Source organism: Pseudocitrobacter vendiensis, from assembly GCF_943590815.1.
GTDB lineage: Bacteria > Pseudomonadota > Gammaproteobacteria > Enterobacterales > Enterobacteriaceae > Pseudocitrobacter > Pseudocitrobacter vendiensis.
Window position 1 is genome coordinate 1 of record NZ_CALSBS010000015.1, and the last position, 55,364, is coordinate 55,364.

61 protein-coding genes and 3 tRNA genes (1 of these 64 running past the window's edge) are annotated in these 55,364 nt (G+C 50.5%); 29 read left to right on the top strand and 35 right to left on the bottom strand.

Features of this window, described 5'->3' with window-relative positions:
- The first annotated feature begins 457 nt into the window (after positions 1-457).
- The 3 genes from NMC31_RS15635 to NMC31_RS15645 all read left to right on the top strand — a co-directional run bounded on the left by NMC31_RS15635 (position 458) and on the right by NMC31_RS15645 (position 2,231).
- Complete coding sequence (locus NMC31_RS15635; RefSeq protein ID WP_253898407.1) at positions 458-886, top strand: hypothetical protein; 429 nt, start codon at positions 458-460, stop codon at positions 884-886.
- Between the two features lie 92 nt (positions 887-978).
- Positions 979-1,356 (top strand): hypothetical protein, encoded by a 378-nt coding sequence (locus NMC31_RS15640; RefSeq protein WP_253898408.1) that lies wholly within the window; start codon positions 979-981, stop codon positions 1,354-1,356.
- A 431-nt stretch (positions 1,357-1,787) separates the two neighbouring features.
- Positions 1,788-2,231: a hypothetical protein gene (locus tag NMC31_RS15645; protein WP_253898409.1), complete on the top strand. Its 444-nt coding sequence runs from the start codon at positions 1,788-1,790 to the stop codon at positions 2,229-2,231.
- 77 nt (positions 2,232-2,308) lie between these two features.
- Here NMC31_RS15645 and NMC31_RS15650 read toward each other — a convergent pair whose 3' ends face one another.
- Positions 2,309-2,944: a TetR/AcrR family transcriptional regulator gene (locus tag NMC31_RS15650; RefSeq protein ID WP_253898410.1), complete on the bottom strand. Its 636-nt coding sequence runs from the start codon at positions 2,942-2,944 to the stop codon at positions 2,309-2,311.
- Positions 2,945-3,193: 249 nt separating this feature from the next.
- Between NMC31_RS15650 and bhsA the strand changes: the two genes are divergently transcribed.
- Complete coding sequence (bhsA, locus tag NMC31_RS15655; protein ID WP_253898411.1) at positions 3,194-3,451, top strand: multiple stress resistance protein BhsA; 258 nt, start codon at positions 3,194-3,196, stop codon at positions 3,449-3,451.
- Between the two features lie 100 nt (positions 3,452-3,551).
- On the opposite strand, the gene ldtC is transcribed toward bhsA, so the two are convergent.
- The gene (ldtC, locus tag NMC31_RS15660; RefSeq protein ID WP_149462646.1) at positions 3,552-4,517 is read right to left on the bottom strand and encodes a L,D-transpeptidase LdtC; all 966 of its coding nucleotides are present in this window, start codon (positions 4,515-4,517) and stop codon (positions 3,552-3,554) included.
- Between the two features lie 435 nt (positions 4,518-4,952).
- Here ldtC and NMC31_RS15665 point away from each other — a divergent pair, with 435 nt between their 5' ends.
- Complete coding sequence (locus NMC31_RS15665; RefSeq protein ID WP_253898412.1) at positions 4,953-5,249, top strand: YmdA family protein; 297 nt, start codon at positions 4,953-4,955, stop codon at positions 5,247-5,249.
- 127 nt (positions 5,250-5,376) lie between these two features.
- On the opposite strand, the gene NMC31_RS15670 is transcribed toward NMC31_RS15665, so the two are convergent.
- The 3 genes from NMC31_RS15670 to NMC31_RS15680 form a co-directional block, all read right to left on the bottom strand.
- A tRNA-Val gene (locus NMC31_RS15670) sits at positions 5,377-5,453 on the bottom strand.
- A 4-nt stretch (positions 5,454-5,457) separates the two neighbouring features.
- Positions 5,458-5,534: transfer RNA gene (locus NMC31_RS15675), tRNA-Val, on the bottom strand.
- A gap of 4 nt (positions 5,535-5,538) precedes the next feature.
- Positions 5,539-5,615, bottom strand: a tRNA-Val gene (locus NMC31_RS15680).
- Between the two features lie 237 nt (positions 5,616-5,852).
- Here NMC31_RS15680 and zinT point away from each other — a divergent pair.
- The gene (gene zinT, locus NMC31_RS15685; RefSeq protein ID WP_253898413.1) at positions 5,853-6,506 is read left to right on the top strand and encodes a metal-binding protein ZinT; all 654 of its coding nucleotides are present in this window, start codon (positions 5,853-5,855) and stop codon (positions 6,504-6,506) included.
- Between the two features lie 32 nt (positions 6,507-6,538).
- On the opposite strand, the gene mdtK is transcribed toward zinT, so the two are convergent.
- Positions 6,539-7,912: an MdtK family multidrug efflux MATE transporter gene (gene mdtK, locus NMC31_RS15690; protein ID WP_253898414.1), complete on the bottom strand. Its 1,374-nt coding sequence runs from the start codon at positions 7,910-7,912 to the stop codon at positions 6,539-6,541.
- Between the two features lie 237 nt (positions 7,913-8,149).
- Here mdtK and NMC31_RS15695 point away from each other — a divergent pair, with 237 nt between their 5' ends.
- Complete coding sequence (locus tag NMC31_RS15695) at positions 8,150-8,794, top strand: riboflavin synthase subunit alpha (protein WP_253898415.1); 645 nt, start codon at positions 8,150-8,152, stop codon at positions 8,792-8,794.
- Positions 8,795-8,827: 33 nt separating this feature from the next.
- On the opposite strand, the gene cfa is transcribed toward NMC31_RS15695, so the two are convergent.
- Positions 8,828-9,976: a cyclopropane fatty acyl phospholipid synthase gene (gene cfa / locus NMC31_RS15700; RefSeq protein WP_253898416.1), complete on the bottom strand. Its 1,149-nt coding sequence runs from the start codon at positions 9,974-9,976 to the stop codon at positions 8,828-8,830.
- Positions 9,977-10,273: 297 nt separating this feature from the next.
- Positions 10,274-11,458: a purine nucleoside transporter PunC gene (gene punC, locus NMC31_RS15705; protein WP_253898417.1), complete on the bottom strand. Its 1,185-nt coding sequence runs from the start codon at positions 11,456-11,458 to the stop codon at positions 10,274-10,276.
- Positions 11,459-11,567: 109 nt separating this feature from the next.
- On the opposite strand from punC, the gene punR reads away from it, so the two are divergent.
- Entirely contained in the window at positions 11,568-12,500 is a 933-nt protein-coding gene (punR, locus tag NMC31_RS15710) for a DNA-binding transcriptional activator PunR (protein WP_253898418.1), read from the top strand.
- On the opposite strand, the gene purR is transcribed toward punR, so the two are convergent.
- The gene (purR, locus tag NMC31_RS15715; RefSeq protein ID WP_149462639.1) at positions 12,497-13,522 is read right to left on the bottom strand and encodes an HTH-type transcriptional repressor PurR; all 1,026 of its coding nucleotides are present in this window, start codon (positions 13,520-13,522) and stop codon (positions 12,497-12,499) included. The genes punR and purR overlap by 4 nt on opposite strands.
- Positions 13,523-13,816: 294 nt before the next feature.
- On the opposite strand from purR, the gene cydH reads away from it, so the two are divergent.
- Together cydH and NMC31_RS15725 are read left to right on the top strand one after the other, a co-directional pair.
- Entirely contained in the window at positions 13,817-13,906 is a 90-nt protein-coding gene (gene cydH / locus NMC31_RS15720) for a cytochrome bd-I oxidase subunit CydH (protein WP_015964251.1), read from the top strand.
- A gap of 161 nt (positions 13,907-14,067) precedes the next feature.
- Entirely contained in the window at positions 14,068-15,234 is a 1,167-nt protein-coding gene (locus NMC31_RS15725) for an MFS transporter (RefSeq protein WP_253898419.1), read from the top strand.
- Positions 15,235-15,272: 38 nt separating this feature from the next.
- Here NMC31_RS15725 and sodB read toward each other — a convergent pair whose 3' ends face one another.
- Entirely contained in the window at positions 15,273-15,854 is a 582-nt protein-coding gene (gene sodB / locus NMC31_RS15730) for a superoxide dismutase [Fe] (protein ID WP_253898420.1), read from the bottom strand.
- 506 nt (positions 15,855-16,360) lie between these two features.
- On the opposite strand from sodB, the gene NMC31_RS15735 reads away from it, so the two are divergent.
- Complete coding sequence (locus NMC31_RS15735; protein ID WP_253898421.1) at positions 16,361-16,738, top strand: hypothetical protein; 378 nt, start codon at positions 16,361-16,363, stop codon at positions 16,736-16,738.
- 47 nt (positions 16,739-16,785) lie between these two features.
- Positions 16,786-17,259 carry a hypothetical protein gene (locus NMC31_RS15740; protein ID WP_253898422.1) on the top strand — a complete coding sequence of 158 codons (474 nt, stop codon included), beginning with the start codon at positions 16,786-16,788 and terminating at the stop codon, positions 17,257-17,259.
- A 17-nt stretch (positions 17,260-17,276) separates the two neighbouring features.
- Here NMC31_RS15740 and NMC31_RS15745 read toward each other — a convergent pair whose 3' ends face one another.
- The 3 genes from NMC31_RS15745 to NMC31_RS15755 all read right to left on the bottom strand — a co-directional run bounded on the left by NMC31_RS15745 (position 17,277) and on the right by NMC31_RS15755 (position 19,449).
- A complete protein-coding gene (locus NMC31_RS15745; protein WP_253898423.1) occupies positions 17,277-17,486 on the bottom strand; it encodes a hypothetical protein in 210 nt (69 codons plus the stop codon).
- 212 nt (positions 17,487-17,698) lie between these two features.
- Entirely contained in the window at positions 17,699-18,259 is a 561-nt protein-coding gene (locus NMC31_RS15750) for a tyrosine-type recombinase/integrase (protein ID WP_253898424.1), read from the bottom strand.
- Between the two features lie 830 nt (positions 18,260-19,089).
- Positions 19,090-19,449 (bottom strand): hypothetical protein, encoded by a 360-nt coding sequence (locus NMC31_RS15755; RefSeq protein ID WP_253898425.1) that lies wholly within the window; start codon positions 19,447-19,449, stop codon positions 19,090-19,092.
- Between the two features lie 862 nt (positions 19,450-20,311).
- On the opposite strand from NMC31_RS15755, the gene NMC31_RS15760 reads away from it, so the two are divergent.
- The 8 genes from NMC31_RS15760 to NMC31_RS15795 all read left to right on the top strand — a co-directional run bounded on the left by NMC31_RS15760 (position 20,312) and on the right by NMC31_RS15795 (position 27,131).
- A complete protein-coding gene (locus tag NMC31_RS15760) occupies positions 20,312-20,758 on the top strand; it encodes a hypothetical protein (RefSeq protein WP_253898426.1) in 447 nt (148 codons plus the stop codon).
- Between the two features lie 89 nt (positions 20,759-20,847).
- Complete coding sequence (locus tag NMC31_RS15765) at positions 20,848-21,039, top strand: hypothetical protein (protein WP_253898427.1); 192 nt, start codon at positions 20,848-20,850, stop codon at positions 21,037-21,039.
- Positions 21,014-21,760: a DUF6945 domain-containing protein gene (locus NMC31_RS15770; protein ID WP_253898428.1), complete on the top strand. Its 747-nt coding sequence runs from the start codon at positions 21,014-21,016 to the stop codon at positions 21,758-21,760. The genes NMC31_RS15765 and NMC31_RS15770 overlap by 26 nt, the downstream gene beginning before the upstream one ends.
- Before the next feature lie 11 nt (positions 21,761-21,771).
- Positions 21,772-22,245, top strand: a complete 474-nt coding sequence (locus NMC31_RS15775; protein ID WP_253898429.1) for a hypothetical protein — start codon at positions 21,772-21,774, stop codon at positions 22,243-22,245.
- 180 nt (positions 22,246-22,425) lie between these two features.
- A complete protein-coding gene (locus NMC31_RS15780) occupies positions 22,426-22,776 on the top strand; it encodes a phiTE-211 family phage-derived protein (protein ID WP_253898430.1) in 351 nt (116 codons plus the stop codon).
- A complete protein-coding gene (locus tag NMC31_RS15785; RefSeq protein ID WP_253898431.1) occupies positions 22,776-24,956 on the top strand; it encodes a chemotaxis protein in 2,181 nt (726 codons plus the stop codon). The genes NMC31_RS15780 and NMC31_RS15785 overlap by 1 nt, the downstream gene beginning before the upstream one ends.
- A 774-nt stretch (positions 24,957-25,730) precedes the next feature.
- Positions 25,731-26,084, top strand: coding sequence for a hypothetical protein (locus NMC31_RS15790; protein WP_149463603.1), 354 nt, complete (start codon positions 25,731-25,733; stop codon positions 26,082-26,084).
- A gap of 18 nt (positions 26,085-26,102) precedes the next feature.
- Positions 26,103-27,131 carry a major capsid protein gene (locus NMC31_RS15795; protein WP_253898432.1) on the top strand — a complete coding sequence of 343 codons (1,029 nt, stop codon included), beginning with the start codon at positions 26,103-26,105 and terminating at the stop codon, positions 27,129-27,131.
- A gap of 317 nt (positions 27,132-27,448) precedes the next feature.
- Here the strand turns inward: NMC31_RS15795 and NMC31_RS15800 are convergent, their stop codons facing one another.
- From NMC31_RS15800 to NMC31_RS15810, 3 genes are all read right to left on the bottom strand, one after another.
- The gene (locus NMC31_RS15800; RefSeq protein WP_253898433.1) at positions 27,449-27,700 is read right to left on the bottom strand and encodes a hypothetical protein; all 252 of its coding nucleotides are present in this window, start codon (positions 27,698-27,700) and stop codon (positions 27,449-27,451) included.
- 210 nt (positions 27,701-27,910) lie between these two features.
- Positions 27,911-29,125, bottom strand: a complete 1,215-nt coding sequence (locus NMC31_RS15805) for a tyrosine-type recombinase/integrase (protein ID WP_253898434.1) — start codon at positions 29,123-29,125, stop codon at positions 27,911-27,913.
- A gap of 245 nt (positions 29,126-29,370) precedes the next feature.
- Positions 29,371-30,228 (bottom strand): C40 family peptidase, encoded by an 858-nt coding sequence (locus NMC31_RS15810; RefSeq protein WP_253898435.1) that lies wholly within the window; start codon positions 30,226-30,228, stop codon positions 29,371-29,373.
- Positions 30,229-30,567: 339 nt separating this feature from the next.
- Between NMC31_RS15810 and NMC31_RS15815 the strand changes: the two genes are divergently transcribed.
- Positions 30,568-30,915, top strand: a complete 348-nt coding sequence (locus NMC31_RS15815; protein WP_015964255.1) for a Grx4 family monothiol glutaredoxin — start codon at positions 30,568-30,570, stop codon at positions 30,913-30,915.
- A gap of 74 nt (positions 30,916-30,989) precedes the next feature.
- Here NMC31_RS15815 and rnt read toward each other — a convergent pair whose 3' ends face one another.
- From rnt to NMC31_RS15835, 4 genes are all read right to left on the bottom strand, one after another.
- Positions 30,990-31,634, bottom strand: coding sequence for a ribonuclease T (rnt, locus tag NMC31_RS15820; protein ID WP_253898436.1), 645 nt, complete (start codon positions 31,632-31,634; stop codon positions 30,990-30,992).
- A gap of 104 nt (positions 31,635-31,738) precedes the next feature.
- Positions 31,739-32,146, bottom strand: a complete 408-nt coding sequence (gene gloA / locus NMC31_RS15825; protein WP_149462634.1) for a lactoylglutathione lyase — start codon at positions 32,144-32,146, stop codon at positions 31,739-31,741.
- Positions 32,147-32,230: 84 nt separating this feature from the next.
- Entirely contained in the window at positions 32,231-33,328 is a 1,098-nt protein-coding gene (locus tag NMC31_RS15830; protein WP_149462633.1) for an alkene reductase, read from the bottom strand.
- Positions 33,329-33,380: 52 nt separating this feature from the next.
- Positions 33,381-33,980, bottom strand: coding sequence for a TetR/AcrR family transcriptional regulator (locus NMC31_RS15835; RefSeq protein WP_253898437.1), 600 nt, complete (start codon positions 33,978-33,980; stop codon positions 33,381-33,383).
- 126 nt (positions 33,981-34,106) lie between these two features.
- On the opposite strand from NMC31_RS15835, the gene NMC31_RS15840 reads away from it, so the two are divergent.
- The 3 genes from NMC31_RS15840 (at position 34,107) to sodC (ending at position 35,889) form a co-directional block, all read left to right on the top strand.
- Positions 34,107-34,346, top strand: coding sequence for a DUF1289 domain-containing protein (locus NMC31_RS15840; RefSeq protein WP_253898438.1), 240 nt, complete (start codon positions 34,107-34,109; stop codon positions 34,344-34,346).
- Between the two features lie 48 nt (positions 34,347-34,394).
- Positions 34,395-35,291 (top strand): aldo/keto reductase, encoded by an 897-nt coding sequence (locus NMC31_RS15845; protein WP_149462630.1) that lies wholly within the window; start codon positions 34,395-34,397, stop codon positions 35,289-35,291.
- A gap of 76 nt (positions 35,292-35,367) precedes the next feature.
- Positions 35,368-35,889 carry a superoxide dismutase [Cu-Zn] SodC gene (sodC, locus tag NMC31_RS15850; protein WP_253898439.1) on the top strand — a complete coding sequence of 174 codons (522 nt, stop codon included), beginning with the start codon at positions 35,368-35,370 and terminating at the stop codon, positions 35,887-35,889.
- Here the strand turns inward: sodC and NMC31_RS15855 are convergent.
- From NMC31_RS15855 to NMC31_RS15865, 3 genes are read right to left on the bottom strand one after another with little or no spacing between them, the layout of a single operon-like run.
- The gene (locus NMC31_RS15855; protein ID WP_253898440.1) at positions 35,882-37,906 is read right to left on the bottom strand and encodes an FUSC family protein; all 2,025 of its coding nucleotides are present in this window, start codon (positions 37,904-37,906) and stop codon (positions 35,882-35,884) included. The genes sodC and NMC31_RS15855 overlap by 8 nt on opposite strands.
- Entirely contained in the window at positions 37,903-38,760 is an 858-nt protein-coding gene (locus tag NMC31_RS15860; RefSeq protein ID WP_253898441.1) for an efflux RND transporter periplasmic adaptor subunit, read from the bottom strand. The genes NMC31_RS15855 and NMC31_RS15860 overlap by 4 nt, the downstream gene beginning before the upstream one ends.
- Positions 38,761-38,770: 10 nt before the next feature.
- Positions 38,771-38,962, bottom strand: a complete 192-nt coding sequence (locus tag NMC31_RS15865) for a DUF1656 domain-containing protein (RefSeq protein ID WP_051051017.1) — start codon at positions 38,960-38,962, stop codon at positions 38,771-38,773.
- Positions 38,963-39,202: 240 nt separating this feature from the next.
- Here NMC31_RS15865 and slyA point away from each other — a divergent pair, with 240 nt between their 5' ends.
- Positions 39,203-39,643 (top strand): transcriptional regulator SlyA, encoded by a 441-nt coding sequence (gene slyA, locus NMC31_RS15870; RefSeq protein WP_149462626.1) that lies wholly within the window; start codon positions 39,203-39,205, stop codon positions 39,641-39,643.
- A 45-nt stretch (positions 39,644-39,688) separates the two neighbouring features.
- Here the strand turns inward: slyA and NMC31_RS15875 are convergent, their stop codons facing one another.
- The gene (locus NMC31_RS15875; protein WP_253898442.1) at positions 39,689-41,053 is read right to left on the bottom strand and encodes a sensor domain-containing diguanylate cyclase; all 1,365 of its coding nucleotides are present in this window, start codon (positions 41,051-41,053) and stop codon (positions 39,689-39,691) included.
- Positions 41,054-41,296: 243 nt separating this feature from the next.
- Entirely contained in the window at positions 41,297-41,764 is a 468-nt protein-coding gene (slyB, locus tag NMC31_RS15880; RefSeq protein ID WP_253898443.1) for an outer membrane lipoprotein SlyB, read from the bottom strand.
- Positions 41,765-42,047: 283 nt separating this feature from the next.
- Between slyB and anmK the strand changes: the two genes are divergently transcribed.
- From anmK to tyrS, 4 genes are all read left to right on the top strand, one after another.
- Positions 42,048-43,163, top strand: a complete 1,116-nt coding sequence (gene anmK, locus NMC31_RS15885) for an anhydro-N-acetylmuramic acid kinase (RefSeq protein ID WP_253898444.1) — start codon at positions 42,048-42,050, stop codon at positions 43,161-43,163.
- 97 nt (positions 43,164-43,260) lie between these two features.
- On the top strand, positions 43,261-43,584 hold the full coding sequence (gene mliC / locus NMC31_RS15890; RefSeq protein ID WP_015964270.1) for a C-type lysozyme inhibitor: 324 nt from the start codon (positions 43,261-43,263) through the stop codon (positions 43,582-43,584).
- 57 nt (positions 43,585-43,641) lie between these two features.
- The gene (gene pdxH / locus NMC31_RS15895; RefSeq protein WP_253898445.1) at positions 43,642-44,298 is read left to right on the top strand and encodes a pyridoxamine 5'-phosphate oxidase; all 657 of its coding nucleotides are present in this window, start codon (positions 43,642-43,644) and stop codon (positions 44,296-44,298) included.
- 124 nt (positions 44,299-44,422) lie between these two features.
- On the top strand, positions 44,423-45,697 hold the full coding sequence (gene tyrS, locus NMC31_RS15900) for a tyrosine--tRNA ligase (protein ID WP_149462621.1): 1,275 nt from the start codon (positions 44,423-44,425) through the stop codon (positions 45,695-45,697).
- A gap of 107 nt (positions 45,698-45,804) precedes the next feature.
- Here tyrS and gstA read toward each other — a convergent pair whose 3' ends face one another.
- From gstA to NMC31_RS15950, 10 genes are all read right to left on the bottom strand, one after another.
- The gene (gstA, locus tag NMC31_RS15905) at positions 45,805-46,410 is read right to left on the bottom strand and encodes a glutathione transferase GstA (protein ID WP_231827148.1); all 606 of its coding nucleotides are present in this window, start codon (positions 46,408-46,410) and stop codon (positions 45,805-45,807) included.
- Between the two features lie 150 nt (positions 46,411-46,560).
- Complete coding sequence (dtpA, locus tag NMC31_RS15910) at positions 46,561-48,066, bottom strand: dipeptide/tripeptide permease DtpA (RefSeq protein WP_149462619.1); 1,506 nt, start codon at positions 48,064-48,066, stop codon at positions 46,561-46,563.
- A gap of 593 nt (positions 48,067-48,659) precedes the next feature.
- Complete coding sequence (gene nth, locus NMC31_RS15915) at positions 48,660-49,295, bottom strand: endonuclease III (protein WP_149462618.1); 636 nt, start codon at positions 49,293-49,295, stop codon at positions 48,660-48,662.
- A complete protein-coding gene (locus tag NMC31_RS15920) occupies positions 49,295-49,990 on the bottom strand; it encodes an electron transport complex subunit E (protein WP_149462617.1) in 696 nt (231 codons plus the stop codon). Before NMC31_RS15920 ends, nth begins: the two co-directional genes overlap by 1 nt.
- A 3-nt stretch (positions 49,991-49,993) precedes the next feature.
- The gene (gene rsxG, locus NMC31_RS15925; protein ID WP_253898491.1) at positions 49,994-50,614 is read right to left on the bottom strand and encodes an electron transport complex subunit RsxG; all 621 of its coding nucleotides are present in this window, start codon (positions 50,612-50,614) and stop codon (positions 49,994-49,996) included.
- Positions 50,615-50,623: 9 nt separating this feature from the next.
- Entirely contained in the window at positions 50,624-51,676 is a 1,053-nt protein-coding gene (rsxD, locus tag NMC31_RS15930) for an electron transport complex subunit RsxD (protein ID WP_253898446.1), read from the bottom strand.
- Positions 51,677-53,911: an electron transport complex subunit RsxC gene (gene rsxC, locus NMC31_RS15935; protein ID WP_253898447.1), complete on the bottom strand. Its 2,235-nt coding sequence runs from the start codon at positions 53,909-53,911 to the stop codon at positions 51,677-51,679.
- Entirely contained in the window at positions 53,904-54,479 is a 576-nt protein-coding gene (gene rsxB, locus NMC31_RS15940; protein WP_149462613.1) for an electron transport complex subunit RsxB, read from the bottom strand. The genes rsxC and rsxB overlap by 8 nt, the downstream gene beginning before the upstream one ends.
- Positions 54,479-55,060, bottom strand: a complete 582-nt coding sequence (gene rsxA, locus NMC31_RS15945; protein ID WP_015964281.1) for an electron transport complex subunit RsxA — start codon at positions 55,058-55,060, stop codon at positions 54,479-54,481. The genes rsxB and rsxA overlap by 1 nt, the downstream gene beginning before the upstream one ends.
- 77 nt (positions 55,061-55,137) lie before the next feature.
- A protein-coding gene (locus NMC31_RS15950; RefSeq protein ID WP_149462612.1) for a DUF2569 domain-containing protein crosses the window boundary here: on the bottom strand, positions 55,138-55,364 show its 3' portion. Its footprint extends 214 nt past the window's final position; 227 of the gene's 441 nt are visible here — the last part of the coding sequence; the start codon falls outside the window, past its right edge; it ends in the stop codon at positions 55,138-55,140.

Consider the following 55,364-nt stretch of genomic DNA (forward strand, 5'->3'; position numbering starts at 1 on the left):
TACATTTCTGCTCGTACTCATGATGCCTTGCTTTTTATTTTCGAAGACACCATGCACCGATTTAAAGAAAGATATAAATCCTGCTCAACTAGACGTATTTAAAGAAAATATTATTAGACAGTTAAGCACTATTATCGACATAAAAAAAATGGAAGTGTTAGATCTCATTTACTCAAAATGACTGGTCTTTTTTTCTGTTGAAACATGGGTTTCAGACGAACCATTGCTTGTGTATCACGGCGATCTATCAACCACTGATTATATCACACTCTTTAGCGGGGGAATCATGAGGCCAGATTATGAAATTATGAAAAATTAATTTAAAACAACGCTTTTGGATATGCCGGAGAAGTTATTTTAATGTTATTTTTGGTATGCTGCCCAAGGATGACGGTAATGATTAAGAGTGTTTGAAAGTAATTAAATGTTTGTTTGGAATTTTAAATGTGGAGTATAAGTGAAAATGTCCCATCTATCCAGTCGTTACTTTAATGCTTTTATTCTAATTTTATTAATAGCAGGCAATTCAGCAATCGCCAGTTCGCCATGTTCCGGATTGAAGACCAATCTGGATGTGACTCAAAAAAATTTGATCGAAAAAAATATCATGCGGCAGTTAAATCAAGAGTTCGAAGTGAAAAAGGTAGATGTTTTAGCATTCTTTACCTATCAGGGATGGTCAATGGTTTATGAGAATGATTGGGCATCCGATGAGTCAATACTTGTTTATAGCGGGGACATTTTACATACCGATTATGTTGCAATTTTTAGTGGTGCAGTTTCAATTGATGATGATATGGAACAATGGATAAAGGAGAGCGCACCGGGCATCCCTGATAAACTGGCTCAATGTTTTTCATGGTATTCAGCTTATCGCACAGACTAACGTTAAGTGTGTTTTACCATTTAGTGTTTATGATAATGCGGTATCATTAACTATTGATAAAAATATAGGTGGGTTGAATACTCTAAAATACAATGAACAAAATTCTCATTAAATATTTACAAGAGATGGCATCGTTTTCTGATTGCATATCCCAAACTATTACATTAACTAATAAGTACTGGTATCCCCAAACAACGCCGGTGGTGATATTGTTTGCACAGATTGGTAAGGCGCTCGCTGGAAACTTTTGTCATCTCGACGAAAGTCAAAAAAAAGCCATCTTCAAACATATCGAAGAGGGTATGGATTCTCTCAATGACGAGTTGGCTACAGCCGTTGCAACAGGTCTTATAGAGGCAATCGTTACTAAAGCTGACAACAATTTTTTACTCTCCAAAGAACTGGATGTATTTTGGGGTGAGAAATCAAAACTCCACGCTTTAGCATGGCAAAACTTTGGTCATGAATAATGCTTCCTACATAGTTGGCTCTTGATATGAGAATTTGGTTTGAGAATAATATAATATGTTAACTATCTATGTGCGATAGAATTAAAGTAGCCCGAACTGTTGTTGGTTTATAACTAAGGGGTATTGAATGAATGAAATATTTTATTTTGTTTTTAAGTATTGTGTTTTTGTTATTGTCAATTGAATCTGGATTTTTTTGTATTTCATAGCGAAGAATTATTATTTGATAGAAGCTGGCAGTAAAATTCATTTCACATTGAAGATGATTATTAGGTTTGTTATGGCCTGTAAGTTTTTGTACATTTCGTATCTCATGTTCAGAAAGTACAAAAAAGCATGATTTTAGTGATTGGATGAAGATTTGAGTTGTCGGCCTGTTGTATTCATGTTGGTAGTTGTAGGGCGACTGCCAACAAGCGTAGGAGGTATATATGCCTTATAAGTCTTTAAATATAATTATTGTGTTGTTATCCATATCAAGTGTATTTGCTAAAGATAAAATAATCATCCCGCGCAAAATGCTGGATGAGTATAAAACATTTTCCCTCGGCAAGTGTATAAACACCAACTATGCGAAGATGGGCATAGATTTTAATAAAGTCCCCCTTCATGACAACACCTATGGTTACATTGATATTGATGCGGGGTTAGGGTTTTATAGTAAACGAAATAATGTGTTAGCCAGGTACATAGAAGAGAAAACGGGCGATTTTTACAAGCCGAGCACACAGCAGGGGGATTTGGCATCAGCGAATATGGTCATGTACAAATGCGTTGATTTCTTCCGTTCGAGAGCCTTAGATGCCTTTCTTCGCAAAATTCTCTACAAAAGACTCAGCGATATTGCAAACGACACAGCCGATGATGAGGACTAACACCAGCTACATAACTTTTAATACAGCGGGAGCCCATCAACGCAGACTCCCTCATTCATTACAGTGCGATCGAATTCTCACTCACCCAACATATGCGGCCACAGCCCCAGCGTCGTGCGGGTAATCTGCATTAATGTGTCAAAACTTGCGCCTTCGCGCGCGCTAATCGACATACCCTGCAATACACAGCTTAAGAACAGCGCCAGCTCATTTACATCTTTCCCAGCCGGAATTTCACCTTTCTCCTGACGATGCTGTAAAAACTCGCGCAGCGTTTGTTCCTGAACGGCGTGGCGGGATTTAATGGTTTTGGCTATCTCTTTTGACGACGCCGCCAGTGCGGCGGACGTGTTAATCATAAAGCAGCCCGCCGGAGTGTCTTTACTGGTGTAGCAGGTCGCGACAGCAGTGAAGTAATCTTTCAGCGCCTCATCCACACACTTGTCATCACAACAGAGCTTCGCTTCATGTTTTGCTGCGAAGTGAGCGATGTAGTGATCGAGAACGGCGCGGAAGAGCCCCTCTTTATTCACGAATTCTGCATACAGGGTAGGTGCTTTTGCGCCCGTGGCCTCTACGAGATCGGAGAGTGACGTGGCTTCGTAGCCATGCTGCCAGAAAAGCGTCATTGCTTTATCCAGCGCTGCTTCCCGGTCAAATACTTTTGGTCGACCACGGCCCTTTTTAGCGCAACTTTGCGTCTCAGTTGTCATAGTGCCGTTGTACCTCTTTCGGTTTTAGTGAACGCTCATTATAAAAATAATCGCTTCAGGCTGCCAGCGGTGAATTCCCAAAAATAAATAATTCCTATGGGTATGAAAAATAGGCTGATTTTAATTTTCTAAATGATCGTTATAAAAATCATGTTGACGAGTGATCCAGATCTCATTATCATTACCTTATCGATCGTTAAGTTAATAAAGTTTGCTCTACATCATAGTTCATCTGCATAGGTCATAATCATGAAAAACGTAAAAACTCTGGCTCTCGCCGCTGTTCTGAGTTCTCTGTCATTCGCAAGTTTCGCTGCGGTTGAAGTTCAATCTACCCCGGCGGATCAGCATAAAGTCGGTACCATTGCGGCATCAGCTGGCCCGAACCTGGCTTCCCTGGAAGATCAGCTGTCTCAGAAAGCAGACGAAATGGGCGCTAAATCGTTCCGTATCACTTCCGTAAGTGGTCCGAACAACCTGCACGGTACGGCTATTATTTATAAATAAGCATTAACTCCCTCATTAATGCCGTTTTAAATAAGCCACTGCCATAAAAAAGCCCTGAGTGATCGCATCACTCAGGGCTTTTGCCTGTCTGGAATCAGCGTTACATCGACTGCTCTTGCGCAACGTGATGGCGGGTGACGTCAACCGGCATGCCGGAACGCAGCTCCATCGCATAGTTCATCACATCCGTATTCGTCTGTGCCTTCTCTTTAAACGCACTCATCGTCTCATTCAGCACAATAGGCTGCGTTTTCGGGTCATCATCGATATGTTTTGACAGGGGCTGGTGAACTTCAACCAGATGGACGCCGCCCGGTTCAACCGAGGCTTTAATCGGCGTGTTGATGATATTCACTTTGGTGCCCGGCGTCACTTTCTCAAACAAGTTGCGGATATCACCGTCGCGCAGGCGAATACAGCCGGAGCTGACGCGCATGCCGATACCAAAGTCGGCGTTCGTTCCATGGAGCAGATAAACGCCGCCCTGTGCCGCTAAGCGAATAGCGTGATGGCCCATCGGGTTATCCGGACCGGCGGGCATCACGGCTGGCAAGATAATACCCTGTGCTTTATAGCGGGCACGAATGTTTGCTGTGGGTGTCCAGGTCGGATTGGCTCGTTTGTCCGATACGGTGGTTACCATGGTTGGGGTTACCGTATCGCCGCCTAACTGACCGATGCCGATAGGGTAGACAGTGACTTTGTTGCTTCCCGGTGGGTAGTAATAGAGGCGTAGTTCCGCCAGATTGATGACGATGCCTTCCCGCGGCACGTCCGGCAAAAGCGTTTGCAGTGGAATGGTCAGCACGCTGCCTGCGCGTGGAACGTAGGGGTCTACGCCAGGGTTTGCCTGCAATAAAGCCAGGAAACCGACATTATATTTTTTAGCGATTGCCTCCAGCGAGCCACCGTCATTCTCAACCACATGATAGCGGTTTTCCCCGACGAGTCGGCTACCGTTGGCTGGCAACTGCCAGGTATTGGCGGAAACGGGCAGGCTCCACGCAACGGTTGCGGCAAGCGCGATGCCCACTGCCCAGCGCGTAAAACGTCTTTGTTTGCTCATCATGTTCATCCAGTTAACAAGTCGCTAAAACTTAAACAGATATTATGATTGCTGGAAGTGTCGGGAAGTGAAGGGCGTTTGCAAGTATGTGTAAATGTTTCGGAGGAGACAGCCCTGGCGACAGGAGCTGCCAGACGATGAGTTACCGCGATCGATTGGAAAATCATCAGGTCGCAAATAATTTGAGTATGAGCTCTACGACGGAGACTTGCGCGACATCTCATTTTTGATTATCGATAGAAGATATCGCGGGTAATACTGTTTTCTGCCGTCAGAAATCACGCTACATTAATTCCGGGCTTGAGAAAATTCTTAAATCATTCTCAGCTTATTTGGATGTGAAGCGCGACAATTGAAATAAACGCTTATCAATGATTGATGGGCTTTCGTCTACCGCGTCACAGGACTTTCTCACAGGACGTGAGGTATACACGGATGAAACGTACTCTTCAGTATGGCCTGATGGCCGCTCTCTTTGCATGCCCGGTATTGGCGAATGCTAATTCAGGGATAATTCACTTTCGCGGTTCGATTGTTGAAGAAGCCTGCCGCGTCAATCCTGAGCGTGATGTGGTTCAGGTCTCCTGTTTCCGTGATGGCAAGCAGCAGCGTGAAACGCAATCATTACGTCAGGGCGCACAATTTGCGCTGATGCAGCATCTCGCGACTGCACAAGTGTATAACGTTGCGGACAATCCTCATTTACAGGTATTACAGATTACTTATCGCTAAATACTATTGAAGGCATCGTGGGTCATGGGCAAATCGTTGTTCATGACTCATGGTGCTTTTTATTTATTTAAAACAGATGATGAGCAGAAGATAACGAGTAAGAAAAAGAGGGGAGATGAAACAAGAATGGTGCGTTCGATTGGACTCGAACCAACGACCCCCACCATGTCAAGGTGGTGCTCTAACCAACTGAGCTACGAACGCATAATGGTGCGTTTAATTGGACTCGAACCAACGACCCCCACCATGTCAAGGTGGTGCTCTAACCAACTGAGCTATAAACGCAAAATGGTGCGTTCGATTGGACTCGAACCAACGACCCCCACCATGTCAAGGTGGTGCTCTAACCAACTGAGCTACGAACGCATTGTTGTCGTGACAACGGGGACGAATATTAGCGGCAGCCGCCGGATGTGGCAAGGGGAAAATGTGCAATTTCATGTGACTGGAGAAGTTTTACGCACATCTGGCGTATTTTTCTTCTGTTAAGGATTATTCGTTAGCCCGCGGGCTAGCAGACGTCAGGTGAGATGACGATTTGACGCCTTCGTGTTGAAAATTGAAATGTTATAATATAACATTTATTTTTTTTCAAATGAGGGAATGACGTTGAAACATCTGGGGAAACTCACACTGACTATTGCAGCGCTGATGATGACCAATGCTGCATTTGCGCATGGCGACCACAGTCACGGCGCACCTTTGACGGCAGCCGAGCAACAAGCGGCGAACGGTATTTTTGAGGACAGTGCGGTTAAAGATCGTGCGCTTTCTGACTGGGATGGCGTTTGGCAATCCGTTAACGACCTGCTGCTCAAAGGCGACCTTGATCCGGTATTTAAGCAAAAAGCGGAAAAGGAACCGGGTAAGACCGCCGAACAGATCAAGGCTTATTACCGCAAAGGGTATGTGACCAATGTCGGGACAATCGGTATTGAAAATGGCGTGATGGAATTTCATGTCGGCGATAAGATAAATTCGTGTCACTACCGTTATGCCGGGCATAAAATATTGACCTATACCTCAGGTAAGAAAGGTGTACGTTATCTCTTTGAGTGCCAGGATGCAGGCTCAGCCGCGCCAAAATTCGTACAGTTTAGCGATCACACCATTGCGCCGCGTAAATCCGCCCATTTCCACATTTTTATGGGAAACACATCCCAGGAAGCGCTGTTGAAAGAAATGGATAACTGGCCGACCTACTATCCGTGGCAAATGTCCACGGAGCAGGTGGTTGATGAAATGCTGCATCATTAATGAAAAAGCCGCACGGAGGCGGCTATTGTGAATCAGCGTGAAGCACGCTGCAATATCAGGCTTGATGGCTGACGCTGTAAAAAGCGCATTCTCAGCATCATCATTATCGCCGCAGAGGTCAGGCCGATGATAAAGCCGAGCCAAAAACCGGCGGGCCCCATTCTGTCAACCACCAGGTCGGTGAGCGCCAGCACGTAACCGCTTGGCAGGCCCAACACCCAATAGGCGATAAATGTGATAAAGAAGATGGAACGCGTATCTTTATAGCCACGCAAAATGCCGCTGCCGATCACCTGAATGGAGTCAGAGATCTGGTACAGCGCCGCCAGCAACATCAACTGCGCCGCGAGTGTGACCACTTCAGGATTATCGTTATACAGCAGGGCGATATGCTCGCGCAGCGACACGGTGAAAATGGCCGTCAGCACCGCCATGCAGACGCCAACACCCAGCCCGGTCCATGCCGATGTTTGTGCATCCAGCGTTGAGCCCTGGCCCAAACGGAACCCCACGCGAATCGTGACCGCTGCCGCCAGCGACATCGGCAGAACGAACATCAGCGAGCTGAAGTTCAGCGCAATCTGGTGTCCTGCGACGTCGACAATACCCAGCGGCGATACCAACAGTGCCACTACGGCGAACAGTGTCACTTCGAAAAACAGTGCCAGCGCAATCGGCAACCCGAGTGAAGAGAGGCGTTTAAGAACGGTGACATCGGGTTTAACAAAACCGTTATTATTACGAATATCGCGCATCGAACCGGCATGTTTGATGTAATACAGCATGCTGATAAACATCACCCAATAGACCGCCGCCGTGGCGACGCCACAGCCCACACCGCCCAGTTCCGGCATGCCGAAATGACCGTAGATAAAGATATAGTTCACCGGAATGTTGACCAGTAAACCAATAAACCCCATCACCATGCCCGGTTTGGTTTTCGCCAGCCCTTCGCACTGGTTACGCGCGACCTGGAAGCACAGATAGCCCGGCGCCCCCCACAGCAGCGCGCGTAAATAGCCGACGGCTTTATCCGCCAGCGCCGGGTCGATATTATGCATCGAGCGGATGATATAGCCCGCGTTCCACAGCACAACCATAATTAACACGGACACCAGGCCTGCCAGCCAGAATCCCTGGCTAACCTGCGCTGCGATACGATCGCGCCGGCCTGAGCCATTGAGCTGAGCAATGACGGGCGTCAGCGCCAGCAGCAGACCATGACCAAATAAAATCGCCGGTAACCAGATGGAGGTTCCGATAGCCACGGCGGCCATATCGGTCGCGCTGTAACCACCCGCCATCACGGTATCCACAAACCCCATTGCCGTTTGGGCAACCTGCGCAAGAATAACGGGGATAGCCAGAGCCAATAACTGACGCGCTTCGCTAAAATACTTCTGCACGTTAACACCTATATTTTTTGTTATTAGAGAGACAGAAAAGCCGCCTGAACAGGCAGCAAGAAGATAATAAAGAGGATTGCCAGCTATTGTAGCGGGGATTTGCCATTAAGCCAGTCTAAAAATCGACGTCTTTACGCCGAGGCTGGCAACCTGTTTGGGCAACTGTTATTGTTCGTATCAGAAAATACGGTGTGGCTGTAAGCCTCGCCGGAGTAATTATCGACAGGAGTTAAGTGCATGTTTACTGGTATTGTGCAGGGCACGGCAAAAATCGTGTCCATCGATGAAAAACCCAATTTCCGTACGCACGTTGTAGAGCTGCCGGACTACATGCTTGATGGCCTGGAAACGGGCGCATCGGTAGCGCACAACGGCTGCTGTCTGACCGTGACCGAAATAAACGGTAATCAGATTAGCTTTGATCTGATGAAAGAGACGTTGCGTATCACTAATCTGGGTGATGTGAACGTCGGCGATGTGGTTAACGTTGAGCGCGCGGCGAAATTCAGCGACGAAATTGGCGGGCATTTGATGTCGGGCCATATTATGACTACTGCGGAAGTGGCGAAAATTGTCACCTCCGAAAACAACAAGCAGATCTGGTTTAAAATCCAGGATCCGTCACTGATGAAGTACATCCTGTACAAAGGCTTTATCGGTATTGATGGCATCAGTCTGACGGTCGGTGAAGTGACGCCAACGCGCTTCTGTGTGCATCTGATTCCGGAAACGCTGCAACGCACCACGCTTGGCACGAAACGTCTGGGCGATAAAATCAATATCGAGATTGACCCGCAGACGCAGGCCGTTGTTGATACGGTGGAACGCGTACTGGCAGCGAAAGAAGCCGCAGCTATTGCAGCCGCGCAGCCTGAAGCCTAAAAAAATCCCCCGGCGGATGCCGGGGGAGATTAACTAGCGTGCGACGCGTAAACCGTGTTCTACGCCACGCGAGAACACCACCTGCCAGAGATGAATGTCGCGTGCGCGAAACGCCCCCGCGCAGGCATTCAGATAATACGAAAACATTCTTTTGAAACGTTCCGAATAGTTGTCAGCGATTTCCGGCCAGCTTTCCAGAAAACGGTCATGCCAGGCCATGAGCGTGGTGTCGTAATCCGCGCCAAAGTTGTGCCAGTCTTCCATCACAAAATGGGGCTCGCTGGCATCCGCAATGTGGCGCACGGAGGGGAGGCAGCCGTTCGGGAAGATGTATTTATTGATCCACGGATCAACATTCAGGTCTGTACGTTTTGAACCAATAGTGTGTAGCAGGAATAACCCGTCTGGCTTGAGATTTCTGTCCACCACTGAGAAATAAGTAGCGTAGTTTTTCGGCCCGACGTGCTCAAACATGCCGACAGAAACGATACGGTCAAACTTATCGTTCAGGTCGCGATAGTCCTGGAGCAGAATAGTCACGTCTAACCCTTCACAACGCTGTTGCGCCATTTTTTGCTGCTCAGCAGAAATGGTTACGCCCACCACACTCACGCCGTAATGCTCGGCCATAAACTGCGCCAGCCCGCCCCAGCCGCAGCCAATATCCAGCACGCGCATACCGGGCTCAAGTTTCAGTTTCTGGCAAATCAAATTGAGCTTCGCCTGCTGGGCCTCTTCGAGTGTCTGGGCATCCTTCCAGTAGCCACAGGAGTACTGCATAAAGGGATCCAGCATGCGGCTGAAGAGATCGTTGCCAAGATCGTAATGCTCTTTACCGACCATCCAGGCACGTTTTTTACTTTGCAGATTAAACAGACGGGCCGCTGCGATTCGCAGCGTATCTTTCAGGTGGCGGGGAAGTTGATTTTCCAGTCCCGCGCGCAGGACTTTCTGGAAGAAAATATCCAGACGCTCGCATTCCCACCAACCGTCCATATAGCTTTCGCCTAACCCCAGGGAACCTTCCTGCAATACACGTTTAAAAAACTGGGGGTTTTTAACCTGCAAGTCTGCGGGGCGGTTGCCGTTGATTTCGATGCCTGCCCGGCTTAACAGTTCATTGGTGATGCGGTACCAGTCATCATTCGGTACGCTTACTTCTTCTATACACGATGAGCTCATAGCTTCTCCATCCCGACCCGGTGATCAGAACCTTAAAACAGCGTAGACGCTTTTTAGAGTTTGTGAGAAATCTCACGGAACTTCCGTGAGCCTGCTATCCGACGTAGCACAGAGGAAGGGAGATTACCCTTGCCGAAAAGACCATCCATGGGGAACCGGGAGGCGTCCTGCTCCCGTTAACAAGTAATAACTATCGTAATTATGTGATACCGATCCAGTATAGGACGCAAAATCTACTGATTCAATTAAATTTCTTAGCAAACTGACTACGAGTCAATAACATTGATATTCATGATGTTAGGCGCGTGAAGTTTCTTCAGCTGAATTTTCCTCTGCGCCATCCTGCATCTTGTAGCCTATACCGGCGAGAACGACGGTGGCGACCATGACGCTGGTGGTGGCCAGCAGCGGGGCGGCAATCAGTGAAGAAACCACCAGGCTTGCCAGGAAGCAAAGACCTAATTGCAGCGTATTCTGTAATGCTGCCGCACGGCCTGTTGCCTGAGGGAACGGTCGCAGCGCGCGCGCTACCACAATCGGGTAAATCGCGCCGTTAGCCATTGCCATCACGCAGAATGGAATCAGCAGCGCGGTGAGCGAGACATGCGCGGTGAGGCCGACGCCCCAGGTGGCAAATACGCTGACAGCGTAAATCAACAGCAGCCATGGCAGCAGTTTTGCACCATCCCACTTTTGCAGTGCCGCGCGACAGCCATAACCACCGACGAGAAACGCAATGGTTTGTGGCACATAGCTCAATCCAATCACGGTCGGGCTATATCCCATCGCATTCAGAATAAACGGCGAGCCCGTCAACCAGGCGAAGAAGCTTGCCGAGCAGGCCGCATACACCAGGACGTTACCGCGATAATCGCGACTGTGTAACAGCTTCATAAATGTCAGCTTATCGCCACTGACCGCGACCTTTTTGTGAGCGGGTTTCAGGCGCAACGCGGGGATCATCAAAATCAGCGTGATGGCAAAGAGCGTAGCAAAGATAGCCTGCCACTCGAAGTGGTGCAGGATCCAGCTTCCCAGCAGCGGTGCCAGCGCAGGAGAAAGCCCGACCAGTGGCATAATGGTCGCGAAAATACGGTTAGTTCGCTGTGCCGGATAATAATCGGTCACCATCGCCTGCCAGGTTACCGCGGCGGCACATACGCCGACTGCCTGCACGAATCGCAGAATAAGCAGGGTGGTGGCATCACGTACCCACAACATTCCCAGACAAGCAAGGGCAAAAATCGTCAGGCCAATCAGCAGAACTGGCTTGCGTCCATAGCGATCTGAGAGTGGGCCCCACAGCAGCTGTGCCACGGCGAACCCGGCGAGGAACAAACTCAGGCTCGCGCTCACGGCGGCCGCCGGTGTTTGCAGATCGCGTTGAATCGCGGCAAAGGCCGGAAGATACATATCGGTGGCCAAAAAGCCCAATACGCTCAGGCCGGCCAGCCAGACTAAAAATCCTTTCCCAGGTTGCATAAAAACGCCTTTTTTGTACAGATGAGGAGGCTGAGAGTGTAGAGAGTGAAATCTGGCTTGTGAAACGCTAATATTTGCGTCTTGGTTTCAAAAATTTTGTAGGCAGAATATGTGGTCTGAATATTCACTGGAAGTTGTGGATGCGGTTGCGCGTAACGGAAGCTTTAGCGGCGCGGCAAATGAGCTGCATCGTGTGCCTTCTGCCATCAGCTATACGGTGCGTCAACTTGAGGAGTGGCTGGCTGTTCCGCTCTTCGAACGCCGTCATCGGGATGTGGAATTAACCCCGGCAGGGGTATGGTTTTTGAAGGAGGGACGCTCTGTTATCAAAAAAATGCAGATCACCCGTCAGCAGTGTCAACAGATAGCCAATGGCTGGCGAGGACAGCTGGCGATTGCGGTAGACAATATCGTAAAACCAGAGCGCACCCGACAAATGATTGTCGATTTTTATCGCCACTTCAGTGATGTAGAGCTGCTGGTGTATCAGGAAGTATTTAATGGCGTGTGGGATGCGCTGGCGGATGGGCGCGTTGAGTTAGCGATTGGCGCGACGCGCGCGATACCGGTTGGTGGTCGCTATGCGTTTCGGGATATGGGCATGCTGAGCTGGCAGTGCGTGGTAGCCCGTTCCCATCCACTGGCGCAAATGACAGGGCCACTCAGTGATGATGTGTTGCGCAACTGGCCGTCGCTGGTGCGTGAAGATACGTCACGTTCGTTACCTAAACGTACCACATGGTTGCTGGATAATCAGAAAAGGGTCGTGGTGCCTGACTGGGAATCGTCAGAAACCTGCTTATCCGCAGGGTTATGCGTTGGCATGGTGCCAGAGCATTTTGCGCGACCGAAGATAGATAAAGGCGAATGGGTTGCTCTGGAACTGGAAAACCCGTTTCCCGATGCGGCCTGTTGTCTGACCTGGCAGCAAAACGACAGTTCACCGGCGCTAAGCTGGTTATTAGCCTATCTGGGGGACAGTGAAACGCTGAACAGTGAATGGTTGCGAACGCCCAGGGCGAGCGTTCGCAAAGAGGCTTAGCGACGATAGTCGCGGAACGGACCGTCGGCTACGGAGCGGCGTTCAATCAGGCGTGGGTGCACTTCGATGGACTGCGACTCTTCGCGTTTACTGACAATTCGGTCCATCAGCATGTTGAAGGCGGTTTCCCCGAGGGAATCCTTCGGCTGGTGGATGGTGGTCAGTGCTGGCGTAAAGAAACGCGAGTTGCGCACGTTGTCGTAACCAATCAGCGAGATATCCTGCGGCACGCGCAGCCCCATTTCGTCTGCGGCGCATAATGCGCCCATTGCCATGACATCGCCACCGCAGAAGATAGCGGTAGGGCGCGGATTCTGGGACAGAATTTGCTGCATTGCACGATAACCGGATTCCGGTTCAAAATCACCCTGAACAATCCAGTTTTCCGGCACCTTAATCATCATCTCTTCCATGGCTTTCATAAAGCCAGCCAGACGACCCGCACCCGTATTGCGCTCAAGTGGGCCTGGGATAACGCCAATTTCGCGATGCCCACGCTCCACCAGATAACGGCCGGCCATATAGCCGCCTTCGAAGGCGTTATCGATAACCGAATCGGTAAAGTCGGCTTTCGCTTCACCCCAGTCCATAACCACCATCGGAATATGGCGGTACTCTTCCAGCATCTGCAGCAGCGGTTCCGGATATTCGGAACACATCACCAGCAGACCATCGACGCGTTTCTGCGCCATCATGGAGAGATACGCGCGTTGTTTCTCAAGGTTGTTCCACGCATTACCGAGGATCAAGGTATAGCCTTTCTGGAAGCAGTTCTTCTCAACGGCTTCAATAATTTCTGCAAAGTAGGCAGCTTCACTGCTGGTCGCCAACAAACCAATGGATTTGGTGTGATTGACCTTCAGGCTGCGGGCCACGGCGCTGGGAGAGTAGTGCAATTCTTTGATTGCCGCCCACACCGCTTCACGCGTCTCTTCGGCGACAAAACGCGTCTTGTTAATCACATGTGATACAGTTGTAGTGGAAACGTTTGCGCGCTTCGCTACATCTTTAATAGTTGCCATTCCATCTCACTCCAGACCCGGGCCTGCCCCTGATCGATTCAATACGAAAACGTTTGCCTTCACTCACCCTGGCGCAATGTTATGAATTGCGGTTCGCCGGGAAAACGACACAGGACGACAGGAGGGGGTCAATGGCCGATACACTTTTTAATAAGCGTCGAATTTTGTCTTATCTTTGACAAAAGTGGAAGCGCAAAATCGGTTATTGCGTGAAATCCGGGAAGATTTTTGCGAATAAGTGTGCAAAAATGACATAGCTCACTTTTGGTGTGGGGATAATAAGGAGAAAAATTGATGAGTACTGAACTGAAGATGTCAATTACCACTACGGTTATTACGCTGGCGCTGATCGTTGCTGCCGCGCTGACCGCCGTCCTGCATTAACCCATCCTAAAGGGAGAGACGGCTCTCCCTCTCTGCGATTGTTATCATTTCAGCAAAAATATTTTGCTGATTTGTTCACTTCTGTTTTTTTGTGATTGATGTCATGCTTTTGCATTCTGTTGTCACGCCGCCCTGCGTTAGCGGCAAATCGGAGTCAAAGCATGAAAGTGAATTATCCCTTACTGGCGTTAGCCGTAGGCGCATTCGGGATCGGCACCACCGAATTTTCGCCGATGGGGCTATTACCCGTTATTGCCAAAGGGGTTGATGTCTCGATTCCTGCCGCAGGTATGTTGATCAGCGCCTACGCCGTAGGTGTCATGGTTGGCGCGCCGCTGATGACGCTGCTGCTCTCACATCGCGCACGCCGCAACGCCTTAATTTTCCTGATGGCGATTTTTACCCTGGGTAACGTCCTTTCTGCCATCGCCCCGGATTACACCACACTGATGCTGTCGCGCATTATAACCAGCCTTAACCATGGCGCGTTCTTTGGTCTGGGGTCTGTTGTTGCCGCAAGCGTGGTGCCAAAACATAAGCAAGCCAGCGCGGTAGCGACCATGTTTATGGGGTTGACCATCGCGAATATCGGCGGCGTTCCGGCGGCTACGTGGCTTGGGGAGACCATCGGCTGGCGCATGTCGTTCCTGGCGACGGCTGGGCTTGGCGTCATTGCCATTATCGGCCTGTGGTTGTCGCTGCCGAAGGGCGGGGCGGGCGAGAAACCGGACGTGAAACGTGAACTGTCGGTGCTGGTACGTCCACAGGTACTGTCTGCGTTAATCACGACTGTACTGGGCGCCGGGGCGATGTTCACGCTCTATACCTATATTTCTCCGGTTTTGCACACCATCACGCATGCGACACCTGCCTTTATCACATTAATGCTGGTGCTGATTGGCGTGGGTTTCTCAATCGGCAACTATCTTGGCGGTAAATTTGCCGACCGTTCGGTCAGCGGCACATTGAAAGGTTTTTTGCTGCTGTTGATGCTGATTATGCTGGCGATCCCGTTCCTGGCGCGTACAGAAATCGGCGCGGTATTCAGTATGGTGGTGTGGGGTGCGGCGACCTTTGCGGTAGTGCCACCGTTGCAAATGCGCGTGATGCGTGTTGCGCATGAAGCGCCGGGGCTCTCTTCGTCGGTAAACATTGGCGCGTTTAATCTTGGTAATGCATTGGGTGCCGTAGCCGGTGGGGCGGTGATTTCAGGTGGACTGGGGTATAGCTTTGTGCCGGTGATGGGGGCGATTGTGGCAGGGGTTGCGCTAATGCTCGTCTTCTTCAGCAGCCGTTCACAGGGTGAAGAGGCCGTGGTCAGTCAGTAACAAAAACGCAGAAGGGAAAACCCTTCTGCGTCATTTCTTTATGCCGCCAGATTCTCAGCAACAAACTTCCAGTTTACCAGCGCCCAGAAGTGCTCCAGATAGCTCACGCGCGCATTGCGGTAATCAATGTAGTAAGCATGCTCCCACACATCTACCGTCAGCAGCGGTTTGGCATCGGTCGTCAACGGCGTACCCGCGTTAGAGGTAGAGACAATCGCCAGGCTGCCGTCGGCTTTTTTCACAAGCCAGGTCCAGCCAGAACCGAAGTTCTTCGCGGCTGCATCACTGAACTGCGCTTTAAACTCAGCAAAGCTACCGAAAGAACGGTTGATGGCGTCTGCCACATCACCGGTCGGTTCGCCACCAGCGTTCGGTGCCAGGCAGTGCCAGTAGAAGGTGTGGTTCCAGACCTGCGCTGCGTTGTTAAACACGCCGCCTTCAGAGGTGCGAATGATCTCTTCCAGCGATTTGCCTTCAAACGCCGTCCCTTTCACCATATTGTTCAGGTTGGTGACGTAAGTCTGGTGGTGTTTCCCATAATGATATTCGAGCGTCTCGGCAGAAATGTGCGGTGCCAGAGCGTCTTTGGCATACGGTAATGCAGGTAATTCGAACGACATTGCTACTCTCCTTATAACTTCTTGTTTTATCTCACATTTTAAAGATGTGTTCGCATCTAAAGACAGTATTTACTGTGCATCGCTGTCGCGAGTGTTACAGGGTTTTTATTGTGATCAAGATGTTAGCACTCGCTGGCGGCAGTTAAAAGCCTCACACCGCGAAAGGTTTAATTTAACAAACGTGAATGGCGAAGCCTTAACCAGGCAGCAAAGGAATGCAGTTTTGATTACAACTTTTAGCCGTTCCACACTTAGCGCGGTGTCCCGTTCCTGTCTGTCGTGATGACACACAAAGGATAAACGAGCGAATGTTGGGAAGCCTAACCAGTCCGGGAAAGGGGCTGGCTCTGCCGTGGTGTTCACCGAGCCATAAATGATCGGTACTCGATAAGAGAACGGTTAACAGACAAATACCCCTGATGATACGCCTTCGGCGCTTGATGTTGGTATACCCAGCACGGCGCTTTATGGGTACTATTACATTTTTTGTGGTTAAGTGAGGGAACATGAAAAAACGGTGGATTGTGGTGATTTGTATCGCTGCTGTTTTGGCATGGGGCCAATATAAAAAATATCAGCGTGAAGCGTTTGAAGCCACGCCTGAAGGCATGAATCATGTTGCTATGGTTAACTCTATTGGTGTAGGAGCGCCCATTCGCTCGCAGACTGGGGTTCTGTATTTTGGAGGTTTCCGCTGTAAAACTGATTGTTCTGGGCATCAAGCAGGATATGATTGGGCTGAAAGCTTCGACGAAATTGATGAGCAGTTTTGCCAATCACAGAATGCGCCAGCATCATTTATAGAAGGTTGTATTGCTTATGCAAATGACCTAAAAAGTGCAGCAGAAGAAAGTCAAATGGATCGTTACTCTGGCGATGAATAAAAACCGATATTAACGGATGGTTCATATACTAAAAGGATGGAGGTGGTATGCTCTCTTCAGAAACAGCTTTGTTAGCCGAACGTACACAAGCAGGGATTAGTTTTTCTGCTCTCAATATCTTAAGTGGCTATCCGATAGAGATAAGGAGTGCGGATATCGAGTTCTTGGGATTTGCTATATTCAGCTATCTTGCCTTCAGACATCTACCAGCTGATCAAGCAAAGGAATGTTGTGATCATGTAGCAAGGTGGATCGTCAGTTCTCGTGGCACTACTCATTCAGAGTCCACAAAGGTAAAACTCCAAAAAATTTACCCCTTGTTAGGCCGAAGTGTTGCAGATGCTTACGAAAATCGGCAAACCATGACCTCCCCACCATACATTGCTCTTGGATTTGATATTTGTGATTTATTGGGCGATGGCTACAACCCCAAAATAATCAACCCGATTGAATTAGGCCTTGTGACGAAACGTATATTGGACGAGTCATACATGAAATTTAAGGACCGATTTTTAGTCTAACTTCATAGAGAAACTGACTACTTTTCGTTCTCTGAACTGTCGAATGTACGAGAATATGGGCAAGACTGCGAGCGGGTGGTGAGAGTGAATAAATGGATCGAGTCCTCATATATGCAAAGACGCTTCCCGCCCTGTAACTCCTGTTCGTCGGGGTTGCTCATGGTGATTTTTCCTGCATGAGCAGCCAGCGGCAGCAGCGCCAGTACACAAAGTAAGATTTTCTTCATTTCCCCGCATCCTCTCTGTATCTTTTCCACATCATTACTAATGTAATTGGAACCAAGATAGGCCATAAAGCAATAATCATAACACTTTCAATGAATAAACTATCTCGACACATACCATAACCCCTGAAGCGCTTTCCTTCGTTCAAATGTGCCAATATGTTCAATAAAGCCAAAGCCAGCCCTATGATCACAATGATCCTCATCACTTATCCTCAATAGTCGATAGCCTGGAATACTTCTTCAACATCCTTTTCCATAATTCCACAATACGCTAGTGTGACCGCTTGCGATGAATGCCCGTATAGCTTCGTGAGCGTTGGCAGACTAACTCCACGTTTTATAGCGTGATAACCAAGGTTCTTGCGTGGGCTGTGCGCCGCAATGTGAAGATTGAGCATATCCCCGGCTTCTTTGAATTTGGCTGAGACCGTCACCCGGCTGATCGGTTTCCCTTTGGCCCGGTTGCTGTCCACTTCGAACAGGTATTCATGACCGGGATTGTCAGCCCGGCGTTGTGCTACCAGTTCGAGCGCTTTCGCAGTCAGCATGATCGAGCGGGTTTTCCCTGTCTTCTGTTCCTTCAGATTCAACACGTTCCCTTCGATATGATTAAAGTCGGCATAACGCAATCTGAGAGCGTCACCAACTCGCGCCGCCGTCTGGTTCAGGAACACCCACAAATCGCCATAGATCGGGCTGCTGTTATGCTGGCGCAACAGTCTTTCAACTTCTCCGATCTGGTCTTTGTTTCTGACTGGCTCGACTCTCTTCATAGCGCCCCTTTCTGATGTTCAATGTGTAAGTTAGAAGATGAATATTGATCATAACATGATCATTGTAAAGGGATTTTTATATGTATTTCACCAGCTCCCTCCCGTAGTGAAAATAAAGTTGGGGCTGCTCTTCAGGTATCAGTGCCGGAAAATATCCTGCCTCACTTGGTGAGCTGCTAGGCGTGGCAGACAGCGTGTCGATAAAAATGAAACATTATTTCAAAATATCGCAAGGCAACTCTTTACACACACAGCGCAGGTGCATAGAACGTGCATAGATGGTGCATAAGGCATCGTGTATACACTTCTTTGATGTTCACTCACAACACATGGTAGAAAAATCAATGAGTTGCTAAGTTACACTTTCATATTGTGTAAGTTAGAGGTGAGTTCTCATACCCACCAGAAGTCCACAACGTCAGCCACCAACAATCGATATTCTCCCGTCCAGGCCGCCACTGTGCTGTAACATTTCCCACAACAATGTGAGGAGTCCCACCAATCCTTCCTCTGCTCCAACAGAAGCCCTTAGCGGCGTTATCTCACTGACTCACCGATAATACAGCGCCCCGCTGAGAGGCTCCTACAGGCCCAGAAATGGACGGATTTTCATTGTTTTTGCGAAGAAAATTTATTTTTACGGTTCAGGAGTGGGTGAATCGGTGATTATGTTTAGCTCCAATCTGACTGGCAGATCTGCCGAGGCCCTGTCACTACTGGCTTAGTTATGTATCCGATACTATAACGATCACCACACTGCACAGGCGAGCCAGTGACAACAGACAGGATTTCCTATCAATTAATCGTAATTAACGGGTATTTAAACCCTATTATTTCCCGCCGAAAATCCAACCGATGACAGCACTGATCACCGCTGTACGGCTTTCACCTACTGCACTTTTGAGGACGTTAATAATGGTATCACCTGAAGTCGGGGCTTTCTGAGTAAGGACGCTTACACCAAGTGGGGTTAACCTGGCAGCGTAGTCCATATCTGTAGAGGAGATTATTTGGATGTAGCCCATATCCCTTAGAGCAAACAGGGTGTTACGCAACAGCTCACTACGCTCGTCATTCCAGCCCCAATCTGAATAGTCAAATTCCGAGTGAGACGGATAATTTGTAAACAGTTTCACTATAATTCCAGTTGCCATCTCGTTGAAACTGTCTTTGCCTTGGATGATTTCCATGTCGATCCCTTTTGTTCACTGATGGAAAGAGGTTACTCAGTTACCGCTGAAAGTTCTAGTCAGAAGTCATCGGTAATCAATACACATGAAAAGCAGTTTCATCGGTAATGGTTACAGATGAGTCATCGGTAATGGTTACTCACCAATAAGATCAACATACATTAAGATCAATCTCTAAATAAGATCATTAAAGACTTTAAGGTCAAGGGCTGGGTGAACTGGTGTTCACTAGTGTGTGTTAAGGAGTGATACCTCTGTATCGCTACGCTCTGAATGGCTACGCCACTTTAGATATCTGTGGGTAAGAAGTTCTCTTCGATGACCTTCTAACCTTCGTTAGCACATCAGCCATCACGCTGGCTTCTGTGACTCAGGTAACCCGACAGTCTACGCCAGAGAGCTACGCCCTCACTCTGTGTGGAAGCTGCGAACTTGTTCGCCATATGTGGATCGGAGCACGGCGTAGAGGACTGCTTTGCATCTGTCCGGTTCACTCCGGGGCGGCGCGGGTTAACTAACAGACCTCCTCAACGCCTCTCTACGGCGTTTAAACGGTGGTGGTGATACGTATGTACTGTGATGGTGACAAGTCCCCGCAGAACACGTTACAGCACGATTTGGCACTATTGACAAAGATTTCGGTAATTGATAATGTGATGATGAGGTATTATAAAGTTTACTAAAATAAAGCTTTCTATTTCAAGTGTAAACTGATATAATAGATAGGTAGGGTAATGATCTTCCTACGAATCCTCGAATAATTCTGCCGTCATCACGACATCCCTTGTCAATCTCACGGCAATACAAAATGGGTACAAAGAGACCTCCGCGAATAATTCTTTCAACAGAAACGGAGAACCCAATGAATAAACCAAAATCCCAACGTCTCGACCTGACCACTATGACAGGCGAGCAGATCGCTGATCTCATCCTGAACGGCAAATACACCAAGCCAGCTTTGTGGGCCTTCATCAGTAGAAACGGCGGCGCAGACGCTGTACACGCTAAATATCCTCAGATCGCCGTTTGTCTGCATATTCTCAAACAGGAGCGGAAGAAAGCGAAGCAAGCACGGGCTTTTAAAACCGTCCTTAAGCCGCTTAGTGAGAAATACGCCGAGGGCTACAGCCTGACTGAAATCCTGGCCCCTGTGCTCCAAGGCTATCGCTCGTTATACCGTAACAAACTAAATCTGGATTTGACACCTGAGCAGGTGATTATGCTCTTGATCGCTACTGATGGTGTGGAGCGCTTAGAATCCTATGGCTACACCTGTAAAGGTAATTTCCTAACAGCGACAGCCGCTTAAAACAGCATCAATAATTATCTGATCCGGTTCGCCTTCTGGGCGACCACTGGAGAGGTTTCTTTTGTACCAAATCGAGGAGGAAGCTTGATATGAATTTGAAGATTCAACAGCACATTTACGCCGGACTTTTAGCAGAAGCAAAGCGGCGGGGAACAACTGTTCCAAACCTTGCACGTGAGGTGCTAGAAATTGCCGCTCATCTTTTCGATAACGGTGAAACTTTACCCGCCTTGGGGAATATTAATGGAGATTATAATGAGCAAAAGAGCGTCGCAAAATAAACCAGAATTATGGATTGAGGAAGATCGCTGCCTTTTCTATGCAGAAGCAATCACAATTAAGGCTACTGGTGAATGTTTCAAAGTTGAGGATAAACTTGAGAAGATCCATACCTACATGTTGGATCAGTACAATAGTTATCGGAAAAAGGGCCAGTCATTCTATGAAGACCAGAGGGATATCGCCACTAAATGCAAATGCTCACCAAAAACCCTTGGCAAGTGGATGAAAGTGCTTGAAGCACTTGGTTTACTCGTTATTGATGAGAGCCAGAAAAGCCATTCATACACGGTGAAGTCAGTAGTGAGCCAAGAACACAACTTGATTTTCAGCTATCCGAAGCTGTTGAACGGAAAGCCAACATATGACCATGAAGAGGCGCTTAAACGCCTTTATGCATCTCAGGAACGTAAGAACGTAAAAAATTATCAGTCAAAATCCGGGGAGAGCGGTAAAAATGAGCAGAAACGTGATGTGGTGGAACCTGTCGCGCCTGTTGCTGGAAAACCAGACGGCGTACCTGTTGTGGATGTTCCTGTCGATGCTGATTTATCCAGTGGTGATGCGTTGACCGGGGAAAATGTTGTTGAGTTTCCTTGTAATGGTAGACCCAGAGAAAGTTTTAAATCTGTAGCCCCGGACGATGAAGATTTTGAAGAATATGGGCAACCGTCAAACAAGTGGGTAGATTTTGATATGGCTACAACCTGTGACTTTTTATAATGGAGGAATAATTGTGTAATACCGCTACTGGCACTAGCCAGACTACTAACAACCAGACCCCCAACAACCAAAAATTGTTTAAGCAACGTCGCCGTGATGAATCTGTTACCCGAACAGCTAAATCCATGCTCGTGGCGGGACACTCTCCCGGAAAAGTTGCTCTAATTCTCAGACTAGATCCTGAATACGTTGCTGAACTGGCGAAGACGTGGAACCCACGATTCCGACAAAAAGAGAAGATGAACCAATTTGCTGTTTCCCGTCTGACCTATCAGCTTTTTACTGATGGCGCTGATTTGTCCAGCATCTGCAATCTACTGAATCTTGGTTTGTTCTCTGTTGTGACCTACTTGGCTAATGAAGGTATTCCGCGCGCTGAGGTCATGTCGCGTTTCCCGCCAGAGACTGATCCGCTGGTTCGTGAATACCAGAAAATCCTGCAACGTCACTCTCGTCGTAAGCAGAAACCGCTTCGACTGCACTGACACCTGCAATGAACTAACACCTGCTAGCAGGTTAACGGTAATTGCCGTTAATCGCATTGTGATGAACTAACCCCAGCCGGGGGCTAATGATGCTTGATTACCTTACTTATCTGCTCACCTTCTGGTTAGTGATTCGTCACGTCCTGATCGGTGGGATTATCCTCATTTGGAGATATCATAATGAAAAACATAAACGACATCCGCGCCGATATTCTCGCCGCAATCCTGGCCGCAGAAACAGACGAAGCGGAAACCCTGAATAAAAGCGCTAAAGATACACTAGCGGAAGCTGTACAGAATTACCTGACCGCTTCGACTGCAACGACCACATTAAGCACAACCAATGAGCCAGCAAAAAAAGCGGGTAAGAACATCAAGGAAAAGGGTATCGCTCTGTGTCACCAGCTTCAGGGTTATAGCGCTAATCTGCGTCCGGTCAGTCTTATGATGAAGGCAAGTCTTGATGAGCTAACACCTGAACAACTCGCCGCCCTTGAGCGTCTTGGTTATGCGATGGATCAGGAGGCGTAATGGCTAACATTATTGTTACTGAGACCCGAAATCTTATTACATGGGAAACCGATGATAACGCATTCAGCAGAGCCAAGAAGAAGATCATCTCTCTGAAAGAAGCCCACGAGAAACCGTCTCAACGTTACGCAGCAACTGTTAAGAAGCTTCAGCGAAGTGAAGGTAAGACAGCACTTGCTGCTGCTAAGGCCCAAACTGCGAAGCTTCGCCAGGTAGAGCAATTAACAAAACAACAGCAGAAACAAGCTCAGATTCAGGCCAAAATGCAGCGGGATGCAGTCGCCCACGCCAATAAAATGACTTCATTACAGGCTCGCCAGCTATCACAACAGGAACAGACCGCCCTTCAGAATGCTCGTCTGGCAGCGATATCTGCGAAGGTGAGGGCAGCGAGCCAGCATAGGGCGATGACCTACAACCCCAACATGGGCGGTCGTTTCCATGACCCCGCCCTGGTTGCCCGTCAAACCCAGGCGATGGGTAGAAGCAGTGTTATCGCCTCTGAAATCGCAGCCACCAAAAAGGCGATGGCTTTAGAAGAGAAGCGCCAGCGTGAGAAAGAGGCGGCTTTTAAACGACAAATCACCGCTCACGATACACTCCGCAGGGCAAGCTTGACGATTGCACACATTGAATCCGTATCTCTTGCGGATAAATTCAAAGCTGTGCAGGCAATCAAGGAAGCCACCAAGGGATACTCCGAACAGCGTTATACCATCGCAGAAATGCGCCATGAACTTGCTAAAGCGACTCTGGAAACTAGGCGGCAGGCACGTATTAACCGCCAGATTGTTAAAGATAAAGCGAAAGCCGAGCGAGCAGGGCGTATCAATGCTCAACGTCTGACGCGTGAACGTAGCGAGCGTGGTTATGGTGGTCTCGCCGCTGCTGGCGCTATCGGTGGCGCAACATTAATCGGCTCAATGGGTATCAATAAAGCCGGGGCTGTTTTACAGGGGAGTTTAGAGCGCTCACGCGATGTTAAAAAGCTCCAGCAGTACGGGATCAGTAATCTTGAGTTTGCCGCACTCCAGGATCTATCCATGAGCCGTGTCGGGTACTCACTAAGTGCTGAAAAATTAAGCGATCTAAACAAAGATACACTCGAAAAGTCCGGTGAATTGCTCAATACCGGTTCTTTCAAACGAAACAATAAAACAGGACAGTTGAATTTCAGCGGTGGTGGTGAGTTCGCAGATATCATCAACAATGTGCTGACCTCCACCAACGGCAACCAGAAGGTAGCCCAGAAGGTGATTGGTGAACTGCAAAAATTGAACTTTCCAACTTTTATTCTATATCTCAAACAGTTGCAGAAAACTTTCGGTTGGACGGATAACCAGGTGAGACATCTTGGTGAGGCCGTGAACGACGGATCAGTCTTCCTGAACATCCTCGACCAGAACGGGCAGAATGTTATTGACCGAATGAAGAAACTCTCTTCTGAAGGCTGGGCCTTATCGGACTCGCAGCAGGCGCAATTAGATAAACTCTCCGCACTCTCTACGGAATATTCGAGAGTTCAAACCAGCCTGGCTGATCACTTTTCCGCTTCTTTTGTTCAGGGGCTTGGTGAATATGGTCAGAATACTGAGAACCTCAGCAAAGGTATGGCGGGGCTAGTCCCGATCACGGATGAATTAGGTAAAAGCTTGGGTGAGATGGCCTCAGCCGTCCTGAAAATTACCTCCTGGTTCGGGTCTGTCAATCCAGACAACAAGCACGAGCAGCTTAACGAATCTGGCTGGTACTACGATGACAGCGCCGTAGGTTGGTTCGTCAACAAACTGAAGTCAGCCGCTGCAACGTTTACCGGGGCTAACACTATTCCGGGAGTGCAGGGAATGCCTTCAGACTCGTACGGAAGCGGGACAGCCATAAGTGCAGCAGCAAAATCCCTGAACATTGGCACTCGTGGTGCTTATCAGCAGCCGATTAATCAGATGCCTGGTTTCAATCTGCCGACCTACCAGATGCCTCAACCAACATTCCAGGTTCCAACTCTGGAGAATATGACCCAGCGCCAGCAATACAGTGTTAATGTTCATGGTGAAGCCGCTATCAAGCTTTCACCAATAGACATCAACGTGAATGATGGTGCGGTTACTGGCCTAGTTGATGCACGTATCAGGGATAGTGAACTCAATAATCAGAACATGATTCTGGGGATGGCTCAGTGACAATTTAGAGGCGGCGAATCTGTCGCCTTTTATTCAAGAAATCAATACGTCACCGTGAAATTTGTTGCGAATGATTATCATTTGTGGTAAAATAATAACGTGATGTGATTATGTGCAAATAGCTGATTGCAGTTATGGTATGTGCGTACTACTGCCATTGTCGCTTCCCAACTCCTTAAGGATACAAAGTGGGCTTGTGGATAGCCCCTTTTCTTTTGCTGCTTCTCCACCTCTCAAGGGGAAGGCGATGTCAGGTCGCAGGCAGCAAAATAAAAGTACACCTCGACTAGATCGGGATGCCATTAAATCCGGCGCTCTCCTCGCCGGTCATCTTGTCACGATGGAAACTGACAACAGGTGTGCAATGTTTTGGGTTCCTACTCCTTACCCATTGGACGGCGTTGCACACCTCCCATCTCTCCACTCAGAAATTTCATCTCACCGATGATCCACCAACCGGGCAGGGATATTCCTGTTCCGGGGTCTTTTCTGTCTGGAACACGAAGTGAAAAACATCGCTTCGCGATTAGCAATCAAGATTGCTAACCCGTAAACGGGTGAAAGAAGGCCGCACAGTGCGGCCTCTTTTACGCCTGTAACAAATTCCGGCATATCTGCCGAATAACAATACCTGCCTGTATAGCAGGTGACTAAACAAGGCCGCTTGGCGGTGAACCTTCAGCACCGGAGGTGTTTGCCTGTAGCAAAGGGCATCGCCCCGTAAACCATAGGTTCATCACTTTGTGACCGAATAACTGATGGAGATACAAAAACATGGCTTTTGAATACGAAAGTAAAACCCCACAGGATGTATTGGTTTATACCGACTCTCCTGTTTTCCACAAACGAACTGTGATCCTTGATCTGGCTGCTGACGTGACTTGTGGTGATGTCATCGATCCGACCACAGGCGCGGCTTATGTCGCTGCTGATGGCGATGATTGCGCTGTAGCACTGCAAAATCAGGTCGCTGGTGATGCTCGTAGTCTGGTTATCAGTGACACCCAATGTGTGTTCAATCCGGCGGGGTTGGTTGTGGACACAGCCGCAAAAGATGCTGCTTACGCCGCACTTATCAAACAGGGTAATCGCATTGCCAATGCAAACACCACTATCGCAGCGATCTAATCAAGGAGAGATACCATTATGAAATTGAATGATTTTACTAACCTAAGCGGTCAGTTTGTTAAACCAAGCGGCGAGGGATTCCTTCTGTCCAGCCTGGGCCTGTTTACCAGCCGCCCAAGTGACACGCAGATCATCGCGCTCGATACCCTGGAAGATGTACAGCGCGAAGTAACCAAGTCGGTTGCCCGTTATGGTTCTGAGATGTCCGGTCTGAACTTCCCGAAAGCGGCTAACGTGACCGTTCAGGCTCCGTTACATGTCTACAGCTCCACCATCACCAGCCAGGATTGGCAGGGCAAGCGTCAACCCGGTGAAAACCGTCAAATGACCGCTGAAGATGTTGTGGCGAACCATACCATGAAGCATTACCTGCAAACCCGCCGGGATGTTGAATTCGCCATGGCGCAGAGTCTGCTGCACAACGTAACCGAAGCCACGCACCTACGCGAAGGCCCAACCATCCTTTGGAACGAGTTCTGGGGAATCGAACAGCCTCAGACAACGGTTAAGACAGGTGTTAATGCCAATGTCATCACCGAACTACAGAAAGCAACTACGCTTCTGAAGCAAAAACTTGGTGGTTGGTCATCCAGCATTAAGCAGATTTACCTGCTGGCGAGTCCGAGCCTATTCACTGCAATTCAGGCGAACCCAACCGCATATCAGGCCGCTCTGTTTGGTGCTACGTCCCGCGATATCGTGTTCCCGGATACTCTGGGCGCATATGACCGCTATAACATCGGGCGTGTAACTGTGGTTCAGATTGATGATCCGCTATACGGCATTGCAGACGGGGAAGGTTATATGCTGGCGTCATTCTCCAACATCGTAGAAGGTGACCTGTCACCGTACATGACTTACCAGACTCCGGCGAGCCGTCATGCAGAGGTTGCAAATGGTCCGGTTTATCCGTCTTATCACTACGTTCTGCGCGATAAGTTCATGAATTATGAGGTGGTCAGCGAACTATCCCAGATTCAAATTCCTATGCGCCCGGACTTCATCCTGAAAATCACGGGTGATTTCACCGATCAGGCTGTGGTGTAAGAAGCGGAATTCCGCTGACGGGTATATTGGGGGCGATTTGCCCCCACCGTGGCCAGGCAAAGAAGAGGATATATATGAAATTACAATTGATAGGCCGGGGAAACCTGCCTTTGCTCACGTTCATTATGGATGGTGGTTCTGATGACTCCATTCTGAATATCAGCGCGTTAAGTCGAAAACTCGGTTGTAGTCGGTCATCATTCATTGACCGTTGTCGTGACTACGGTCTGGACAGTGCTATCAGGTACTACCTAGAAGAGCAACGAAAGAAAACTGTGAAAGAGTAAAAGCCGGGGCAATCCCGGCTTTTTAGTACCTTATTTACGACCTTTATTTGATTGTGCAAGAACTGAAGCAGCAAGTTCTTTAGTTAAGGTACTTGAGCGAGGGTTGTTGAGGGCAGCAGATGCTTTATGTTCCATTGCACCGCTTGTCTGATTCGCTGAACCCTTTTGAGAGAGAGCAGAGCCAGCAAGGCTTTTTTGAATTCCAGATGCATTTGGGTTGTTCAATGTTTGTGCTGCGACTGATGCAACTGTACTTGATGTTTGCTTTGGATTATTTGCCATTATCAACACCTTTATAAAATGATTAAATGGAACATATAGTGAATTATAATTATCAAAGCACTATATGTATGGTTTATGGTAATCGTCGTCGTATTGATTGACAATACTGAACACATACTTCACTGGATAAATCCACAGTTGGTAATTCGTGCGGAATTTTTCTCTAAAAAAGAAATTAAAGACATTGAAAATCAGATTTTTTGTCTGATTTTATTCTGCTATTTGTGCATAATCGATCAGTTCAATGTAAGACGCTAATTCTTGTATATCAGCACCTCTTGAGTAAGTCCTCATGCTTTCGGATTTGCCCATCTGATGCCCTGCGAGTTGAGAGATGCGCCTTTCTTCAACTCCGGCCCGATCCAATTGTGTTATTGCCATCCCTCGAAGTGAGTGGAAGCATTGTCTATCGCTGGCCTCAGGCAAATGCTCTCTTTTCAGCACTGAGAATTTACTTGAGAAGAGTGCGCCAGGTCTTGCATCTTTTCGCGTCAACTTGTTGGAGGATTTGAACAGGAACTCCCCATGACGCTGTTTTAGATATCCATCGATGATGGGAAGTAAGCGGGAATGTATTGGGACGTCTCGTATACCAGCTTTGCTTTTTGCCTTCGGAATATGGAAACACCTAACCCCGTCCACAGTAATGATGTCTTGGTGCTTTAGACTGGCTATTTCGTTCAATCTCATTGCACTATGTAACGATATCAAAATCATATCCCTGATGTCGGTACGTGCTTTGCTTAAGAGGACATTGATCTGTTCAATCGTAAAAGGTTGGTAGGACTCGATTGAAGCACCACGCCCATCAATACCATGACCATGAAATGGATTGTCCGGGCTGAGGGCATCAAAGTTACGCCGGGCATATTTGTAGAGGCTGGAAAGCGATATAACCCAGTTTTGCAACGTTGATAGTGCAAGCTGATCACTGTTTGTCTGTTCTTCAATGAACAAAGACACCATACGGCGACCGATACGGTCTAACTGGATGTCGTCGCGTTTTATACTCTCCAGGAAACGATCTGTTGCCCATTGAACACGCCCCAGGGTTGCCGAGGCTCGTTTACCAGTAAAGTGCCTTACATACTCGCTACAAACAAATCGCAGGGTAGGGATTGTGTAAGACGTTGCAAGACGAGGCTTATCCGCATTTTGTCGAACTTCGGCATTAAGTTCAGCAAGGGCGTTCCGTAGCTTGACCTCGGAAGTGTCTTCACGGTGCTTTTCCTTAAGCTGGTTAAACTCCAACAGAAGGTGGTCACGGAAGTTTCTGGCTTTAGCCAGGTCACGAGTGCCTGTACTCCTACGCCAGAGTTTTTTGCCGTTAAAGAGATGACGAAGATAAGCCGGGATAAAAATCTGAAACATCCAGGTTCCTTCGCGGAGTTGATACATGTACTCAGTTTTTCTGTTGATCGCCATAGGTTTGATCCTCTATGATGCGGCAATCAGCGTTACACTGTTATTTACTGTAAGAGATACAAACGGTTATGCAGGAAGGCACTAGGGGATGACGGAACGTCGTTCCCTGAATTCGAACGACATTGCTACTCTCCTTTTTATAGTTAATATCCCCAGTAACCCTGTACTGAGTGTGGATAGAGTAGCAAATTAAAAGGTGTGATAAAAGAGAAGGTTACCCTGCCATCAGCGTGGCAGGGCAGGGGTTAGCGGATGGTTTTGGGCGTCATGACGCGGCGTGCGCCGACGTAGTGGCGGTCCCAGTAGTCTTCACTGAGCGAGGTAATTTGAATATCACGACCGGTACGCGGAGACTGAATAAACTTCCCGCCGCCGATATAGACGCCAACGTGATCGGCGGTGCCACGGCCACGCGTGCGGAAGAACACTAAATCGCCGCTCTCCAGCTCGCCACGGTCAATCGCACGGGCATCGCGCAGGTGGTACATTTCGTTAGCGGTACGTGGAATACGAAATTTCACCAGATCTTTATACGCGTAATAAACCAGACCACTGCAATCAAAACCGGTACGCGGAGATGTTCCGCCCCAGCGATAGGGTTTGCCAATCTGGTCCATCAATTTATTCATCGCCGTTTTTTGTGCTTTCTGCACGCGCGCCTTATGCGCTTCGGCGATAGTTAACGGTTTGTTCTCTACCGTGCTGGTGGTACAGGTTTTCTTATGACCTTTACGGACCACGCATTTGGTGGTGACGTTTGCCGCTGCGGTTTTCATCGCGCTGCTTTTGCTACGGCGGGTAGAAGCCGTCTTCGTGGTGCTGGCTGTGCGCGCAGTGCGGGATGATTTGCTGGCGGTAGAGGCGGTTTTTTTACTTGCCGTCGCCTTAGTTGTGGTTTTTTTGCTGGTTGAGGCGGTGGACTTCTTCTTGCTGCTGCTTTTGCTGACGGTATTTTTCTTCTTCCGTTCGCTTCCCTTGGCGGAATGCGATTTTTGCGCCGCCGCAGCTTTCGTGTGACCGGAAGCGTGCGAGAGCGGCGAGAATGTTAATGATGAAAACAGCAAAGCACAGAGCGTGATCGACATTTTTTTTATTCGCGCCACTGAGCAATCCTCTGAGAATGAAGGCATTAAATTCATGCCTGGGTATGATTTACAAAACTCATCAATTCTAATCCATATAAACCAATAATGTTAATAGCGATTTTGTATCTAAAAGAGTGTTTCGTTAGCAAGTGCAAAAAAAAACGGCAATTGAAATACAATCAGCTAAAAAATGCACAGATTTTTTGTCAGCGTGCTGTTAAAGTGACATTTTGAAGGCATGTTCTGCACTCGGCGGGTAAAAGAGTAAAGAGTGAATAAAATGTTATTTTCCGTCTGAGGTCTGAAACGCTACAATGTCAGACTACATGTGGTATTCGAAGTTAAGGAAGTAAGACAATGAGCACAACTGTTGAAACAATCCAACGTCAGATCGCTGAGAACCCCATCCTGCTGTACATGAAGGGTTCCCCGAAACTGCCAAGCTGCGGTTTTTCCGCACAAGCTGTCCAGGCGCTCTCTGCCTGTGGCGAACGTTTTGCATACGTAGATATTCTGCAAAACCCGGAAATTCGCGCTGAGCTGCCGAAATACGCGAACTGGCCGACCTTCCCGCAGCTGTGGGTTGATGGCGAGCTGGTTGGCGGCTGCGACATCATCATCGAGATGTACCAGCGCGGTGAATTGCAGCAGTTGATTAAAGAAACGGCGGCAAAATATAAAGAAGAAGAGCCGAAAGCGGAGTGATTCGCAGGCGGTTACAGTGTTAACCGCCTTCCGGCAAAAAAAAGCGACCTGAAACGGTCGCTTTTTTATGTGATTTATTCCGTGGTAAGGGGTAGCGGCCAGCCGCCCAGACGTTTCCAGCGGTTGACGATTTCGCAAAAGAGCTGCGCCGTCTGTTCCGTATCGTACAGCGCGGAGTGCGCCTGCTCACCGTCAAAGGCCATACCTGCCGCAATACAGGCTTTCGACAGAACGGTTTGCCCCAGCGCCAGCCCGCTCAGCGCAGCGGTATCGAAAGTCACGAAAGGGTGGAACGGATTGCGTTTTAGATTCGCGCGCTCAGCGGCGGCCATCATGAAGCTGTGATCGAAGGTGGCGTTATGCGCGACCATAATGGCGCGGTTGCAGCCCGCGTCTTTCAGGCCTTTGCGCACCATTTTGAAAATGGCATGCAGCGCGTCATGCTCGCTCACGGCACCACGTTCAGGGTCAGTCGGATCAATACCGTTAAACGCCAGTGCTTCCGGTTGCAGATTCGCACCCTCAAACGGCTCAACATGGAAATGTGCAGTGGTGTCCGGCATCAACCAGCCATCTTCATCCATTTTCAACGTGATCGCTGCGATTTCGAGCAGAGCATCAGTTTTGGCGTTGAATCCGGCGGTTTCAACATCAATCACCACGGGATAAAAACCACGAAAACGGTCGCACAGACCATTCAGTTGCGCATTGTCGGACATTAGAATCTCTTAACCTGAAAAAAGTAGCGCGCATTATGGCAAATTTTGCCAGGGGATGCAGTAAAAGCGGATAAAAGAACGGGCGCCGTAGCGCCCGTGGGGAATCAGTTGCCAAGGCCTTTGCCGGCGTCTTTTTCTTCAATCAGTTCGATTTTATAACCGTCCGGATCTTCAACGAAGGCGATAACCGTGGTGCCGCCTTTTACCGGGCCGGCTTCACGGGTAACGTTGCCGCCGTTGTGGCGAATGCGCTCACAGGCTTCTGCGGCGTTGTCGACGCTCAGGGCGATATGACCATAAGCATTGCCGAGGTCGTATTTATCGACGCCCCAGTTATAGGTCAACTCAATCACGGCTTCGTCTTTTTCGTCACCGTAGCCAACGAAGGCGAGTGAGTATTTGTATTCGGTGTTTTCACTGGTACGCAGCAGTTTCATACCCAGTACTTTGGTGTAAAACTCGATGGAACGTTGCAGGTCGCCAACACGAAGCATGGTGTGCAATAAGCGCATAATTTCCTCTCACTGGATAATCGTTATTTAAAACAAAACATTATTTTAGTATAGCGGCGGATCCCTGCCGCTATCAATGTGCGATTACAGTGTAGGGTAATCGGTGTAACCTTCGGCGTCACCACCGTAGAAGCTTTCCGGACGCTGCGGGTTGAGTTCCGCTTTGCGTTGCAGGCGAGCCACCAGGTCCGGGTTGGCGATATATGCGCGGCCAAAGGCCACCGCGTCAATCAACCCTTTTTGAATCAGATCTTCGGCTTTTTCCGGCGTGTAGGCCCCGGCACCGATAATCACACCCTGGAAACGGGCGCGTACTTTTTCACGGAACGTTTCGCTGTACGGTTCGCCGCCGGCCCAGTCTGGTTCAGACATGTGCAGGTACGCAATTCCGCGTTTGCCCAGTTCTTCAATCAGGTACAGTGCGTCGGCTTCTTCGTTCGGGCCATTATCCACGTTCTGGAAGGAACCAATCGGCGATACGCGGATACCAATGCGATCGGCACCCCATTCTTCGATTGCGGCGTCAACCACTTCCAGCACCAGACGCGCACGGTTTTCGACGCTGCCGCCGTATTGATCGGTACGGTGGTTAGAAGAAGGCGAAAGGAACTGATGCAGCAGATATCCGTGTGCAGAGTGCAGTTCAACCAGGTCGAAACCGGCTTCACGGGCATTGGCGACCGCCTGACGGAAATCATTCACAATCCCCGGGATCTCTTCGGTTTCCAGCGCACGCGGCATAGAAGTATCAACGCGAATAGCATGACCCTTTTCGTCACGCAGGGAAGTACGTGTACCGGCGCTCAACGCAGACGGCGCAACCGGAGCCTGGCCGCCAGGTTGCAGGCTGGAGTGGGAAATACGCCCGGTGTGCCAGAATTGTACGGCAATGCGACCGCCTTCAGCGTGAACCCCTGCGGTGATTTTTTGCCACGCAGCAATTTGCTCTTTGCTGTAGAGACCCGGCGCGCCGGCATAGCCTTTTGCCTGGGCGGAGATTTGCGTCGCTTCAGAAATAATCAGCCCTGAACTGGCGCGTTGACGGTAATACTCAGCCATCAGCGGTGTTGGGATATCGCCTGGCTCAATGCTGCGTAAGCGGGTGAGCGGGGCCATAAAGACACGGTTAGGGGCGGTTACAGCACCCACTTTCAGTGGGGTAAACAGTTTTTCTTGCGACATGGTGACTCCTGAGTAGACCGGTCGTCTAGTGATTCGGTAAAATAAAACGCCCTTATTGTGCGGGCGCTGCAATCATCGTTTTGGCGTGAGCCAGCGCGCTTTCAAGCGGCGTCGAGCTCTTTGAAATCTTGGCCTGAAGGTTCGCACCCAGCCAAAGTGAATAGAGCACTTCTGCCTGGGTATGCGCCTCGCCGTCGAAGCGTAAACAACCGTGACGACGACCTTGTTCCAGCGCCTGCGCCAGCAGGTTGATGATCTGGCTGGCGCCCTTATTCATTTCTGTGCGCATGTCTTCCGACAGGTCGCACACTTCTGCAGAGAGCTTCACGGTTAAACAACCGCTAATTTTTCCCTGCTGGCAAAACTGGTTAACGGCCTGCTGATAGTAAGCCAGCAGGCGATCGCGATAGGTACCTTCACCTGCGGCAAAGTGTTGCGCAAGGCGCTGGTGATAATCGGCAAAATAGCGTTCAAGCATCGCGACGCCAAAGGCTTCTTTCGAACGGAAATAGTGGTAGAACGATCCTTTCGGAACTTCCGCCGTTTTCAACAGTTCGCTTAAGCCCATTCCAACAAAACCGCGCTGCATGCAAAGCTGCTCGCCGGTGGCCAGAATGTGTTCGCGGGTATCGTGTTCACTGTGTTTGCTCATGGGGAAATAATCTAATAGACCAATCGGTCTAGTGCAAGTTTTTTTTCATCCTTTCCGTAGACGATAAAGTTGCAGAGCCGGACGTAAACGTCTTCAATGAAGACATATCGATGAAAGGAGGGCAACGTGGCGGAGCAACTGGAGTTTTTCCCGGTGCAGAGTCCGTGCCGGGGTATATGTCAGAGTGACGAGCGCGGATATTGCCGGGGCTGTATGCGCAGTCGCGATGAGCGCTTTAACTGGCAAAAGATGAGTGATACGCAAAAGCAGGAGGTTATACGCCTCTGCCGACAGCGTCTGCTGCGCAAATTACGCGCAAACAAACCCAACGATGCCGAAGAACCTCAGCAGCCTTCACTGTTTTAACGGCAGAATTGCGTATACTCGTAGCAAATTTTCGTTGAGGAAGCTGTTATGGTTCAGCGTATTACCCTGGCGCCGCAAGGGCCGGAATTTTCACGTTTCGTCATGGGATACTGGCGTTTGATGGACTGGAACATGTCCGCCCGTCAGTTAGTGAGTTTTATTGAAGAGCACCTCGATCTGGGCGTGACGACGGTCGATCACGCCGATATTTACGGCGGGTATCAGTGTGAAGCAGCCTTCGGCGAAGCGATGAAGCTTGCGCCGCATCTGCGCGAACGTATGGAAATCGTCACCAAATGCGGTATCGCCACCACCGCGAAAACCGAAAACGTGCTGGGCCATTATATTACCGACAGCAAGCACATTATCAGCAGTGCAGAGCAGTCGCTGATTAACCTGGCGACCGACCATCTGGATCTGCTGTTGATTCATCGCCCGGACCCGTTAATGGATGCCGACGAAGTGGCAGAAGCATTTCTGAACTTGCACCAGAGCGGAAAAGTGCGCCACTTCGGCGTGTCTAACTTTACGCCCGCACAGTTCACGCTGTTGCAGTCGCGCCTGCCGTTTACTCTGGCAACCAACCAGGTAGAAATCTCCCCAATTCATCAACCAACGATTCTGGACGGCACGCTGGATCAACTCCAGCAAATGCGTATTCGCCCGATGGCGTGGTCCTGCCTTGGCGGCGGTCGCTTATTTAACGATGATGAGTTCCAGCCGTTGCGCGCTGAACTGGCGCAAGTGGCTACAGAGCTAAACGCTGCCAGCATCGAGCAGGTGGTTTACGCCTGGGTGATGCGTCTGCCGTCGAAACCGTTGCCAATCATCGGTTCCGGTAAAATCGAACGTGTACGTTCGGCGATTGAATCTCAGTCGCTGGAAATGACGCGTCAGCAGTGGTTCCGCATCCGCAAAGCGGCTTTAGGCTTTGACGTTCCCTGAGTGATCCCCCCGACCTCCGGTGAAAAACGTGTCTCTGGTTTACACTTAACGGGGACACGACAGTAACGGAGGTCTCATGAAACGATTTACTCTGACGATCCTTGCGCTGGCTTTTTCAGCTGGCGCACAGGCTGCGGGTGACAATGTTGAAATGAATCTTGTCACATCCCAGAGCGTCGGCCAGTCAATTGGCAGCATCAAAATTAGCGAAACGGATAAAGGGCTGGAATTTGCGCCCGATCTCAAGGCATTGCCACCTGGAGAACACGGTTTCCATATCCATGCCAACGGCAGTTGTCAGCCCGCCATCAAAGAGGGGAAAGCCAGCGCAGCGGAGGCCGCAGGAGGGCATTTCGATCCTGAAAAGACCGGTAAGCATGAAGGGCCGGATGGTAAAGGCCATCTCGGGGATTTACCTGCGTTAATCGTGGATAAAGATGGAAAAGCGACCACGCCGGTGTATGCGCCACGCCTGAAAAAATTAGCGGACATTAAAGGCAAAGCGCTGATGATCCACGTCGGTGGCGATAACATGTCCGATCATCCCAAGCCGCTGGGCGGCGGCGGGGCGCGCTATGCCTGTGGGGTGATTAAGTAGTGCGTTCGGTAATCGTTCCGACTACCGGCGCTTGTTCCAGCTGCGATAATGAGCAGTGTAGTCGCCAGACAATCGACGCCAGTTCACGGGCGGCCGGCTGGTAATGATGGGACAGTGCCTCGGAAATACGTTGTAATTCCTGTAATGACGTGGTGAGCGGACGTTGCTGGACGCCGCGCTCGCTCATCACATCGCGCAGCAGGCTGATACAGAGATCGCGTACCTGTGAAAGCGGGTCCGAACGTGCTTCCCAACTGCGTAATTGCCATACCACATGACTGCAATTCAACAGCACCACCCCCCAGCGGAGCAGCCAGCGCCGAGCCAGTTCATCCTTACTGTTACTTAACTGACTGATATGATGATAAACCAGCGACTCAAAATCGTGCTCGCTGTTGTTGGGATGGCGGCTGAGTTGATCAACGAAGTGACGCCGTAACGCACGAATATGGCGACGGCTTTTTCGCGCATCGGAGCCGGGTTTTAGTACCGCAAACGCCATCCATGCCAGCCCAACGCCGAGGATCTTAGCCAGATTATCATTCAGAAAATCCGCAAAGTCATAAACCGGTGGATTGGTCACGGCGATAAACGAGCCCATAAAGACAATCAGTTGCCCCCACAGCCCGGCGCGCTTCGGCATTTGTAATTTGAGTAACTGCATCGTGGTCAGCAGCGGAAACAGAAAAAGCAGAAATTGCCATAAATCGGTTATTTGCACCATCAGGCCAAATTTAACCACAAAGCTGAACAGAGAGAGCAGCACCAGGGTGCGCATCAATAGCGTCAGTGAGTTAAACGGCGAAGGTGAAACAGAATAGAGTACGCAGCAAATAGCGGATAAGGTCAGCGCGGCTGCGCCCGACTCCCATTGCGTGCTGATAGCCCACGCGCCGACAGCCAGCAGGGCGCAGAAAGTGCGCACGCCGTTCCAGGCGGCTTCCGCGTGGTCCGTATGGCGCATCAGGGCGGGGGCGGCAGGTACGGAAAATTCAGAAACGGCGGTCGCATTTTCCAGCCGCGAAAGCCATCGACTGCTGCTGAGATACACCCGGCAAAAATACCGCAGGCGATCCCAGAATGCGCGATGACGGTAATCCTGCGGGTCGGTCGGAGCCAGCGGCGCAATAATTCGCGCGACGGTGTAGATATCGCAACCGGGCCGCGCCAGCGCCTGCAAAAGTTGTTCAATCACCGGGCGAATGTTCTCCGGTGGATTGGGCCAGTTGAGCAGCATGCGTCGCAGGCTCGAGATCACACTGGTAAGCCGCAGTTGCTGGTGGAGAAGCGCATTCAATAGCGAGTTTTGCTGACGGAAACGATAATGGCTCCAGAATGCCTGAATACGCAGCAGGTTCATTGTAAGAATTTGGCCGATGACGCTTTCATGCGCGGTGCGAATCGCATCGGTCGTCACCGGTTGCCAGAGCAGGCTGGCGTGTTCGAGCAGGCGGGCATGCATATTTTTCAGCGCGGTCAGCAGTGCGGTGCCATCAGACGTACTGGGCAGGATCATCATCATTAACCCACCGCATAAAATGCCGACAATCACTTCGCAAACACGCGCCTGAGCGATAGTCCACAATTCGGTAGCGTCGGCGACGTTGATCACCGGGAACGCGATAATGGCGCAGGTATAGCCCGCAAGCTGAAAGGCGTAGGCCACGTTGTTGGTGAACATCGCGCACGCCCAGGTGCAAAAGCTTATCCAGCCAGCCATACAGACTAAAAAGAGCCACGGATCGGTTAAGGTGTGACCGGCAATAATCACCGCCGCCCAGGCACCAAACAGGCTTCCGGCGATACGACCAAAACTCTTACTGATTACGCCGCCGACGGTAGGGAAACTCACCACCGCCGCAGAGGTCATCGCCCAGTAGGGTTCATCGAGTTGCAGGTAGTAGGCGATGGTCAGCGCCAGACACATGGCGATACCGTTACGTAATGCGTATCGCCACTGCGCCGGGGTTGCCTTAAACCAGGGCAGCGACGCCAGGCTCAGACTCGGTAGGGTCATTTTTGGCTGCCAATCGACACGGAGCAGGTGGTCCCGGCGACCAGCACGACGTCATCCGGCAGGCTATCAAATTCGATACGCACCGGCACACGCTGTGCCAGACGAACCCACGGGATATTGGGTTTGATATCGGCCACCAGGCTGCTGTCGCTCTCCAGACTTTGGTCGTAAATCGCGCGACCAATACTGTTAACGTGACCCTGTAACGTTTTGCCGTTGCTGTAGAGCTGGATAGCGGCAATGTCGCCTGGTGCGATATGGCGCAGCTTGGTCTCTTCAAAATAGCCGACGACATAGAATGAATGACTGTCGATCAGCGCAAACACCGGTTGGCCCTGAGTGGCGTAGTTGCCGACGCGTGTAGACAGGTTAGTAACCCAGCCGTCGACCGGCGCTTTGACAAGGGTTTGAGTCAGCTGCCAGCGGGCATGTTCAAGCTCTGCGGCGGCGGCATCCTCGGTGGCTTTAGCGGCTTTGACCGACATATTTGCGCTATCAAGATCTTCTGCTGAAATATAATTATGCGGCAGGTTCTGACGGCGGGTGGCTTCATGGTTAGCTTTCACCAGGTCGGACTGCGCTTTTGCCAGCTGCGCTTCGGCGTTCATCACGGCAATGCGCCATGGCGTTGGATCAATCTCAAACAGGACGTCGCCTGCTTTAACAAACTGGTTGTCCTTCACATTCAGCTTCAGAATGCTGCCGGAAACCTGCGGGGTAATATTGACCTGCTCTGAGCGGATTTTCCCGTCGCGCGTCCAGGGTGACTGCATATAGTAGTTCCAGCACAGCCAGACCGCGATTGCCGCCAGAGCAGCAACCAGAAGCGTAGAGAAATATTTTAATTTTTTCATTTAGATAGCTTCACCACAGAACCAAAATCAGCAACGCACCACATACAGACAGGGCAAACAGCGAGAGATCCATCAGCAGGGGATGCCAGATATCGCCCGCGTACATCCAGTCACGGAGTTGCTGGTGCGCAACCAGCCAGATAAGAAAGCCGAGCAGGACGGCTTTAAATAGCGGTGGGAAATAGATTGAGGCACCCACCATGAGGTCTTGCAGCGGTAGTCCCGGGAGTTGAAGAATCGACTTCACAAGCAGAAATCCTTTGCAATTGAAGAGTTAAGACTCGATAGTGAGCGTAACGCTAACGAAATGCAGGCAATTTTAACACAGTGTAAATCATTGCTCTGCTTTGCGCGTAGGCAGCAATACATTTGTTTTGAGTATTTAAATACTGCACACTATTCTAAAATCAGTATAATAACTTAGCAAGCTAATTATAAGGAGATGAAATTGGAATCGCCATTAGGTTCTGATCTGGCACGGTTGGTGCGCATTTGGCGTGCTCTGATCGACCATCGCCTCAAACCTCTGGAACTCACGCAGACGCACTGGGTAACGCTGCATAATATTCATCAGTTGCCCCCAGAGCAGTCACAGATCCAGTTGGCTAAAGCGATCGGCATTGAGCAGCCGTCATTGGTTCGCACGCTGGATCAACTGGAAGAGAAAGGTCTTATCTCTCGCCAAACGTGCGCAAACGATCGTCGTGCTAAGCGTATAAAACTGACTGAAAAAGCCGAACCATTGATTGAAGAGATGGAAGCGGTGATCAGTAAAACACGCGGCGAGATTCTTTCTGGGATCACGCCGGAAGAGACTGACCAACTGGTTGCGCTCATCCATAAGCTGGAACAAAACATTATCGATCTGCAATCCAGAGATTGATTGTGTTCGTCAGAAGCCCTGCCAGAAGGCAGGGCTTTTTACGTCTTATTCCCACACGACCACGCGGTTACGTCCGGCTGCTTTTGCCCGGTACATCGCTTCATCCGCCCGACGCACGCACTCTTCTACGTTAACCGTCAGGTCAGTGGCGGTGAAAACGCCCATACTGATAGTGATAGGCTCCGGCAATTGCGATTGACTACTTTCCGCATCCTGGCTGGCAATGGCGACACGAATACGTTCGGCAATCCCTTCAGCAACGTTCGAGGACGCGCCGACCAGCAGCAGGGCGAACTCTTCTCCACCAATGCGTGCAGCAATATCATTTTGTCGAACAGAATCCTGCAGAACCTTCGAAACAAACTGAATCACCTTATCACCCTGCAAATGGCCGTATTTGTCGTTGATACGTTTAAAGTGGTCCAGGTCGCTGACAATCACCGAGACAGGTTGCCCGCTAGCGACTTTTGGCATCAATGCGGTAAAGGTGTCATAGAAATAGCTACGGTTAAAAAGTTGCGTCAGCGGATCGCGGATAGAGTTTTGATATGAATGCATGTACCGGGTATTGGACTGACGGTAAAGCGTGAAGACATCGCAGAGTAGCACCAGGATCAGGAACAGGGTAGAGATGGTCTCGAACAACCGGGCCTCATACCAGGTGTACCCCGCGCTATGCCCCGATGACATCAGAACAATCAGCGTAAAGATGTAGCATGCGCAGAAAAACGCTCCGCTATACCAGAATATATTGTTCAGCTTCGTCACAATAAGAATTGTCAGCAAAGCGACAACCCATAGTGCAATTAATCCCCATCCCAGTTGGTTTCCCCATAATTGCGTAAACTGATAAGTGTTATTATCAACAAAGTTGATACTCAATAATTGGTAATGACTAGAGTAAAGCCAGGACAATAATAGCATGCCCGACGTAAATAGGAGGATAACTACGAGAATAATCGTATGAATTTTTACGGTATGCATCTCGCGTTTTTTCAATGCGTACAGAATGACGGCGAAAATAAAAAGAAGTGCCATCATGATATTGCGGAAAAAATAAAAAATCAGCGTGTCGTTATAGTTAACTTTTGTTAAGCCGGTACACATAAACCAGTCAGGGAAACTGTCCAGCGTGCCCAGCATCAGAATGGCAGAGCCTGCGAAGGCAAGGGCTATCGGCGTGAGATAAAGACGATGTTTATCACAGGAGTATTTCATTATCATGAAGGCGGCAATCATGCCATGGAAAACCATTAGAAAAATAGTCAGGATAGGAAAAAGTAGCGGTGCTATCGTAGGGGTACGATGAATTATTGCCGCCGAGAAGTGGTTAAGGATAACAATCCCCAAAATACAAATGGTGAAGTAAACCAAAAAACGTTGTAACGGTAACTTCAATTTCATCAACATAGAGGGCATTCCAATATTATTCGGAGTGAAAATACTCACGGCTTCACAGGGCATCCAGCCCGGTGGGATTAATCTTAGATGAATTTAACACAGAGAATATTGTTTTGGCGCAAGTAATATATGCGTTATATGGCATATTTATATTCACGTCGTCAATAATTCTAATGGAATGGTGGGGAATGTAAGGAATTGTCAGCAGATTAAATAAATGGCGTGACCCGATTGGGCCACGCTGATAGGACATTAACGCGGGGAGACAGTCACCTGGCTGCCATTGCTCGCCATCACGACGCGCTGGCCTACAGAGAAGCGGGTATCACCCTGTTTCTGTACTACCATGATGGTATTACCGTCATCTTTACGAATTTCCAGCTCAACGCCCTGAGTTTTGTTCATCGCGCCCTGGACACCCTGGCCGGCTACGCCACCCGCGACGGCACCTGCTGCGGTTGCCAGTGAACGGCCTGTACCGCCGCCAATGGTATTCCCGAGGAAACCACCCAGTACCGCACCGCCGATAGCGCCAATGACGTTGCTATCGTCGCCGCCCTGAATCTGTACCGGACGCGTGTTAACGATGGTACCGTAGGTGACATTCTGAACCTGCTTGGCTTCGGAAGCTGAATAGACATCGCCGGACAGACCGCTGCTGCTAACGCACCCTGTTAACGATAAACCGATCATAGAAGCGGTCAAAACACGTAACATCATTTATGAATCTCCTGTTCACCAAGAAACGCCCTTACGAGCATCCGTATCAGGTAATTATATGGTATTTGCACATGGCAGGTTATATATTCTGCACGACTATGAGCAAATAATAACGTGGATTAACTTAACCAACGTTAAACACTCCTTCTGAAGACCGCACATTTTTTATCCAGATGTGGGCTTGCTGTATAAAATATCACTAAAAATTATTATTGCATCATAGCATTGGTCATTGCTTTATGGTGGAGTGTAATTCCACTGCTTATGCAACTAAGGAAGGCGTATGAAATCAGGCCGTTATATTGGCGTGATGTCGGGAACCAGTCTCGACGGGGTTGATGTTGTGCTGGTGGCAATTGATGAAAACAGCGTGGCGCAACTGGCCAGCCTCGCGTTTCCTATTCCCATTGATCTGAAAGAGGCGGTGTTGGCCGTATGCCAGGGGCAACAGCTGACGCTCTCACAGTTTGGTCAGTTAGATACACGTCTGGGAAGGTTGTTCGCCGATGCGGTGCTGGCGCTGATGAAACAGGAAAATCTGCGGCCTGAAGATATCGTGGCGATAGGGTGTCACGGGCAAACCGTCTGGCATGAACCCACAGGTGATGCGCCCCATACGCTGCAAATTGGCGATAACAATATTATTGCGGCGCGAACGGGGGTCACCGTGGTAGGCGATTTTCGCCGTCGCGATATGGCGTTAGGTGGGCAGGGCGCGCCGCTGGTGCCTGCATTCCATCATGCATTGCTGGCACACCCTGATGAGCGACGAATGATTCTCAATATTGGCGGGATTGCCAACCTCTCTTTGCTGATACCGGGTCAGTCGGTTCGCGGTTTTGATACCGGCCCAGGCAATATGCTGATGGACGCCTGGATCTGGCGCAATCTGAAAAAACCGTACGACAAAGATGCGGCATGGGCCAGCGAAGGCAAAGTGCTGTTGCCACTGTTGCAGGAGATGCTTTGCGACCCGTATTTTGCCGCACCTGCGCCGAAGAGCACCGGGCGCGAATATTTCAACTACGGCTGGATCGAACGCGTCCTGGGGCAGTTCCCGGCGCTACGTCCGCAGGATGTGCAGGCAACACTTGCTGAGTTAACGGCCACCACCATCAGCGAGCAGGTGTTGCTCAGTGGTGGTTGCGATCGTCTGCTGGTGTGCGGCGGCGGTAGCCGTAACCCGATGGTGATGACGCGCCTTGCCGGCATGCTGCCGGGAACGGAAGTTGCCGCGACGGATGAATACGGTATCAGCGGGGACGACATGGAAGCGCTGGCCTTTGCATGGCTTGCCTGGCGTACTCTTGCCGGTCTACCGGGAAATTTACCTTCGGTGACGGGCGCTTCGCAGGAGAGTGTTCTGGGCGCTATTTTTCCAGCTAATCCGCGCAAATAGGAGTTTGCTGAAATCTTCCTGGCGTGCTGCACGATAAACTCAGGGAAAAGGGAGGATTCGTACCTCCTGTGGACCAGGAAAGTCGTAAGGCACGCCAATGAAAAAACTACTTATCGCTGTTATTCCTTTAATGCTGGCTGGTTGCAGCACCTACAACCAGTTTATGGAACGGATGCAAACCGACACGCTGGAGTACCAGTGTGATGAGAAACCACTTACCGTCAAACTGAATAATCCGCGCCAGGAAGTCAGCTTCGTTTATGACAACCAGCAGTTGCATCTGCCGCAGGGGCTATCGGCATCCGGGGCGCGTTATACTGACGGCATTTATGTTTTTTGGTCGAAAGGCAACGACGCTACCGTCTACAAACGTGACCGTATCGTGCTGAATAACTGTCAGTTACAAAACCCCAAGCGTTGAGATTTTCACCCGGGCGGCGCACAATAACGCTACCCATTTCTGACAATCACAATCGCTATGTCCGATAACGACGAATTGCAGCAAATTGCGCATCTGCGCCGAGAGTATACCCGTGGCGGTCTCCGCCGCCGCGATCTTCCCGCTGACCCGCTGACGCTGTTCGAGCGCTGGTTGTCTCAGGCTTGTGAGGCGAAGCTTGCCGATCCTACCGCGATGGTGGTGGCGACCGTTGACGAAAACGGGCAACCCTACCAGCGTATTGTTTTGCTCAAGCACTATGATGAAAAAGGCATGGTGTTCTACACCAACCTGGGCAGCCGCAAAGCGCACCATCTGGAACAGAATCCGCGTATCAGCCTGTTGTTCCCCTGGCATACGCTGGAACGTCAGGTGATGGTCACCGGCAAAGCGGAGCGTCTCTCTACACTTGAAGTGGTTAAATACTTCCACAGCCGCCCGCGCGACAGCCAAATTGGTGCCTGGGTATCAAAACAATCGAGCCGTATTTCTGCGCGCGGCATCCTCGAAAGCAAATTTCTTGAACTGAAACAGAAGTTCCAGCAGGGCGACGTCCCGCTGCCGAGTTTCTGGGGCGGATATCGCGTCTCTATCGAACAGATGGAGTTCTGGCAGGGCGGTGAACACCGTCTGCACGACCGTTTTTTATATCAACGCGACGTGAACGACTGGAAAATCGACCGACTCGCGCCTTAAGGGCAAAATTGTTGCGTTAAGCGCTGGTGCTAAAAGGGCTGGCGCTTTATTCTATATCCCTTTCGCGTCAGGCGAAAAAGTCGTGTACCGACAGAGGTGCAGTCGTTTATACATGGAGAATTTGATGGCAAGCAGTAACTTGATTAAACAATTGCAAGAGCGGGGCCTCGTGGCCCAGGTGACGGACGAGGAAGCGTTAGCAGAGCGACTGGCGCAAGGCCCGATCGCGCTCTATTGCGGCTTCGATCCCACCGCTGACAGCTTGCATTTGGGGCATCTTGTTCCATTGTTATGCCTGAAACGCTTCCAGCAAGCGGGCCACAAGCCTGTAGCACTGGTAGGTGGCGCAACCGGTCTGATTGGCGACCCGAGCTTCAAAGCTGCCGAGCGTAAACTGAACACTGAAGATACGGTTCAGGAGTGGGTGGATAAAATCCGCAAACAGGTTGCGCCGTTCCTCGATTTCAATTGTGGCGACAACTCAGCCATTGCTGCGAATAACTACGACTGGTTTGGTGGCATGAATGTGCTGACCTTCCTGCGTGATATCGGCAAGCACTTCTCCGTTAATCAGATGATCAACAAAGAAGCGGTTAAGCAGCGTCTGAACCGTGACGATCAGGGCATCTCCTTCACCGAGTTCTCCTATAACCTGTTGCAGGGCTATGACTTTGCCTGCCTGAACAAACTGCACGGCGTTGCGCTGCAGATTGGCGGATCTGACCAGTGGGGCAACATCACCTCCGGTATCGATTTGACCCGTCGTCTGCACCAGAATCAGGTATTCGGCCTGACGGTTCCGCTGATCACCAAAGCAGACGGTACCAAGTTCGGTAAAACCGAAGGCGGCGCGGTATGGCTCGATCCGAAGAAAACCAGCCCGTATAAGTTCTACCAGTTCTGGATTAACACCGCTGATGCTGACGTTTATCGCTTCCTGAAATTCTTCACGTTCATGGACATTGAAGAGATCAATGCGCTGGAAGAAGAAGACAAAAACAGCGGTAAAGCCCCGCGTGCCCAGTACGTTCTGGCCGAACAGGTTACTCGTCTGGTCCATGGCGAAGAAGGTCTGGTGGCAGCAAAACGTATTACTGAAAGTCTGTTTAACGGCACCCTGAGCGCGCTGAGCGAAGCAGACTTCGAACAGCTGGCACAGGATGGCGTACCGATGGTTGAGATGGAGAAAGGCGCTGATTTGATGCAGGCGCTGGTGGACTCTGAGCTTCAACCGTCTCGTGGCCAGGCGCGTAAAACTATCGCTTCGAACGCGGTCACCATCAATGGTGAGAAACAGGCCGATCCGGAATATACTTTTAGCGAAAGCGATCGTCTGTATGGCCGCTACACGCTGCTGCGTCGTGGTAAGAAAAACTACTGCCTGGTGTGCTGGAAGTAATTCAGCGCAACAGAAATGAAAAAAGGGCGTGAGAAATCACGCCCTTTTTTACATCTGTTGCGGCATCTTGCCGGATGGCATTTGCGCTTATCCGGCATTGTTTAGTGTTATTTCAGACCTTCCGCCGCCATCGCTGCCGCAACGGCAGGACGCGCCGCGACCCGTGCCATATAGGCCGCAATATTTTTATAACCGCTCATCTCCAGTTTTACCGCAAATGCCCAGCGCAGGACGGTAAACAGATACGCATCGGCAATCGTAAAGCGCGAGCCGCTAATCCATTCACAATCGGCAAGCTCGCTATCGATATAGGCCATTTTTTTGTCCAGCAGCGCGCGAGCAGTCGGTTTGTAATCTTCCGGCGTATCCGGGCGGAACAGGGGAGTAAAGCCCTTGTGCAGTTCGGTAGCGATGAAGTTAAGCCATTCCAGCGTTTTATAGCGGCTGATGCTGCTGACCGGTGCGAGAAGCTGACGGTCGGCGACGCTGTCGGCAATATACTGCATGATGGCAACGCCTTCGGTCAGAACGGTGTTGTCGTCCAGCTGGAGCGTGGGAACCTGTCCTTTCGGGTTGGTTTGCAGGAAATTTTCCCCGGTTTCAGTCACTTTCTTTTGCAGGTCTACGCCCACGAGTGTGAAATCCAGCCCACTTTCACGTAGCGAAATATGCGACGCGAGGGAACAGGCACCGGGTTTATAAAACAGCTTCATGGCGAACTCCTTCTGGCAGATGTCATCGGTTTTTTATCTTGTGCCACGCAGAGGTGACGAAGGGCATCTCGCTATGTTAGTGCCAGCGATGATAAAAAAAAAGCCGTTAACTCGCGTTAACGGCTCAAATTCAAATGTTTCCCGATGACATTACGCGGAAGCGGTTTTCTGCGCAGTTACGGTTTTGTCGTCGTCCTGAGTCATGCGATTCAGTTTCGACGCGGTCAGCAGCATCAGCACAGCGATAACACCGGTAGCAACGCCAATCTGCAGGAAGACTTTACCGTAGACGTCCAGCGACATCAGCGGGTCTGTAACGTTTTCAGGTACTGCCATCAGGTTCGCCACACGACCAGCAATCAGTGCCGCACCGGCAGTGGTCAGGAACCAGCTACCCATGATGAAGCCCATCAGACGCTGCGGAACCAGTTGTGCAACCATTGCCAGACCAAGTCCGGAGATCATCAGTTCACCGATACTCTGCAGGCAGTAGCTCAGGATCAGCCAGTTTACGGAAACGATACCTGCGTCGGTGGCGAATTTCGCACCCAGCGGCAGCACCAGGAAGGCACCAGAGCAAAGCACCATACCGATAGCAAACTTGTGCGGCATCGGCAGACGGTCGCCCATCTTGTTGTAGATAGCGGCCAGAATCGGGCTACCGATGATGATCCAGAACGGGTTCAGCGCCTGATACTGTTCCGGCTCAAACGCGATACCCAGAATGGAATGCTCAACGTTACGGATGGCGAAGAAGTTCAGCGAGGTCGGCATCTGGCTGTAGAGAACGAAGAACACAATCGCTTCCAGCATCAGGATGAACGCCACAATCATTTTACGGCGTGCAGCACCCTGCATTGCGAACGCTTCTTTACCAAAGATAATCACAATACCCAGCGCAACCACACCCAGTACCATGCGTGCGATATCCTGGTTGTGCAGCAGCCAGGTCGCGATAGTGACCAGAACAACAACACCCACGATAGTCAGCAGCAGGTTACGGTAATTAATTGGCTCAAAGTCAGGTTTAGAACCGTACTGTTTCACCCAACGCTGGCAGAACGCGAAGTTCACAACGGTAATCAGCATACCCACAACGCTCAGTGCGAACGCGACGCTCCAGCCAAATTTCGCAGCCAGCCACGGCGTTGCCAGCATAGAGAAGAAGGAACCGATGTTGACGGACATGTAGTACATGGTAAATGCACCGTCCAGACGTGGGTCATCTTTCTCATAACAGGTAGACAGCAGGGAAGACGGGTTCGCTTTGAACAGGCCGTTACCGACCGCAATGGTCGCCATACCCATGTACACAATAGCGGCGTCATGACCAGACCATGCAACGAGCGCATAACCAATCGCCAGCACAATTGCGCCCAGCATAATAACGCGTTTAGTCCCCAGAATTTTGTCGCCCAGCCAGCCGCCAATAGCGACTAAACCGTAGACCAGGGCACTGAAGGAGGAAAACAACGTAATCGAATCGGCTTCGGACATACCCAGTTGTTTAACCAGGTAGACAGCCATAATACCTTGCAAGCCGTAGTAACCAAAACGTTCCCAAAGTTCAATCGAGAAGATCAAATAGAACGCTTTTGGTTGTTTAAAAGCGTTCAAACTTACGCTTTCAGTTGGTTTATTGTTTGCAGTAGACACATATACCTCTTTTTTTACATCCCATCTTAACGGGGCGTTACTGGGCGGAAATTCGTATCGACATCCGCCTTTATAGTTATTCTGGAGGGGAAACGGGGAGTAATGTTCACTATCCCGTGCTTTCGCACAAGGCTTTTGTCATACTCTGTTACAAATACGTAAGTTACTACAAATGACCAGATATATAAATGTTATTTAGATTTAAATTTTACGCATCGCCATTAGGTAGCGTTTTACTCTGCTGACCGGGGCGAAAAATGGCGTAGTGACCATATCTTCTGCTGATTCGCTTTTGAAGTAGTGATATAGCCTGGATTCTGAAAAATAACTGGTTGATCGTCTCGTGTCATCACGATGACACATTGAATTGATGGGCGTTATATGAGCAGAAGATAACATCGAGATAACATAATGTTACTATGCTGTTCAAAATCAAATGAATATAGAAAATTCAGGTGATAAAAAAAGAATTAACCAGAATAAGTGTTTAATGCATGGCATTCACACCACTAATTTCCCATATTCTAATGATTAACAGCGTAACGGCAGAGAATAGTGGCGGCACAAGTAGGAGAAATGGCCGCCTTGAAAGGCTAGATATCGACCTTCTCTTTGAATTCACAGAGATCTTCGATGATGCAGGAACCACAACGCGGTTTGCGGGCAATGCAGGTGTAGCGGCCATGGAGAATCAACCAATGGTGACAATCGACCTTAAACTCTGCCGGTACAACTTTCAGAAGCTTTTCTTCAACCTGCTCGACGTTCTTGCCGGGAGCAAACTGCGTGCGATTACAGACGCGGAAGATATGGGTATCAACCGCGATGGTCGGCCAGCCAAACGCGGTATTAAGCACCACGTTGGCCGTTTTGCGCCCCACGCCTGGCAGCGCTTCAAGCGCCGCGCGATCTTCCGGGACTTCACCATTATGCAACTCTATCAGCATCCGGCAGGTTTTTATCACGTTCTCGGCTTTGCTGTTAAACAGGCCGATGGTCTTGATATAAGACTTCACGCCGTCCACGCCCAGCTCCAGCATCGCCTGTGGCGTATTAGCGACCGGATAGAGTTTTGCCGTGGCTTTATTGACGCTCACATCCGTCGCCTGTGCGGAAAGTAGCACCGCGATCAGCAGCTCGAAAGGGGAGCTAAAATTGAGTTCAGTGGTCGGATGCGGGTTGTTGTCCCGCAGGCGGCTTAAAATCTCCAGCCGTTTTGCTTTATTCATCAGGCCTTCTCAGCAGTTTCAACGCCGACGTCCGTGGCAGGCACGGCTTTCGCCTTGCGTTGTTTCGTCCGTTCATCAATCAGATATTTAATCGCCAGCAGCATGCCCAGGCCAATAAAAGCACCTGGCGGGAGCATCGCTAACAGGAAAGGGGTATCGGTATGAAACACTTCGATACGCAGTACTTTCGCCCAGTTGCCCAGCAGACCGTCCGCGCCGTCGAACAACGTACCATTACCTAACAACTCGCGGAGGGAGCCCAGCACAAACATGGTGCAGGTCGCGCCCATGCCGATAGCAAAACCATCCAGAGCCGATAACGCCGGCCCTTTTTTGGCAGCAAAGGCTTCAGCACGCCCCACGACAATACAGTTGGTCACGATCAGCGGGATAAAAATCCCCAACGACTGATAGAGGCCGAAGGCGTAAGCGTTGATCAGCATTTGCACGGCGCTCACGACCGAGGCGATAATCATCACGTAGATAGGAATACGAATCTCCGCAGGCGTCCAGCGACGCAGGCAGGAGATGGCAAAGTTGGTTAACGTCAGAACCAGGGTGGTGGCCAGACCGAGCCCCAACGCATTGGTGGCCGTTGACGTCACTGCCAGAAGCGGACACATCCCCAGCAACTGAACCAGTGCGGAGTTGTTTTTCCACAGCCCCTGGACAATGACCTCTTTGACTTCGCTCATGGTTTACTCTCCACAGGCCTGCAGGTTAGAAAGTTGATTCGGTAACGTTTGAGCGTAAAGCCCGGCACGTTTTACCGCATTTACAACAGCGCGAGGCGTAATGGTCGCGCCGGTAAACTGATCGAACTGGCCGCCATCTTTTTTCACCGCCCACGCTGCATCGCTCTCGCCCGCAATGGTTTTCCCGGCAAAATGAGTGATCCAGTCGGAAATTCGCAGCTCAATTTTATCGCCCAGTCCCGGTGTCTCGTGATGCTCAGTCACACGGCTGCCCAGCACGGTACCGCTGAAATCAGCACCGACCAAAAGCTGAATGGCGCCAGAGTAGCCATCCGGTGCGGTCGCTTCCATCACGGCGGCGACGGCCTGTTCGCCCTGACGCGCAATATAGACCTTATGCGTACCTTTCCCAAGAGCCGGTGCGGTTACCAGATAGCAGCTTTGCAGCAAATCGTTATTATAGCGGTCAGCCGGAATCACCTGTTCAAACAGTGCGTTCTGCTGTTTAGCTGCCTGATCGGCGATGGTGTTTTTGGTCAACTGGTCGATAGCCGCTGTCAGACCGGTTGAGCCTGCGGCAAACAGTGCCAGGGTTACCCCGTGCTTACGCATCGTTTTTAACATCATCAATCCTCAGCGATGGCCGTAAACGCGCGGGCGCGTATAGTAGTCAATCAACGGTACGGTAATGTTCGCCAGCAATACGGCAAAAGCAACGCCATCCGGGTAACCCCCGAAGCTGCGAATCAACCACACCAGCAGGCCCGCCAGCGCACCGAAAATCAGGCGTCCACGGTTGGTGGTTGAGGCGGTCACCGGATCGGTCAGAATAAAGAATGCACCCAGCATGGTCGCGCCGGACAATAAATGCATTTGCGGCGAGGCGACATTTTCCGGGTTAAACAGCCAGCCAAGTGTTGCACAGACTGCCAGACTCAACAGGAAGCTCACCGGAATGTGCCAGCGAATGGCGCCTTTCCACAGTAAAAACAGCCCGCCTGCCAGATATGCCAGGTTGACCCACTGCCAGCCAATGCCTGCCAGCGCACCGTGATATATCGACGATTGCATGATGCTCTCTACTGAATGACCTGCATGGAGCGACGTTTTAAAGGTATCCAGCGGTGTGGCCTGGCTGATGCCATCAATGCCCATTTTCAGCGCATTCATGTCCTGGCCCGCAGTGGTGTGGCCGGTAAAAATCACCTGTAATGCGTCGATAAAACCGGGTGTGTTGGCGGCAATTTCATGCGGCGGTAGCCAGGAGGTCATCTGCACCGGGAAGGAGATCAGCAGCACAACATAGCCAATCATCGCCGGGTTAAACGGGTTCTGCCCTAAGCCACCATACAACTGTTTGGCGATGATCACCGCAAAGGCGGTGCCCAATACCACCATCCACCACGGGGCGAAAGGTGGGATACTGATGGCCAGCAGAATGCCGGTTAGCCAGGCCGAGTTATCCGCAAGTGTTGCAGCAATAGCCTGCTTACGCAGACGCAATATGAACGATTCTGTCGCCCAGGCCGTCAGCGAGGCCAGAAGAAGCTGAATCAGGGTTCCCCAGCCGAAAAAACAGCTTTGCACCGCGATGCCGGGTAGGGCGGCCAAAATCACCAGCATCATGATACGCGATGTCTGGCGTTGGTTATGGGTATAAGGGGAACTCGCTATCTTGAAAACCATTTATTCCTCGTTTACAGCTTGCGCGGCTTTTTTCGCCTGAACGCGGGCAATCGCTGCCGCAACGGCCGCTTTGCGTGGATCATCATTGGCAGCCGACTCATTTGCGGCCTGTTGTTCGGCTTTACGCGCTTTGGCGCGCGCGATGGCGGCTTCAACGGCGGCCTTACGCGGATCAACGGCTTCCGCTGTTGCCGCAGGTTCACTGGCCGCTTGCTGCTCTGCTTTACGCGCTTTGGCACGTGCAATAGCGGCTTCAACCGCGGCTTTTCGCGGATCAACCGTTTCCGTGACCGCGACGGGCTCACTGGCCGCGTGCTGCTCCGCTTTACGCGCTTTAGCGCGTGCAATAGCGGCTTCAACGGCGGCTTTACGCGGATCAACCGTTTCCGTGACCGCGACAGGCTCACTGGCCGCGTGCTGCTCCGCTTTACGCGCTTTAGCGCGTGCGATGGCGGCTTCGACAGCAGCTTTGCGTGGATCAACCGTTTCCGTTACAGCAACAGGCTCGCTGGCCGGTTGCTGCTCCGCTTTACGGGCTTTGGCCCGCGCGATAGCGGCTTCAACGGCGGCCTTACGCGGATCAACGGCATCACCGCTTTCAGATGATTGTTTTTCTGCCTGTGCAGCACGGGCTTTCGCCTTGCGTGCTTCGCGGGCTGCAATTACGGCGCTGTTATCAGGCAGTGCGCCTGCTTTAATGATGACCGGCTGCGTGGCCTGTTGCTGCTTCTCTTTCACGCGTGCCAGTGCGGCATTGATCGCATCCTGATCTTTCGCTGCGGGCTGTACGGCTGCTTTTTTATGGCGCTCCGCACGCGCCAGTTTTTCACGCTCAAGACGGTTCTGACGTGCTTCAAAGCGGGCTTTCGCTTCTGCGGCACGCTGCTCTTCGAGACGAATTGCTGATATTTCTGCTTTTTCCTGACGGAAGTACTGCACCAGGGGAATGCTGCTGGGGCAGACCCACGCGCAGGCGCCGCACTCGATGCAATCAGAGATATTATGCGCAGTCGCTTTATCGTGCTGCTGGCCCTTACTGAACCAGTAAAGCTGCTGCGGCAGAAGATCGGCCGGGCAGGCATCTGCACAGGCGCTGCAGCGAATGCAGCTTTTTTCTTCTTCAGGCACGCCCATTTCCGATGGCGATGGCGCCAGCAGACAGTTGGTGATTTTAACTACCGGGACGTCCAGCCAGGGCAGGGTAAAGCCCATTAACGGGCCGCCCATAATCACAAGCTGTTCGGCAGAAGGACAGAAACCCGCGTCTTCGAGCAGATGGCTGACCGGCGTGCCCAGACGCGCCCAAACGTTACCCGGCCGACTCACGGATTCACCGGTTAAGGTCACCACGCGCTCGGTTAAGGGTTCACCGTCTATCACCGCGCGTTTCACTGCAAACGCGGTACCGACGTTTTGCATCAGTACGCCAATATCGGATGAACGACCGCCGTGTGGAACCTGCTTGCCAGTGAGGATTTGCGTTAATTGCTTCGCGCCACCCGACGGATATTTGGTGGGAATGACCCGCAGGCTGATATCATGCGCGCCCGCCAGCACCGCACGCAGCATTGATATGGCCTGCGGTTTGTTATCTTCAATACCAATCAGAATCTGCTGTGGTTGCAGAATATGACCCAGGATACGAATACCTTCGATAACCTGCGCCGCGCAATCCTGCATCAGCCGGTCATCCGCCGTGATATAAGGCTCACACTCCGCCGCATTGATAATCAGCGTGGTGATTTTATCGCCGCCGCCGCGCAGTTTTGTGCCGGTCGGGAAACCCGCACCGCCAAGGCCTGCGACGCCAAACTGATGAATTCGCTCAATCAATTCTTCACGTGAACGGTTCTGGTAATCGTGCCAGCCGTCGCGCGAGATCCACTGATCTTCGCCATCGGCATCAATAATGACGCTCATCTCCGGCAAAGCGGAAGGGTGTGCCGTGGCATGCGGCTCAATGGCGACAACGGTTCCGGAGGTTGGCGCATGTACAGGCAGCATTCGCCCCCAGCCGCGCGTCAACGGTTGACCGCGCAGCACGCGATCGCCGGGCTTCACGCACAACTCGCCTTCAGCACCAATATGTTGCTTCAGAGGAATGACGAAACGCTGCGCAAGGGGAACCTGGCGCAGCGGCGTGCCATTAGACTGAGTTTTCATTTCCGGTGGGTGAATCCCCCCATCGAAATCCCAGATTTTTTCTTTTCTGAACGCGGAAAATAACTTAAGCATGGTGTTCCACAGGAATATTACGTACCGGGATACTTTGCAGATCCCACTTCCAGCTGTCGGTTGTGGTGGCGACCGGGCGCAGTTCAATACACTGAGTCGGGCAGGGCGCAACGCAGAGGTTGCAGCCAGTGCAGAGGTCGCTCATCACCGTGTGCATCGCGCGGGTTGCGCCGACAATGGCGTCCACCGGGCATGCCTGAATGCACTTGGTACAACCGATACAGTTGTTTTCGTCGATCACGGCCAGCATCCGCGCCGGTTCCTGAACGGCGGTATCGCCGTCGACAGGTTGCGGATCGACGTTAAGTAATTCGGCAATTTTCAGCATTACCGCTTCGCCGCCGGGGGCGCAGCAGTTAATTTTTTCACCGTTGCTTACCGCTTCGGCATAGGGGCGACAGCCCGGATAGCCGCACTGCCCGCACTGGCTTTGCGGTAAGAGTTCATCAATTTTTTCAACTACCGGGTCATCTTCCACCGCGAAACGGCGTGAGGCGTATCCCAGTATGACGCCGAAAATCAGCCCTAAAACGCTGATAGCGGCGACGGCAATCCAGAAGGTCATCATTACAACTTCACCAACCCGCTAAAGCCCATAAACGCCAAAGACATTAACCCTGCGGTAATCAGCGCAATGGCGTTACCGCGAAACGGCGCAGGCACGTTCGACACCACCAGGCGTTCGCGAATAGAGGCAAACAATACCATCACCAGTGAGAAACCGACGGCGGCGGAGAAGCCATACAGCGCCGACTGCAAAAAGTTATGGCCGAGGTTAATGTTGAGCAGCGCCACGCCGAGCACCGCGCAGTTGGTGGTGATCAGCGGTAAAAAGATGCCCAGCAGACGATAGAGCGCCGGGCTGGTTTTGCGCACTACCATTTCGGTGAACTGCACCACAACGGCAATCACCAGAATAAAGGCCAGCGTGCGCAGATAAATCAGATTAAGCGGAATCAGGATCCAGGTATCAATCAACCATGCGCAAATGGACGCCAGCGTCATCACGAAGGTGGTCGCGAGCCCCATGCCCATTGCTGTTTCCAGCTTTTTGGACACGCCCATAAACGGACACAGCCCGAGGAACTTCACCAGGACGAAGTTATTTACCAGTACGGTACCGATAAAAAGCAATAAATAGTCAGTCATCATTCGACCTGTAACAAAAAAAGCCGCCTATTATCGCGGAAAGCGCGTTCATCGACAACAGGGCAAGAGTGTGGTTATTAAGGGTTCACAAACGTACGCTTTACGCGGGATGAGCGTTTTAGGTATGGCACAATCAGCGCTGCAGCGGCGAGTGGCAGTAAAAGCTGGCGCAGCGCGATGATGTCGGATACAGGTGCAAATGCAAAGGCCTTTAGCGCCAGCAATAATGAGACCAGTAACCAGATAATATAGTGCTTAGGCACATTTTTACGGCGCTTAAAGAAAGCAATGGTCAGCCACAGCG

What these genes read in the sequence shown, in the direction of transcription:
- NMC31_RS15640 (WP_253898408.1), top strand. Translation starts at nt 979, where the DNA reads ATGAACAAAATTCTCATTAAATATTTACAAGAGATGGCATCGTTTTCT.
- NMC31_RS15645 (WP_253898409.1), top strand. Translation starts at nt 1,788, where the DNA reads ATGCCTTATAAGTCTTTAAATATAATTATTGTGTTGTTATCCATATCA.
- NMC31_RS15650 (WP_253898410.1), bottom strand. Translation starts at nt 2,944, where the DNA reads ATGACAACTGAGACGCAAAGTTGCGCTAAAAAGGGCCGTGGTCGACCA.
- bhsA (WP_253898411.1), top strand. Translation starts at nt 3,194, where the DNA reads ATGAAAAACGTAAAAACTCTGGCTCTCGCCGCTGTTCTGAGTTCTCTG.
- ldtC (WP_149462646.1), bottom strand. Translation starts at nt 4,517, where the DNA reads ATGAGCAAACAAAGACGTTTTACGCGCTGGGCAGTGGGCATCGCGCTT.
- NMC31_RS15665 (WP_253898412.1), top strand. Translation starts at nt 4,953, where the DNA reads ATGAAACGTACTCTTCAGTATGGCCTGATGGCCGCTCTCTTTGCATGC.
- zinT (WP_253898413.1), top strand. Translation starts at nt 5,853, where the DNA reads ATGACGTTGAAACATCTGGGGAAACTCACACTGACTATTGCAGCGCTG.
- NMC31_RS15695 (WP_253898415.1), top strand. Translation starts at nt 8,150, where the DNA reads ATGTTTACTGGTATTGTGCAGGGCACGGCAAAAATCGTGTCCATCGAT.
- cfa (WP_253898416.1), bottom strand. Translation starts at nt 9,976, where the DNA reads ATGAGCTCATCGTGTATAGAAGAAGTAAGCGTACCGAATGATGACTGG.
- punC (WP_253898417.1), bottom strand. Translation starts at nt 11,458, where the DNA reads ATGCAACCTGGGAAAGGATTTTTAGTCTGGCTGGCCGGCCTGAGCGTA.
- punR (WP_253898418.1), top strand. Translation starts at nt 11,568, where the DNA reads ATGTGGTCTGAATATTCACTGGAAGTTGTGGATGCGGTTGCGCGTAAC.
- purR (WP_149462639.1), bottom strand. Translation starts at nt 13,522, where the DNA reads ATGGCAACTATTAAAGATGTAGCGAAGCGCGCAAACGTTTCCACTACA.
- cydH (WP_015964251.1), top strand. Translation starts at nt 13,817, where the DNA reads ATGAGTACTGAACTGAAGATGTCAATTACCACTACGGTTATTACGCTG.
- NMC31_RS15725 (WP_253898419.1), top strand. Translation starts at nt 14,068, where the DNA reads ATGAAAGTGAATTATCCCTTACTGGCGTTAGCCGTAGGCGCATTCGGG.
- sodB (WP_253898420.1), bottom strand. Translation starts at nt 15,854, where the DNA reads ATGTCGTTCGAATTACCTGCATTACCGTATGCCAAAGACGCTCTGGCA.
- NMC31_RS15735 (WP_253898421.1), top strand. Translation starts at nt 16,361, where the DNA reads ATGAAAAAACGGTGGATTGTGGTGATTTGTATCGCTGCTGTTTTGGCA.
- NMC31_RS15740 (WP_253898422.1), top strand. Translation starts at nt 16,786, where the DNA reads ATGCTCTCTTCAGAAACAGCTTTGTTAGCCGAACGTACACAAGCAGGG.
- NMC31_RS15745 (WP_253898423.1), bottom strand. Translation starts at nt 17,486, where the DNA reads ATGAAGAAAATCTTACTTTGTGTACTGGCGCTGCTGCCGCTGGCTGCT.
- NMC31_RS15750 (WP_253898424.1), bottom strand. Translation starts at nt 18,259, where the DNA reads ATGAAGAGAGTCGAGCCAGTCAGAAACAAAGACCAGATCGGAGAAGTT.
- NMC31_RS15755 (WP_253898425.1), bottom strand. Translation starts at nt 19,449, where the DNA reads ATGGAAATCATCCAAGGCAAAGACAGTTTCAACGAGATGGCAACTGGA.
- NMC31_RS15760 (WP_253898426.1), top strand. Translation starts at nt 20,312, where the DNA reads ATGAATAAACCAAAATCCCAACGTCTCGACCTGACCACTATGACAGGC.
- NMC31_RS15765 (WP_253898427.1), top strand. Translation starts at nt 20,848, where the DNA reads ATGAATTTGAAGATTCAACAGCACATTTACGCCGGACTTTTAGCAGAA.
- NMC31_RS15770 (WP_253898428.1), top strand. Translation starts at nt 21,014, where the DNA reads ATGAGCAAAAGAGCGTCGCAAAATAAACCAGAATTATGGATTGAGGAA.
- NMC31_RS15780 (WP_253898430.1), top strand. Translation starts at nt 22,426, where the DNA reads ATGAAAAACATAAACGACATCCGCGCCGATATTCTCGCCGCAATCCTG.
- NMC31_RS15785 (WP_253898431.1), top strand. Translation starts at nt 22,776, where the DNA reads ATGGCTAACATTATTGTTACTGAGACCCGAAATCTTATTACATGGGAA.
- NMC31_RS15790 (WP_149463603.1), top strand. Translation starts at nt 25,731, where the DNA reads ATGGCTTTTGAATACGAAAGTAAAACCCCACAGGATGTATTGGTTTAT.
- NMC31_RS15795 (WP_253898432.1), top strand. Translation starts at nt 26,103, where the DNA reads ATGAAATTGAATGATTTTACTAACCTAAGCGGTCAGTTTGTTAAACCA.
- NMC31_RS15800 (WP_253898433.1), bottom strand. Translation starts at nt 27,700, where the DNA reads ATGGCAAATAATCCAAAGCAAACATCAAGTACAGTTGCATCAGTCGCA.
- NMC31_RS15805 (WP_253898434.1), bottom strand. Translation starts at nt 29,125, where the DNA reads ATGGCGATCAACAGAAAAACTGAGTACATGTATCAACTCCGCGAAGGA.
- NMC31_RS15815 (WP_015964255.1), top strand. Translation starts at nt 30,568, where the DNA reads ATGAGCACAACTGTTGAAACAATCCAACGTCAGATCGCTGAGAACCCC.
- rnt (WP_253898436.1), bottom strand. Translation starts at nt 31,634, where the DNA reads ATGTCCGACAATGCGCAACTGAATGGTCTGTGCGACCGTTTTCGTGGT.
- gloA (WP_149462634.1), bottom strand. Translation starts at nt 32,146, where the DNA reads ATGCGCTTATTGCACACCATGCTTCGTGTTGGCGACCTGCAACGTTCC.
- NMC31_RS15830 (WP_149462633.1), bottom strand. Translation starts at nt 33,328, where the DNA reads ATGTCGCAAGAAAAACTGTTTACCCCACTGAAAGTGGGTGCTGTAACC.
- NMC31_RS15835 (WP_253898437.1), bottom strand. Translation starts at nt 33,980, where the DNA reads ATGAGCAAACACAGTGAACACGATACCCGCGAACACATTCTGGCCACC.
- NMC31_RS15845 (WP_149462630.1), top strand. Translation starts at nt 34,395, where the DNA reads ATGGTTCAGCGTATTACCCTGGCGCCGCAAGGGCCGGAATTTTCACGT.
- sodC (WP_253898439.1), top strand. Translation starts at nt 35,368, where the DNA reads ATGAAACGATTTACTCTGACGATCCTTGCGCTGGCTTTTTCAGCTGGC.
- NMC31_RS15855 (WP_253898440.1), bottom strand. Translation starts at nt 37,906, where the DNA reads ATGACCCTACCGAGTCTGAGCCTGGCGTCGCTGCCCTGGTTTAAGGCA.
- NMC31_RS15860 (WP_253898441.1), bottom strand. Translation starts at nt 38,760, where the DNA reads ATGAAAAAATTAAAATATTTCTCTACGCTTCTGGTTGCTGCTCTGGCG.
- NMC31_RS15865 (WP_051051017.1), bottom strand. Translation starts at nt 38,962, where the DNA reads ATGGTGGGTGCCTCAATCTATTTCCCACCGCTATTTAAAGCCGTCCTG.
- slyA (WP_149462626.1), top strand. Translation starts at nt 39,203, where the DNA reads ATGAAATTGGAATCGCCATTAGGTTCTGATCTGGCACGGTTGGTGCGC.
- NMC31_RS15875 (WP_253898442.1), bottom strand. Translation starts at nt 41,053, where the DNA reads ATGTTGATGAAATTGAAGTTACCGTTACAACGTTTTTTGGTTTACTTC.
- slyB (WP_253898443.1), bottom strand. Translation starts at nt 41,764, where the DNA reads ATGATGTTACGTGTTTTGACCGCTTCTATGATCGGTTTATCGTTAACA.
- anmK (WP_253898444.1), top strand. Translation starts at nt 42,048, where the DNA reads ATGAAATCAGGCCGTTATATTGGCGTGATGTCGGGAACCAGTCTCGAC.
- mliC (WP_015964270.1), top strand. Translation starts at nt 43,261, where the DNA reads ATGAAAAAACTACTTATCGCTGTTATTCCTTTAATGCTGGCTGGTTGC.
- pdxH (WP_253898445.1), top strand. Translation starts at nt 43,642, where the DNA reads ATGTCCGATAACGACGAATTGCAGCAAATTGCGCATCTGCGCCGAGAG.
- tyrS (WP_149462621.1), top strand. Translation starts at nt 44,423, where the DNA reads ATGGCAAGCAGTAACTTGATTAAACAATTGCAAGAGCGGGGCCTCGTG.
- gstA (WP_231827148.1), bottom strand. Translation starts at nt 46,410, where the DNA reads ATGAAGCTGTTTTATAAACCCGGTGCCTGTTCCCTCGCGTCGCATATT.
- nth (WP_149462618.1), bottom strand. Translation starts at nt 49,295, where the DNA reads ATGAATAAAGCAAAACGGCTGGAGATTTTAAGCCGCCTGCGGGACAAC.
- NMC31_RS15920 (WP_149462617.1), bottom strand. Translation starts at nt 49,990, where the DNA reads ATGAGCGAAGTCAAAGAGGTCATTGTCCAGGGGCTGTGGAAAAACAAC.
- rsxG (WP_253898491.1), bottom strand. Translation starts at nt 50,614, where the DNA reads ATGTTAAAAACGATGCGTAAGCACGGGGTAACCCTGGCACTGTTTGCC.
- rsxD (WP_253898446.1), bottom strand. Translation starts at nt 51,676, where the DNA reads ATGGTTTTCAAGATAGCGAGTTCCCCTTATACCCATAACCAACGCCAG.
- rsxC (WP_253898447.1), bottom strand. Translation starts at nt 53,911, where the DNA reads ATGCTTAAGTTATTTTCCGCGTTCAGAAAAGAAAAAATCTGGGATTTC.
- rsxB (WP_149462613.1), bottom strand. Translation starts at nt 54,479, where the DNA reads ATGATGACCTTCTGGATTGCCGTCGCCGCTATCAGCGTTTTAGGGCTG.
- rsxA (WP_015964281.1), bottom strand. Translation starts at nt 55,060, where the DNA reads ATGACTGACTATTTATTGCTTTTTATCGGTACCGTACTGGTAAATAAC.